Source organism: Flavitalea sp. (assembly GCF_035489435.1).
In the GTDB taxonomy this organism is placed as follows: Bacteria; Bacteroidota; Bacteroidia; order Chitinophagales; family Chitinophagaceae; genus DATHKG01.
Map to the genome: position 1 here is coordinate 1 of NZ_DATHKG010000124.1, position 57,671 is coordinate 57,671.

The window sequence follows — 57,671 nt, forward strand, 5'->3', positions numbered from 1 at the left end:
CAGGTTTCTGCCCGGGGATTTTCCCAGGGAGATATGAAAATCAGTCTCAATCTCACAGAGGTAAAACTCAATAAAGCGCTAACCATAATAGAAAAGAAAAGTGGTTATCGCATTTTTTATAGTGATGATGACCTGCCTGCTGCAACAATTGTAAGCATCAAAGCGCAGGATGTATTGCTTTCGGAAATACTCGGCAAAATTTTAACAGAAACCGGTTTAAAATTCAGCATACTCGAGAATAAGGCTATTGTATTATCACCGGTTGATAAAATAGAGGCGATCATACAGGTATCCGGAAAAGTGAGTGATAGCAAAGGTTTGCCTTTGTCTGGCGTAACAGTAACCGTAAAGGAAACATCGCTGGGTACCGTCACCAATAATGCCGGGGAATTTGACCTGCGTTTCCAGGACAATACTTCTTCCATCATCACTTTTAGTTATGTTGGTTATGAAACAAAGGAATTAAAGGTAAAGGATGGAGAAAGAGTGACAGTTGTTCTTCAACAGGCAATAAATGGGCTGGATGAAGTGGTTGTAATGGGTTATGGCAAGCAGAAAAGAACCGCTGTAACAGCAGCCGTTTCCACTATTGGAGGCGAAGAAATTACAAAAGCACCTGTTGCCAATATTAGTAATACACTGGGCGGCCGGCTGGCAGGCGTACTTTCACGCCAGTCGAGCGGAGCTCCGGGCAACGATAACGACCAGATACAGATCAGGGGTATAGGTACAACAGGTAACTCCGCACCCCTGGTTATTGTAAATGGAATCCCGATGGATTATAACCAGCTTAATCCAAACGAAGTTGAAACTATATCCGTACTCAAGGATGCTGCTGCAGTAGCGCCTTATGGCCTTGCAGGAGCAAATGGCGTAATACTCGTAACAACCAAACGTGGAAAGGAAGGAAAGTTCTCTCTAAATTACGATGGATTTTACGGGTTTCAAAAACCTACTTCCATACCAAATTATTTGAATTCTTATGATTACGGCCGGCTGCTGAGTATCGCCAATCAAAATATTGGCAATGCGGCAACTTATACCCCGGAACAACTTCAGAAATTCAAAGACGGCAGTGATCCTGATCATTATCCAAATACTGATTGGGTGAAAGAGATCATTAATTTCAATTCACCCATAACCCGTCATACCTTGTCGTTTACGGGCGGTACGCAAAAAATACGTTTCTATAGTAATATCGGTTATCTGTACCAGGAAGGAGTTGTCCCAAATATCAATTTTAAACGATATAATTTAACGGCCAATATAGATGCTGATGTTACTGCCAGCACTACGGTGTCACTTGACCTCAATGGTTCTTTAGGAAAACAAACCAATCCCAGCGGACATGATGGAGGTTCGATATTTACAGACGTAACGGAAATCCCGCCGATATTAGCGCTTAAGTATAGCAATGGCCTGGCTGCACATGCATTGTGGCCACAGATCTATGAAAGTGGTTATAATAATAATAACAATAATATACTCAACGCAAAACTGACCATAGAACAAAAGTTACCCTTTATAAAAGGGTTATCTCTAAAAGGAGCTTTTGCTTACAATAAAAATTATTCATTTGGTAAGACCTGGAACCTGCCGCTTACTTTCTATAGTCTGAATGCGCAGGATCAGTTTAATACACAGGTATCGGGTCCGCCGACACCAACTTTGTCACAATCTTTCAGCGATAATCAGCGCATTGTTATACAGGGATATTTAAACTATGACCGCACGTTTGGAAAACATAGCATTAATGCAATAGGTGTGTTTGAAAAACAGGATGGAATAACAAATGCTTTTTCTGCAGGGCGTATAAATTATGCCGTATTCCTTGATGAACTGTCATTGGGAAGTAGCGATAAGATTGATTTCAATAATTCCGGCTCATCCGGTAAGAGTGCCCAGGTGGGTTGGGTTTACCAGGCAAACTATGCATATAACAGCAAGTACATGCTTGGATTATCTGGTCGTTACTCCGGGCATTATTATTTTGCGCCTGGTGAACGTTATGCTTTTTTTCCAGCTGTCTCAGTTGGCTGGAGATTATCTGAAGAAAATTTTATTAAAGACAGGCTACCCTGGATCGATCATTTAAAACTTCGTGGTTCTTATGGTGTGTCCGGAAACCTTGCCGGTAATCCCTTCCAGTATCTGACTTCTTATGGCTTGCGTGGTGCTTATGTTTTTGGAGGAACGGCTCCGGGACAGGTTCAGGGCATTTACGAAAATTCACAGGCTAATCCCAATATTACCTGGGAAACAGCTACAAAAACAGATATCGGTATTGATGGTCTTTTATGGCATGGAAAACTTGGATTTACGATTGATGTATTTAAAGAAAAAAGATCGGATATGCTTATCAGTCCAAACCAGGTGGTACCTTCTGAATACGGGATTGGTATTTCACAGGTTAATGGTGGCATAATGGAAAACCAGGGTATAGAATTTAGTGTTAATTCTGAACACAAATTTGGCAATGGTCTTCGACTCACAGGCGCATTTAATTTTTCATATGCAAAGAACAAACTCGTTCAGACGCTGGAAGCAGCTTCTACATTCAATAATCCCAACAGGCGTACCACAGGCAGACCTTTAAACGCGCAATTCGGCCTGGAAGCCCTCGGTCTTTATCAGCTGAGTGATTTTGAAGCTGACGGTAAAACCCTGAAAGCAGGTCAACCAGTTCCTACTTTTGGCCCAGTATTACCAGGTGATATCAAATATGCAGATTTGGCCGGACCCGCCGGCGCAGATGGTAAGTCCACCGCACCAGATGGAAAAATAGATGCTAACGACAACACGCAAATTGGCGATCCATTGTTCCCGCTCATAACATATGGTTTTAATATGGGAGCTTCCTGGAAAGGATTTGATCTCTCGGCACTTTGGCAAGGCGCAGGTAAAGCAAGTATTTATCTTAGTGGCGAAACTGCTTATCCATTTTATAATGGTGCCAAGATATTTGAAGAGCAAACGGATTATTGGTCACCGGAAAATCCCGGAGCCAGTTATCCACGTCTGACTTCAACGCTGATCACAAATAACCAGCAAAAATCATCCTTCTGGATAAAGAATGGTAATTACATACGGTTAAAAACGCTTGAACTTGGTTATTCATTACCCAAATCAATCATAAACACCGTGAAGTTACAATCGTTCCGTGTGTTCGTGTCGGGACAGAACCTGTTAACCTTTAGTCATATTAAATTCCTTGATCCGGAATTAGGTAACGACAGGGCCCGCTATTATTTCCAGCAAAAGACTTTTTCTTTTGGAGTAAATGTTGGTTTCTGATCTGTTTACAGCTAAAAATATTTTATATGAAGTTTTGTTTAATAATATTTTCAACTCTGATCCTTTTTGCTTCATGCAATAAAAATGAATTAGAGATAACACCTACAGATAAGCTGAGTGATGCTACTGTATGGGAAGATTCTGCAACTGCTAATTTGTTTTTAAATGATATCTACAATAGTCTGAATGCAGGTCCTTTTCCAAATGTATTCACAGCCGTTCCCAGTGAGATCAGTAATGATCCGCTGGACGACTTTACCGACAATACCACCTATGGGCCTTCATCCGGTCTTGCTTCAGCCCAGTATCTTGACAATGGTAGTAATAATCCTTCTACCTCGATGTTTCAGAACACCTGGACAAATATGTATGCCAATATCAGGAAGTGTAACCTGTTTATTCAAAAAGTTACAGCCTCCGATTTCCCTGATGGAACAAAAAACAGGATGATTGCCCAGGCCCGCTTTCTCCGTGTTCATTTTTACCGTACACTGATCGATCTGTATGGAGGTGTTCCATTGATCACCAAAGTGCTTGATAACAATACCGGTGACGACATATTTTTTGCAAGAAATACTTATGAAGAATGTGTGGCATTTGTTCAGACCGAATGCGCTGAAGCTTCAATTGATCTTCCACTTACGGTAACAGGAAAAAATATCGGCCGTGCTACCAAAGGAGCGGCGCTCGCATTGAAAGGAGAAGCGGAACTATATGCAGGCAAATGGGCAGATGCAGCAGCTACAAATAAAAAGATCATCGATGAAATGGGTAACGGAAAAGTGTACGACCTGTTCCCTGATTATGTTGGTTTGTTTTATGCCAATAATGAAAACAACAAAGAAGTTCTTTTTGATATTCAGTTTGCACCTACTATAAAGTCAAAGAGTATCAACCAGTACTGGGGTGTTGTCGATGTAGCTAAAGGAGCTGGCTGGGGCTCATGTGATCCCACCCAGAACCTGGTCGACGACTATGAATTTACCGATGGGAAAACTGCTGCCGGAGGATCTGTGGTTTATGATCCTTCTAAACCTTATCTAAACAGGGAAAAACGTTTTTATGCTTCCATTATTTATGATGGCTGTACCTGGAGAGGCAAAACAGTATATACCCGGTTGGGAATACCAAACAATCCTAATCAAATCAATCTTACCGGTATAACGGGCAATGCGGGCAGGACCGGGTATTTTGTAAGAAAATTACAGGATTCTACGATCGGTTCTACAGGTGGTTCACTGGATGGCACTAATGTCATTATGTTGCGATATGCAGAAGTTTTGCTTAATTATGCTGAAGCGCAGAACGAACTACAAGGTCCCGATGCATCAGTATATGACGCTGTTAATAAGGTTCGTGCACGTGCAGGGCAACCAGCTCTTCCATTCGGCCTTGGACAAACGGACATGCGCAACCGGATTCGTCATGAACGCAGGATCGAATTTGCTTTTGAGGGAAAAAGATTCTATGATATCATGCGCTGGAAAACAGCGGCACAGGTTTTCAGTCAGCCAATATATGGAATGAAAATTACCGCTTCCGGCAATATATTGAATTATGAAAAGGTAGTGGTTCGTACCGTTAAATTCGATGCTGCTAAAGGATATCTCCAACCAGTGCCTCAATATGCGAGGGACAAAAATCCCAAACTAACGCAAAACCCTGGATTCAACTAAAAAGATACAGAAACCGGAAAGCTATTAATCCACATTATCCAATAAGTGGTTAATAGCTTTCCTTTAGTACTGTTTGTTCAATATTTTTCCAGCCATTAACAGCGCCTGACTGTTATGATCAATCTCAAAGTTTATGAACAAAAATGAAACGCGCGCTTTATATGCAAATGGTGTAAAAAACTTTAAAGCTCATTTAAGATTGTCTTTTCTTTTGGTTATTGCCTTCCTTCTGTTTAATTCATCCTATAGTCAGCAGAAAAAACCCAACATCATAATAATCCTGGCCGATGACCTGGGTTATGGAGATCTTGGCAGTTATGGACAAAAGCTCATTCATACACCAAATATCGATGCGCTTGCAGCCGGCGGCATGCGATTTACAAATTACTATTCAGGATGCAGTGTTTGTGCACCTTCACGTGAAACATTGCTTACAGGTCAGCACACCGGTCATACATATATCCGGGGAAATTTCTTAACTGACAAACAGGAAGATCCGGCGCTGCCAGGTGAAAAAATGATTGTTGCTGAATACCTGAAAAAAGCCGGGTATCATACCGCACTTATTGGTAAATGGGGCCTGGGCGGCGAACAGGATGGACCGGAAAAACAGGGATTTGATTACACCTATGGTTATCTCGACCAGATAAAGGCCCATAATTATTATCCGCCATTTTTATATGAAACTGGTAAAAAGATTGAGCTCGCGCAAAACAAGGATGGCGCAAAAGGGGTATATAGTCATGATCTCATTGTGCAAAAAACAATGGATTATCTAAATGATATCGATAAAAAGCAACCTTTCTTTTTATACCTGCCTTATACGCTTCCACACGGCGAATATTCATTACCACCTGATACCCCCTATATAAATAATAACTGGCAGCCTAACTTCAAAGTGTATGCTACCATGATCAGCAAACTCGACAGGGATATAGGCCGTATCATGAAAGTATTGAAAGAAAAAGGCGTAGCGGATAATACACTTATATTTTTTGCAAGCGACAATGGAGCCAATGCAGGTTTTGCAAGGTTCTTCAAAAGCAACGGACCTTTTAACGGATCCAAATTCGGGCTATACGAAGGCGGAATCAGGGTGCCGATGATTGCATATTGGCCGGGTAAAATAAAGTCTGCAACGGTCTCAGATCTTATATCGGCATCGTGGGATCTGTTGCCGACCATCTGCCAGGTAACAGGAATTTCTACCCCTGCAGGTTTAGATGGAATTTCACTTTGGCCAGAATTAACAGGAAAAAAACAGGCTGACCATTCGTATCTGTATTGGGAATATTTCACTTATAACTATAACTGGAATAAGCCTGAAAATAATACGCCAAGGAATTACCTGGAAAGTATTGCATTGCGGATGGGTAAATGGAAAGCCATAAAAAAAGATATGTACAAGGATAAAAATGCGCCGATAGCGCTCTACAACCTGGAAACCGATCCAGGTGAGAAGAATGATGTTGCGAATGAAAATCCTGATGTCATTAAAAAGATAACAGCTATACTGCCAGGCTGTACTATAGATAATGCCCCCTATTTTCCATATAAAAAACAAACGAACTGATGACAAATCGTTTTACGAGGCCTTTGATTATTTTGAGATATTTGTTCGTGTTGATGGTTTTTATGGGTTGTTATAAACAGGTCGATGCACAAGCTTCCTGGAAGAACCAGTTACAACAATACATCGATAAAAAACTTTCCAAAAGCGATGGCGGTTATGGGTGGGATGATCAGCCTGACTCTCATATAGAGCCGACTTATGCAGTGATCGGCATTTTAAAGGATATAGATCAGCTTCCTGCTGATAAAACATCCCTGATAGAATTTGTGCGAACACATCATCCTCAGCGAACCGTTAATAAAGAAACCGGTCCCAGCGGTTTTGATGCAAGGATTTTACTCTACCAGCAAATGCAAAGTCTTGCATGGCTTGGCGGCGATTTGTCTGAATTTAAAAAAGAAGTAGGCGGCTGGAAGTCCGATGCAAAAAACCTCTACAATTATGAAACACATAATTATGGAGTATTGATGCAGGAGGTAATGACCCCGGTTTGCCGAAACCTGCTGCAACTATCAGTGGATGATATTTCATCTTCATTCAAAAAATACCTGGATGAACGAAGAAGGGCGAATGGAAGTTATAATAATGCGCCTGCCGCTAACGGTGACGGTAATGTGTTAAACACCTGGTGGAGTTTGTATACCCTAAAAATATTTGGAGAAAATAATAAGTCTCAAAAACAAATTATTTCCTGGCTACAATCATGTCAACTTAAAGACGGAGGTTTCACACATCAGCCGCATCCGCAAATAGCGGGTAACGATGAAGTAGTATATACCTGGGCTGCTGTAAAATCACTGGAATTATCCGGAGCTAAGCCTTCAAATCTGAAAGGATGTATAAAATATTTATTATCACTCCGGAATACGGATGGTGGTTTTGGTAACCGGCCGGGACTGCCTTCAACGCCGATGTCAACCTACTATGCCATCGATGCATTAAAAGCGCTGAATGCATTTTCATCACTGGATGCAGCCAAAGCTCCCAAACAGGCGGTGGTTCAAAAAACGGAAGATCTTTCGAAGTTGAAAGTGTTTACCGTTCAATTTGAAGCACAGGGTTCGGGCAGTCCTTCGGAAGCAGTGATGCTGGCAGATAGTTTTCGTATTCATTTGTGGGGTGCTAAAAATGGGAATGCTGCCTGGTCGGCCGAAGCGCAGCGGATCGCGAATGAGAAGAAGGTTCCGGTCACTTTTTTTTACGCTGATGAACCCTATGGCAAAAATGTAAGCGTGGATGGTATGGGCACCTTTGGTCATATCCTTGATTATTTTGCCCCGGTAAATGCACCTGCATTGAAAATAGAAAATGAAACACCCTGGCCCCAATACAGGAAAACTGTTGTTGAACCCTTGTTAAATAATAAAGGCGGACTGATATTTCAAATATCCAATAACGAAGCGATGTCCAGGTTGCTGTTGGACGAATCTGTCAGAAAAGGAGGCTATGCTGCCATCAGCACCATTCACTTTGGCCAGAATTTTTTATTCTTCCTTCCTTTTCTTTATCAGTATCGTTATCAGCTTCCGCTTGTTGCTTTGCAGGATGCTCATGGTACTGAATCATGGTGGTGGTCAAATGACCTGCTTGCATATCGTACTTTGTTCCTGGCTACTGAACCCACCCATGAAGGATTATTAAAAGCATTAAAGAACAATTGGGTGGTGGCAGTAAGGCACGATTCCGTTTCTGCATTTAAAACAAGAATGCTTGGAGGCGCTGCCGGGGTACAGGAATATGTTTTATCGCAACAACAGAACTGGAAATGGTGGAACGAAACAGGTAACGAACTCAATCATCCCTGGGCTGCCATCACGGTACTTCATCCTGCTGATTCATTTGAAACCGCAAGTCCTGATAAAGGGTTAAATATCCGTATCCGTTGCTGGTGGGATACCAATAAGCAGATCATGAAAGCCCCATTGGTTAAACTGGAACAGTTACGTATCGATAACATGCCGGTAGAACACCAGTATGTCGAACTAAAAGACAGGAGGGGAGCAGTAACAGACAGTTACTACCTTTATACATCCAAAAAACTTTCTCCGGGTAAACATACTTTACAGGCTTCTTTACGAAATTTGAAGACTAATGTAGTAAGGATAGTGACAAGACAGTTTGATGTGAGTGATGAGTTATGAGTGATGAGTTATGAGTGAGTGGTGAGTTGTGAGTGATGATGAAAATGATGGTTTTTAATCGAAATCAGATATAATGAGCCGCTATGAATGAATATCGAAAACAATTTTTAAGCTGCATAATTTCTTTAGTGTTGTCTTTATCTGTAATGGCACAGAAAAAGCCTAACATCATTTTTATTATGGCCGATGACCTGGGATATGCAAGTATCGGCGCTTTCGGGCAGCAAAAGATATTAACGCCAAACCTTGACCGGATGGCGAAAGAGGGAATGAAGCTTACAAGTTTCTATGCCAACTCAATTTGTTCGCCTACCAGGGCAAGTTTTATTACCGGCATGCATTCGGGGCATAGCATCGTACGCGATAATTATGAACTGGGTGGATTTGAAGATTCTACGGAATTCGGCCAGTTGCCATTACCGGCCAATATTTTTACGCTTGGAAAACTGATGAAGTCAGCCGGTTACAAAACAGCTGCCATGGGAAAATGGGGGCTGGGTGGTCCCGGCTCTCCCGGTGTACCCTGGAAACAAGGCATCGATTTTTTTTATGGTTATCTCGATCAGAAGCAGGCACATAATTATTATCCAACTCATTTATGGCGCAATGAAGTATCGGAAAAACTGCCCAATGATTATTTCAGTTCCCATCAGCAACTGGGCGATAAAAATCCTGATGACCCCGAATCTTATAAAGCTTACCAGGGCAAGGTATATTCCTGTGACACGATAACCGGGGAAGCTTTAAAATTTATTGGTAATAATAAAGACAAACCTTTTTTCCTGTATATGGCATATACGCTTCCGCATATGTCGTTGCAAATACCCGATCACTATCTTCAACCTTATCTCGGGAAATTTGAAGATAAACCTTACAAAGGCGGTTATCTGCCAAACCGTACACCGCGCGCTACTTATGCAGCCATGATTAGCCTGCTCGATGATTATGTAGGCAGAATATTACAACAATTGAAAAAATTGAATCTTGACAAGAATACCCTGGTAATATTCACAGGCGATAATGGTGCAGCAGTTGGAGGGGGCGTGGATGCAGATTATTTTAATTGTACGGGTGAACTTCGTGGTAGAAAAGGTGCTTTATACGAAGGTGGTATCCGGGTACCATTTATCGCCTGTTGGCCGGGTAAAATTAAAGCGGGCACTCAATCGGATCATCCATCAGCTATCTGGGATCTGATGCCGACTTTTGGAGAGGTCGCCGGCACATATACCTCCGAAAAAATTGATGGTATTTCTTTTCTTCCCACATTATTAAACAAGGCTCAGAAAAAGCATCCCTTTCTTTACTGGGAGATACATAATTCGATGCGCGGCATGCAGGCTGTACGTTTCGGCAACTGGAAGGCGGTACGTAAAGGAACTCATATAAATGCGAACGCGCCAATTGAGTTGTACGATCTTCAAAACGATCTTTCAGAAAAAACGGATTTAGCAAAACAAAATCCACAGATAGTCGAACAAGCAAAAAAATACCTGGCAACCCGGGAGCTTGCGGTACTGGCAGAATGGAATTTTTATACACCGCCAAAGAATACAGCAAAAGAATAGGGGCAACGGCACAGAATACCAGGTAGGCTATTATCTCAATACAGTTATTGTCCAATACCGTTATTGTCTCAATACAGTTATTATCGTTAAAATTATCATCACTATAGAATTATCATCACTATAAAATTATCATGTCTATAAAATTATTAATTGAAAAAATTACAACTATGAATCACCAATATAAAAAAACAAAACTCATAACCTGCCTGCTTATGGCTGGTTGTATGGTATTGGTTACTGCTTTTACAGTAAATCATGATAAAACAGTACAGCTTGATAAAACAGTACAGCTTGATAAAGCAGCACCCTTACATGTGATTGACATTAAAAACCCTCGTGATCTGAAAGATTTTTTTCACTACACCAATGACCGTATCGCCTTCATCAGTTCGCACAGGGGCGGACCCTTAAAAGGTTTTCCGGAGAATTGTATTGCCACTTTTGAAAACACCTTACAAAAAACATGGTCTATTATAGAACTGGATCCGCACTATACCAAAGACAGTGCGTTGGTGGTAATGCATGATCCTACCTTAGACCGGACATCAAATGGCCATGGTAAAATAATCAACTATACCCTGGAAGAACTAAGAAAGTTCAAGCTGAAAGATACCGAAGGCAAAGTTACCCAATACAGCATGTCGACCCTCGACGAAATGCTGGAATGGGTTAAAGGAAAAACTATCTTAGTGTTGGATGCAAAAGAAGTTCCTGTAGAAGTACGCGCTCAAAAAATACGTGAACATAAAGCCCAGGCTAATGTCATTCTTATCGCATACAGCTATGAGGATGCAAAAAAATGTTATGAAATCGATAAGGATATTATGATGGAGGTGATGATGCCGGATGCCCAGGCAATAAAAAGGTTTGATTCAACGGGTGTTCCCTGGTCAAATGTGGTAGCTTTTGTTACTCATACAAAGCCGTCTGATGCAAACATATTTCAATTGATCCATGCTAAAGGTGCTATGTGCATTATGGGTAGTTCCCGCACCGCCGACAGGGAATATACAAGTGGAAAAATAAAAAGTCTGGATGACCTGGCAACTCGCTATCATGATATAGTCAAAAGCGGTGCTGATATTATTGAAGCGGACCTGGGAATAGAAGCTGGTGCTGCTCTTTTCAAAATAAGACCAGCTAAAAGTTCGAAGCAAAAATATTTTAAAATAACACAATAATTGTGGCGGTTTATCAATGTTTACTTATTATTGATCGTGATGAAAAATTATCTTCTTATTCCCGGTATCTGCCTGGTTTATTTCCTTACCGGCAATTATAAATTGCCCTTAAATTGCAAATCGGTAACTGTTTTTGTGGACCATACCATTACTCAGAACGCCAATAAATACCTGCTTATTACGGACCAGTCTCAAAACCGGATCCTGATAGTTGATGCAGATGCCGGTAAAATTACCTGGGAGTGGAAGCCGGAAAATGATGGTGTGCTGCCAAAGGATACTAAATGGTTTTCTGCACCCAGTGATGTCAAGTCCGTTTATAATGGTAAATATCTGTTGATCGTAGCCAGTGGCGGTGGTGTGGCACTGGTTCGGATATCCGATAAAAAAACGGTGTTTTATTCATATGCCGGTGGGAATACGCATTCTGCCGATCTGCTGCCTGATGGTAATATCGTTACTGCTTCCAGTACTGCCAACTATCTGATGGTTTTCAACACCGATACTTTACATTTTCACGATAGTTTGTACCGGAAAAAAATATATCTGCCCTTCGCTCATAATGTAGTTTGGGATCAGAAAAGACAGCTTCTCTGGTCTGCCGGCAGGAATAAATTATATACTTACAAGTACAATTTTGACTGCCTTAAGCCTGATCTGATCCTGGCAGACTCTACCATTTTGCCAGATACCGATGCGCATGACCTTTACCCGGTATTTGGTAAAGATCAACTGTGGCTGACAACAGTGCACGGAGTATTCAGTGTGAACCCCTCAACAAAAAAAGTGACAGCTGTTGAAGCATCGTCTATAAAAGATATAAAAAATGTTTCATCAGGTCCTGCTGGTTATGCCACTGTTATGATGCAGCCAAAAACAAGTTGGTGGACAGATGAAGTAAAGGATGATAAAGGCAAAACTATTTTTAAGCAGGAAGGATTAAAAATCTATAAAGCCCGATGGTTATTGACTGATACATTCAGTAACCAGCCTTTGTCTGACATAAAGGTCTGCAGGTAAACGCACGAACGTTGTCTTCGAAATATTTGCCAATTTATAATATAGTCAAACCTGAGACTGGAATGATCCGGCACATTAGCCAGCACTCCTGAAACGCTAAAATCATCACGATCCATATAACGCAAAGTTTGCCCTATGGCTTTATCAACAGATCCGAAAAGATCGATGGCTACTCTTTCTGAAATGACTATCGATGACGGGCCCTTAAGCACTTCTTCGGTTTTGCCAAGCAAGAGGGGGAAGGTCAGGACCTTTAAAAAATCTTCATTGGCATATAAGCCCACATACTTTATCCATTTATCGCCGGCCTGCAGGGTTCCTTAATTATTCTGATCGAACACCGCTGCCCATTGCACTTCAGGAATTTTCTTTTTCAATTCTTCCGAGAGCAGACCCGGCGTCGAGTAATCGTGAACCACTTTTCCATCCGCAAACTCCCGTTCATAGACGTTGTAAATCCGGGATGCATTTTTATGAAAACCGTCGACGCCGTACTCATCCTTCACCCACAAAAGAATAATTACGCAGAATGTGACACTAACCGCAAGTCCACCAAGGTTTATAGCGGAGATGAGTTTTCCTTTACGGAAATTTCTCCAGGCATTATTGAGATTAACCATCAGCAAGCCAAAGCGGGTCAAGATTGATGCCAGCGAAGTAATTTATTCTAAATCAATGTCTTTCCAAAATGTTATTAAACGCTTATTGTATGATTACGATACAACTTGTGTTCGTAACCAGTCAATTTGCATCATTTGCTATTTCATCAAAATAAGTGTAGGTCAATAAGTGTAGGTCAATAAGTGTAGGTCAATTAGTGTAGGTCATTGAATCAAGGCACGCATTATTCAATCCTTAAACTTTGCGCAGGCCTTGAAGACGCAGTTTTAAAACATATTACTGTTATCGCAGCCGTAATCGTTAAAAAAATTAAAATCGCGACAGTCAGGAAAGGTACAATGGTAATTGGTATCCTGTAAGCATAGTTTTCAAGCCATCTAGTAGTTGCGAAATATGCCAGGGGCCAGCCTATCAGATTGGAAACAAAAATCAATACCGCATATTCTTTAAGAAAAAGTCCAATGATTCTTCCGGCGGAAGCGCCCAGCACTTTACGTGTTGCAATCTCCCTTGTCCGCTTTGTAAGCGTAAAAGTGATTACACCAACAATGCCCAGTAACACGATTATAAGAGTAAGGGCGGTGGCTATTGAAGAAGCTGTTTTTAGCTGGAGATCGGCTTTATATATTGCGTGGAACTTTTCGTCCATAAAAAAGTACTCGAACGGAGTGCCGGGGAACAATTCCTTCCATTTGGCTTCAACGCCAGAAACCGTCGCGTGTATGTCTGTCGATGCAAGCTTCAGGGAAAGGTAATCATAAGCCTGCATGTCCCGTATATTCATGATGGCAAGAGGCTCAATATTTTCGTGCAATGACGCAATATGAAAGTCCCTGATAACACCGGCTACGGTCAATTCTCTGCCAATCAGCCTGCCGGCACGTTTGCCTGTTGCAGTTTCCCAGCCAAGTGCTTTTATAGCAGATTCATTTAAAACAATTTGCCCCGGAATGTAGCTTTCCTGGCTAAAGAATACACCTTCCTTCATTGGAATTCCATACACTTTTGCAAAATTTCGGTCTGCAACTATTATCGGGCAGGTAAGTTTTTTACCGCCTTTTCCACTTGGTGAAAGGCCTCCGGATCCTTCCGGCCTGCCATCAGGAATATTAGACGATAATGAAACAGCCATAGCTCCATTCACACCAGCAAGTTGATCCCTGATAGATTCCATCTGTATTATACCTGCCGAATCCCATTTATGTGGAACAGATGAGATAACCAGTACCTGATCTTTCTTGTATCCCAGATCCTTGGTGAAGAAAAATGAAACCTGCCGGGACACAATAAGGCTGCTGATGAAAACCGCAACTGCCAGGGAAAACTGCATGATCAGCAGTCCCTTTCTCATCGTGATCCCCGCTTGCACTGAACCAGCTTTACCTTTAACTGCAGTTGTCACACTAACAGCACTCAGGACAAAGGAAGGATATATGCCTGCTATAATTCCTATCGGGGCAACGAATAGCAATCCTGTTAATATGGTAGTAGTATTGAAATCAAACAGGGGAGTAAGTGTTGTAGCCAACAAGTTATTAAAAGCAGGACGTGCCAATTCATAAAATAAAGCAGCCAAAGTTGCAGCAAGATAGCTAAGAACCAGCGCCTCGAATACGTGCTGGATGGCAAGCTGCCTTCTATTGCCGCCGAATACTTTCCTTAAACCAATCTCTTTTATTCTCCATGCAGAAATACCTATACTAATATTAATAAAATTAATCACAGCCATTAATAATATCAATAACCCCACAAGCGTAAGTGCATTCATCATCTTTCTAACGGTGCCATTATTCTCTTTCAGGTGGTAATCTTTCATTGCACTTAATTCGGCACTTAAACCGGAACTGATCCATGGAGCGGCATTTGATTTTAATACCTGGGGCAAAAGTGCTGTTACATAAGCAGGATCAACGCCAGGCTTCAATTCAACCATGCCAGTTACGAACACTATACTCCAGTTGTCTCCATAGTGTTGTAACCGGAACAGCGTGTCGCTTTCCATGGGAACAAATACCTCGTATTGATGACCCTGGTTATAGTTCATGACAGAATTAAACGGCATATCCTTTAAAACAGCCGTAATAGCAAAATCTTCTTTTGTTCCTTTCTGCGTATGGATAGTCAGAATTTTATCCAGCACATCGGATCCTCCAAATAGTTTTTTTGCAAAGGCTTCAGTGACTACTGCCGATCTGTTGTCTCTGAAAGCAGCCGCCTTGTTGCCGGCAACAAGCGGAAATCCATACATAGATACCAGCGTGGTATCGGCTATAGCAATATCTTCCCTGAATTGCCTGGTTCCGGATGAAACTATGGCGTTGATCGGATCAAACCGGTAATAGTTCGCAATAAGAGATGGATATAATTCTTTTAGTTTTTTTGCCAGCGGCCCAACCGTTGTTGTTGCAGGTGCAGTATTGTCATCCTTCCAGTTACTTTTTAATACATACTGCCGGTCAATATTGTGGATTTGTGAATTGACAGCTTTTTTAGTAGATATATAAATACCAATGATCAGGCAAAATGTGATGCCAATACTTAATCCAAAAACATTGATGAAAGAAATTAATTTGTGCCGCATAAGATATCTCAAGGCAACAGTAAAGTAATTTTTAAGCATATCTTAAAGTTATGGGCGAAAATTGCTGATGGTTACTACCCGCAAATCAACCGATAATTGACATATTCACAAAATTCACCTGATCAACTGTCGTAAATTCTTGATCAACTGTGTTTATTAAAGTTTTGGGAAGTTGATACAGAAAATTAATCTTTCAATTATAAAGTGAATTAGTCGGTGTACATTTAATCCGCTTTTTTAAACCAGAAAACATGAAAAAAATATTATATTTCTTCCTGGCGGTAGTTTTAGCATCAGGCTGTAAGCAAGGTGCTGATACAGAAACAAAACACGTAGTCATAACCGGGATAGACTCTTCAAAAAAACCTGGGGATGATTTTTTTATGTACGCTAACAGCATTTGGTACGATACCGCCCAAATACCAGCCAGCCAGTCAGGCGTAGGATCTTATTCATTTTTAAATTATCCGCAACGTATACGCATGCAGGCAATCCTGGACAGTGTTGCAGGAAGCAATAATCCGGCAGGAAGCATTGAACAGAAGGTGGGTGATTTTTATGCTTCGGGAATGGACACGAACGCCATTAACAAACGGGGTTATGAACCCATTAAGCCTATGCTTGCAGCCATCGATGCTGTTACGAACCTGCCTTCGTTGTTGAAACTGGTAGCTGAAGAACAAAAACTGGGTAATGGCTCCATTATTGGGTTTTACGTTGGGCCCGATGACAAACAAAGTACCATCAATATAGCCCAGTTTAATCAGGCAGGGATTGGTTTGCCGGAAAGAGATTATTATTTCAAATCAGATTCTTCTACAATCGCTATTCAAAACGCTTATAAAAAATATCTTACCAGTTTATTTGAATTGACAGGAACTGAGGCTAATACCGCAGAGAAAAACGCAACGCTCACCTTTGAAATAGAAAAGCAACTGGCCACTGCACATAGAACAAATATCGAACTCAGGGATGTAAAGGCTAACTACAATAAACTGGCTGTCACTAAGCTTTCAAAAAAACATCTTAACCTAAACTGGACTGCCTTGTTAAACGATTTGGGAGCAAAGGTTGATTCAGTTAACCTGGCGCAACCTGCTTATTATGACAAACTGGATGCGATGTTGAAATCGGTGCCCATCAATGATTGGAAAGTATATTTAAAGGCATCAGCCCTTACCAACTATGCGAATTTTTTAAGCCAGCCTTTTGCTGACGTGTCGTTTCAATACACAAAAATACTGACCGGACAAGCTGTTAAGAAAACACGTGCCGAAGAAATGACGCAAGCTATAGATCGCTCTCTCGGGCATGCATTGGCACAAATGTATGTAAAGAAATATTTTCCTGATGAAGCAAAGAAACGAATGAGTGTACTGGTAGGCAACCTGAAAAAAGCATTTGAAGCACGTATTAATAAACTGGATTGGATGAGCGATTCTACCAAGGCAAAGGCTAAAGAAAAACTGTACGCCTTTTCGGAGAAAATCGGTTATCCTGATAAGTGGCGAGATTATTCGAATGTGAACGTGAGGAGGGATACTTATTTTGAAAATCGTTTGTCGGCTAATAAAAATGATTACGCATATAACCTGGCTAAATTAGGCCAGCCTGTTGACAGAACGGAATGGCACACGACTCCGCCTACAGTAACAGCGTATAATAATCCTCCGCTGAATGAAATTGTTTTCCCTGCCGGAATATTACAGCCTCCTTATTTTGATGTGAATGCTGATGATGCGCTAAACTATGGCGGTATCGGTATGGTGATTGGTCATGAAATAACACACTCGTTTGATGATCAGGGTGCTCAATATGATAAGGCAGGCAACGTGACGGACTGGTGGACAAAACCTGACTATGTGAAGTTCAAGGCGCGGACACAGCAGGTGATTGATCAATACAATTCGTTTACCGTGCTTGACTCAATGCATGTAAAAGGCGCTTTAACCGTGGGTGAAAACACAGCAGATATTGCCGGTATTGCCATTGCCTATGATGCCTTCAAATTGACGGAACAAGGAAAAGACACTACGAAGCTGGATGGCTTTACACCCGATCAACGTTTCTTTATCTCGATAGCAAGAATATGGCGTGTTAAAACAAAAGATGAGTTTATGCGCATGTATGTAAACACCAATTCGCACTCGCCGGCCAGGTGGCGTGTAAATGGACCACTGATGAACTTCACTCCTTTTTACAATGCATTTAATCTGCAACCGGGCGATAAAATGTATAAACCCGAAAACGAAAGGATAACAGTTTGGTAAGTTAACTTTATACGCTAAATGGTGCCGGTTGCCCTTTCCTTAAAATCACATGAGCTGCACCCTTGCCATACATTGTTTGTGTTTCAGTGAATCCCAGCCCGGGCAAATCAATTTTTGCAAACAGGTGTTCTCCGGATCCGAAAAACACCGGAGCGAAAGCAAGATGCATTTCATCTATGTAACCTGCTTGTAAGAACTGCCGGATAGTGGATGTTCCTCCTCCAATGCGTATGTCTTTTCCGTTAGCAGCTTTTCTGGCTTTATCCAGCGCAGATTCAATTCCATCTGTTATAAAGTGAAATACCGTTCCGCCCTTCATGCTGACAGATTCTCTTGCGTGATTTGTTAAAACAAATACCGGAACATGATACGGCGGATTTTCACCCCACCAACCTTTCCATTCATCATCAGGCCAGGGTCCGCGAACAGGACCAAACATATTGCGTCCCATAATCCACGCACCGAGGTTTTCAAATGACTTTTCAGCGAAGTCATTATCTGTTCCTTCCGTTCCGTCTCCCTTGCCATACATTTTCTGAAACATCCTGGTAGGGAATATCCATTCATGAAGTTCTTCACCTCTCTTACCTAAGGGGTTCTCTCTGCTTTGATCAGGTCCGGCTCCATAGCCATCAAGTGAAACCGAAAATGCTGTTACTTTTATTTTACTCATAGCGATTCTTGTATAAGTTCAAATATTAAAATTTATTTCACTCACAAATATATGCGGAAGGTGCGTGACACTGCAGGCATATCGCGACATTATGGAGGTCGTTTGCGGCATCTGAAGATAAAGGTATAACCTGGAGAAAAGATTGGAGTATTAGACTGCAGATATTTTGAATGCGACTGTGTGGAAGCCGGCGGTGGTGATATGGTAATAATAGTAAATCCTCAAATAGACTACAACAGTCCCCGATTAGACTACATATCGTCAGCGGTGCCTCCTGATCTTTGCTTCATCAATAATTAAAAAAAGATCAGGAAAATGAAAAAAGAAATGAATAGTAAAGTTTGGTTCATTACCGGCGCTTCGCGTGGGTTTGGACGCGTTTGGGCGGAGGCCGCCCTGGAACGTGGCGATAAAGTTGCAGCAACGGCACGTAGCGTTGATAGTTTAGCCGGACTCAAAGAAAAATATGGCGAAAATGTATTAACTCTTGAATTAGATGTGACAAAGCCCGGCCAGGCAAAAAGGGCCATAGAAGAGGCGCATGCCTGGTTTGGAAGATTGGACATTGTGCTGAACAATGCCGGTTATTCATTAGTCGGCACTATTGAAGAGTCGAGTGCAGAAGATGTTAAGGCAATGTATGAAACGAACATTTTCGGGACGCTTGCTGTTATCAAGGCTGCGTTACCGTTACTCCGGGAGCAAGGTGGCGGACATGTCCTTGGTGTTTCCAGCAATCTTGGCCATGTAACATTGCCGGTAATTGGCTACTATAGCTCGTCAAAGTGGGCATTTGAGGCTATACACGAAAGCCTTGCTTTGGAAGTGGCAGATTTTGGAATTGCTGTAACCATTATCGAACCGGGCGCTTATGCTACGGAATTCGGCAGCCAGGACTCTCTGAAATTTGCGGCCGGCATGGAAATATATTCGGACTTTAAAACACAATTTTTTGAAAGATTAAAAGATATAGAAAGAGGCGATCCGAATGCCACACCACAAGCGCTTTTTCAGATTGTAGATACTGACAACCCGCCGTTACGGTTCAATTTGGGCAGTCATAATCTGCCAAGGATACGTGCTGCTTATGAAGAACGTTTGGCTCTTTGGGAAAAATGGGACGCCGTTTCCAGTTCAGCCCAGGGCATATCTAAAGAAGAACTGGTTATTAACTTATAGAAGAATGGCTATGACCTAAAAGAAGAACAGATTATAACCTAAATAAGAACTCATCATAACCGCCAATAAATGGTTGCCGGTTATGATGATATTTGTTTTCATGAAATATTTGATTTGAAATGAAAAAAGACGAGAAAAGCCCGCATAAATTTGATACACTTTCCGATGCCCACCGGGCCTTTGGCCTCCCTCAACCTAAGCATCCATTGATCAGTATGATCAACGGGGCACCTTCCTGGTCTGAGTTACAACTGCCGTCCCAGTCCCATGTATTGGGATTTTATAAAATCTCTTACAAGCCAAAAATTGGAGGCAGATTAAAATACGGCCAGGGCTATTATGATTTCGATGATGGCGGTTTGTTGTTCGCTTCGCCCGGCCAGGTAATGGGTGGGGGAGAGACCGATGTAGTCTGTTCTGCGTATACCTTGCTGATCCACCCGGATTTCTTTTTAGGTCATCCCATAGCTAAAAAGATTGGTCAGTATGGCTTCTTCTCATATGCAACCAGCGAAGCGCTGCACCTTTCCGAAAATGAGAAAGCCACTATCATTTCCATTTTCAAATTCATGGAAGAGGAATTGAACAGCCGGATAGATGACTTCAGTCATGAACTCATCATATCTCAGGTTGAGCTGTTGCTGAATTATGCCAATCGCTTTTATAAACGACAATTTATTACCCGTAAGATCGTTAGTCACGATCTTTTGCAAAGACTGGAAGATCTGCTGACCAGTTACTTCAGCAATGAAAATTCTTTAAGTAATGGTATCCCGACCGTTCAGTTTCTTGCCGAAAATCTGAATTTATCACCCAGTTATTTAAGCGATATGTTGCGCACACTTACAGGGCAAAACGCACAGCAACACATCCATGAAAAACTGATTGAAAAGGCAAAGGAAAAACTTTCTACCACTACCTTATCGGTGAGTGTAGTAGCTTATGAGCTGGGTTTCGAACATCCTCAATCATTCAGTAAGCTATTCAAAACCAAAACCAAATTGTCTCCGCTTGAATTCAGGCGATCGTTTAACTGATCAAATCACAATATCATATGGCATTGAATAATAAAACAATCCTTGAAAAAGCAAATGCAGCAGTCACTAGTGGCGACCATGAGGGGTTTCTTGCATTCTGTACCGAAGATACAGAATGGACATTTGTAGGCGACAAAACAATAAAAGGTAAAGAATCTGTCCGACAGTATATGGCAGATTCTTACCCCGAGCCGCCAAAGTTTATGGTTGAAAATTTTATTTCCGAAGATGATTTTGTATCGGCCATTGGTAAAATAAGTTTAAAGGACAAAGACGGAAAAATGACCAATTATGCCTATTGTGATGTCTGGCGGTTTCGCGACGGTAAGATGCATGAATTAAAGGCCTTCGTCATCGGGATTGATTGAATTAAATGATTTCTATATAACCCTCAGTTCCATTTACGCGGATGTTATCCCCGTCTTTGATCAGCCTGGTGGCATTCTCCACACCCACAACGGCAGGTATGCCATACTCCCTTGCGATAACTGCACCATGCGTCATTAGTCCTCCAACCTCGGTGACAAGGCCTTTTATAGAAACAAACAATGGTGTGCAGCTAGGGTCAGTGAATGAGGTGACTAATATATCTCCTTCTTCCAGATTTGCATCCTCCATTTTTAAAATTACACGTGCCCTTCCCTCAATCACCCCGGAGGAAACAGCCAGACCTGGAATAGATTCGGCCGGGAGATTTTCTCGCTTATACCTCCCCGTGACTATTTCGCCGTCAGAAGTTATAACACGTGGCGGACTTAGTTTTTGATATAATTTATAAAATTCTTTTCGTTTGTTTATAGCTTCGTAATCCAGTTTCGTTGTACTTACTAACTCCCTGAGCTCTTCAAAATTCAGGTAGTAAATATCTTCTCTTTCATGAAGAACGCCATGGCGTACAAGTTGTTCAGCTTCTTCTAGTATTGCTTGCTTATAAACAAAGTACTGGCTAATGATGGCATATTTTGGATATTCCCGATAACCGGCATAATTCCGGACCAGGTCGATCATTCGTTTTGTTTCTTTTGCCTTTTGTTCGCCACCGGGTAATTGCGTCAGCCGATCCAGTAATTCTTTTTCTTTTTTCAGAGCTTCCTGTCGTCCCTGTTCAAATCTCCGGCTGCCGGCACCTGGCTCAAAGTTCTTGACATTACTAAGAATCAAGGGGACCAGTGTAATTGGCTTTTCGCTCCAACGGTTTTTTGTGATATCGATTTCTCCAACACATCTCATTCCGTACTTGTTGAGATAAGTAGTAATTGCCTCAAGTGTTTCCTGTCCACCATCAAACTTAACCAGTTTATCCAAAAACTTGTCATCTTTTACATGTTGTAAATAGGCGATCACTTCCGGATATGGACGAATCACATCCGCTACATCCAATAGCTCCAGGCCCATTTCCGAAGTGATATTGTTTGGCGCAGACTGGGCAATAGTATCTGCTGCATTTTTCTCACCGAGCCATTCGTTCATTTTTTCATTGATCCAGCCTGCAGCATTCATTCCAGTGATAATCACACCAAAACTTCGTGGGTCTGTTGTGATTTTCTTTAATTGCCCGATATCTTCCAGGATAAAATCAAACAGATCTGAACCTGATTTCTTTTGGATATTTTGCTTTAACGCTTCTAACGAGGTTTGACTAATGCTGATCAGCTCAGCAACGATTGTGGGATCGTATTCGTTTAGTGCCTGGTAATTCGGAAGCGTCGTAGCTTTATTGGTTTGACCGGAACCTGGTTCTTTGTCATCAACCGGCAATAATTTTATAAAATCTCCACGATGTAGAATCGTTGTAACTGCGTCCTTTATTAACGGATCAAATTTTCCCAGTGTATTTATTATTGTATCCCGGCTGCCAGGGGAAGCTAGCATATGTGTGACATCAACAAACAACCTTCCGGCGGCTGTCCGCGTATTTGGAGGAGTCATTAACAACCAAAATGACAATCCCAATGGTTTCATAGCATCGGTCATCATTTGTTGATGGCCGACAGATATATAAAGGCGATTTTCCCCATCATTTGCTTCCTTCGACCACCACAGGCTTGCCGACGGTGGTGCCGGTATAGGGTATAATGTGGTGATGGGCCGGCTCTGGACTATGTAAAATGTATCATCAACCAGGCACCATTCAATATCCTGGGGATTGCCGAAATGTGCTTCGATCTTTCTGCCTGTTTGCTCAAGTTGCAATATCTGTTCATCAGTCAGTGCTTGTGTATGCTGTTTTCCTGGGTCAATTTCCTGCACTTTCGTACCGCCGTCTCTTAAGGCATAAATCGCCAGTTTCTTCGTGGATATTTTCTTATCTATAATCCTGCCCTCTCGTACTTTATAGTTATCAGCACTGACCAGGCCAGAAACCAATGCTTCCCCGAGGCCGAAGCTTGCATCAATGGATAATTCTTTCCTGTTACCCGTAACCGGGTCAGCAGTAAATAATATTCCTGCTACCTGTGGGAAGACCATCTCCTGAACAACTACAGCCAGCTGCACTTTACGATGGTCAAAGCCATTCTGAATACGGTACATCACTGACCTCTCCGTAAACAGCGAAGCCCAGCACTTGATGATATACTCTAAGACGGCCTCTTCTCCGATAATGTTCAGATAGGTATCATGCTGCCCTGCAAAAGATGTAGTAGGTAGATCCTCAGCTGTTGCGCTGGATCTTATGGCATAAGAATTTTGTTTACCAAACTGCTCAATATACCGGCTAACCTCATTACGAGTATCCTGGGGTAATACTATACCTTCAATCAGTTTTCTTATTTTCGCGCTGATTTCACTGATGCCTTTCCGGTTCTCAGCTTTCAGAATGGTGAGTTGGTCCAACAATGAATTAAACTTATCGCTATTGCCGGTAACTTCTTTAAATACTTCGGTGGTAATACAAAAGCCACCAGGTACAAGGATCCCTTCAATTTTGGAAATTTCCCCCAGGTTCGCACCCTTGCCTCCGACAAGTTCAGTTTTCGATTTGTCAACATCGTGTAAACTGATTGTATGAGAACCCATAATATTAATCTTCGCCATATTTGATTGTTTTTGTCGATTTTTTTAGATTGATATGCCAGGTTCAAATCGCTTCACTACGGTTCAAATGAATTGTCCAAAATGTTCTTCCATCCTGCTATGAGGTTGGTATTAAAGTTTGGGATTAAGTTTATTTGTGGTTTCATTCATTATTTCGATTGCTTTCGAAAAGTAAGTTTCAATGACTTTTGTCTCCTTTTCTGAAAATGAAGCAGTAAGTTTTTCTGACTTTTTTCGGAATTCTTTGTAAAGCGGTACGAAAAGCGTCATTATGTTTTCAGTGTTTGGTACAATGATAACCTTCCGCCTGTCGCCATCAGCAAATTGTCTTTTGACTAGTTTTTTCTTTTCAAATCTGTCTATTAAACCAGTAACGGCACCAGTTGTCAGACCCGTTAATACTGAAAGCTCACCTGCCGTCATTTGGCCTTTTTCAATCAAAAATCCCAGGTATTTATGGTCAGTCCCTGAAAGTCCCGCTTTACGCGCAATGGCTTCGTGCATCCGGATAGACGTATATGCATACAGTTGACTCAATTTTCTTATTCTGTTGATTATTTCATCATTCATTTTATATCTCATTGACTGAATATCTTAGCCACTAAGATAAAATTATTTTGCAAGCCAGCCAATAATTTTTGGTATTTTGTTTTTTGATTGCAAACCAGCTGAAAAAAGTTTCAACCACCGAAGAGGAGGAGCCGGATTTATCATTACACGGCCTTTAAACTAAGTCATGTTATGAAGTATACAGTAAACATGTTATTGTTTAATTTTATACTGTGCGTATGCAACTATACGATATCATTCCTGCACTGCAGCCTTATGTAAAGGTGATTTGTTCTATGGACTGCGATGATGATGCTGATACCCGGCATATACGGGTTCTGCCCGATGCATGCGTAGAACTATTCATCAGCTATACCAGTACGCCCGTAGCAATCATTGGTAATGAACTCTACAATCGAAGTATTATCACTTTTCGTATGAGCCGCCCTATGGATGTGCAGATGCGAAAAGGTTCCGGTTGCCTGGCGATTTGCTTCCATCCTGGCATGGCCTATAAATTTTTTCACCTTCCGATGCATGTATTCACTGATACCACTACGGTTTTGGATAATGTGTGGAAAGGTAAGGCTTCAGAGATTGAAGATAAGCTGGCCTATGCCTGCAACAACGATATACGTGTGTCTGTCATTCAGGAATACCTGGTACAGCAATTGGCTCAAAGCAGGGATGACAGGCAAATAGCCTGGTGTTTGAAGCAAGCCAAAGCTTCAACTGATATGCTATCGGTAAAGCAGCTCACCGATAAAACAGGCCTTAGCCAGCGTCACCTTTCCCGTAGGTTTCAGCAATGCATCGGTTTGTCGCCTAAAGAATACTTACGTGTCAGCAGATTCATAAAATCATTGCAGCACCTGAAGAAGTATCCTGCTCATTCCCTTACAGCTGTGGCCTATGAAAGCGGTTATTACGACCAGGCCCATTTTATACGCGATTATAAAACCTATGCTGGTTACACACCTGGCGAACTCGCACATTCGCAGCATATTTTGTATTGATGTCCGTTTTGTACAATTATGTGAAACAGAAATCGGGCAACTTCGCGTAATAAAAAAAGAAACATTATGCGAAAAGTAATTTTAGGCCTGGCCGTGACACTTGACGGTTATATTGAAGGCCCAAACGGAGAATATGACTGGTGTTTTACAGACCAGGATTATGGACTGAATGAATTTTTCTCTCGTGTAGATGCCATTTTCATTGGCAGGAAAAGCTACGAAATGGCATTACAGCACGCAAAAAATAATAATGGAGAAGTGGTGCCCGGCATGCCCGGTATGAAGGAGTATGTATTCTCTAATACTTTGGACCATGTAAAAGAAGGTGCCATCCTGGTTTCAGGAGATAGCCTTGCCCAGGCACGCAAAATAAAAGCACTTCCTGGCAAGGATATCTGGCTATTCGGCGGTGCATCGCTTACCGACACCCTGATAAAAGAGGGACTTGTTGATGAGATATGGATGTCGGTGCATCCCATCCTGCTGGGCTGCGGCAAACCTCTTTTCCGCCCGCAGGATAGCCGGACTAAGCTCACGCTTCTCCATAGCAAAACCTACGAAACCGGGCTTGTATCGCTACGGTACAGTATCGGCCATCCCTAAACGATGGGAAATCGGGAAGCTTGGACATATGGGGATCAATTCAATTGGAAGTGGAATGTTGTTAGTGGAGAATTCCACTGTTCGCGGCAGGAGCAAAATAAACCTGCGTTCCGATTACGGCAGCATATGGCAGGGGAGCTGGTGATCCGCTATTGTGTCTTCGTACCGGCAGACGGAAAACCTATCAGCGCTGCCTTACTAAGCGGATCTTATTCAGGTTCCCTATGTCAAAACCAAGAAGTTATTTTAAGGAACGTTACGGCTTCAAGCGGGAAGGCAGTCTGGATTAGTGATAATGTTTTTATGTTTAATGATGTAAAAATCAATACTGGTCAGTGACCATAATTTATTAGTCTGCAAAATCAGATCAAGGAGATGAAAGTTTTTTTAAGGCAGACTCCCTGAGAATAAAAATTTTTTTCCCTTTCACTTGAATCAGTTTGTCTTTGATGAATGCCCGCATTATCCTGAAAAGGGTTTCATAGGTAGTACCGGCATGTGAGGCGATATCCTGGCGGCTCAACATGATATTTATATATCCTTCTGCAGAAAGGCCAAAGTTTGCCCGCAGCAGGAGAAGTGTTTCAGCAACGCGGCCCATTACTTCCATATGCACGAGGTTTCTCATTCTTTTCTCCGCATCCTGTAACTCGTTTGCATAGAACTGCATCAACCTGTATGTCAGCGATTGATTGGCCTGGAGCGTAACATCAAAAAATGCGAGATCGATATAACATACGGTTACCTGGTCAATCGCCGTGGTTGAGACCGGATAAATCTTTTCATTTCCCAGGCCGCGATAACCAAACATGTCTCCCGCCTTTGCGAACCGAAAGATCAGCTCCTTTTTCTCATCCCAATGTTTATGAACCTTTACGATCCCTGAATAGACGAAATAAATGCCTTTGACCTGATCCCCTTCGTTAAAAATGATTTCCCCTTTTCTGAATTGAATGTTGGTTTTGTTAGCCTTGATACCTGGTAACCAATGGGCTACAACGTGCTGACACAGGAAGCAGTCTTTAAGATTACACGCAGACGGGGATTTGATCATAAGGCATGCAAAATATTACACAAAACATATAAAAAACCGATTCTGGCAATTTCCTACTACCAAAATATGATTTAAATCATACTTTTGCGGATTATTGTAAGATTATGCGTATAAAGGCTGTACCTAAGAGCATACCAATTGCTACATCATTAAATTTTGATAAGGGAGAAACTGAATCACAGTGGGCAGGCTATCATCGCGGGAAACGCCTGGTATTTATTTCATCACTGGCTGTATTGATTGCGCTGGTTATCAGTTTTATCTCGAAGCTGCTCGTGTTGCTGATCAATTTTACCACGGGGTTTTTCTTTTTTGGTAAACTGTCTGTTGCCGATATTAGCCCCGCGTCTAACAACCTGGGTTGGCTGGTGATCTTCATACCTGCCATTGGCGGTATCATAGTCGGGCTGATGGCACTCTACGGATCAAAAGCCATTCGTGGTCATGGCATACCGGAAGCGATGGAACAAGTACTGACGAATCATAGTAAGATCAGACCCTCCATCACCTATTTAAAGCCAGTTTCTGCAGCCATCGCGATCGGGGCCGGTGGACCGTTTGGCGCAGAAGGGCCGATCATTGCCACGGGCGGTGCATTGGGTTCCACAGTTGGTCAATTGTTAAAGATTACATCAAATGAAAGAAAAATATTGCTCGCTGCGGGTTCCACGGCAGGTATGTCTGCAATCTTTGGTAGCCCTGTTGCAGCTATATTTCTTGCCATTGAATTGTTGTTGTTTGAATTTTCACCGCGGGCAATCATCCCGGTTGCACTGGCATGTATAACCGGCGCTGCGGGTCATCATTTTCTTTTTGAATCAGGACCGGTATTTGCCATCAGGAAGTTTATCGGGGTGCCATCAAACACGGGCCTGTTCCTGTATAGCTGCATGGGGATTATAATCGGGATAATCTCTGTTGGCGTAACCCGTATAGTTTACTTCGTGGAAGATCTTTTTGAGAAATTACCCGTTCACTGGATGTGGTGGCCAGCTATTGGGGGACTCTTTGTTGGCGTTATCGGATATATGGCACCGGGAACACTTGGCGTTGGATATAATAACATCACTGATATTCTGAACGGGGAGCTAACGCTGAGTTTTATTGCCATACTCTGTATTTTGAAATTTTGTTCCTGGGCGATTGCATTAGGCAGTGGTACCTCCGGTGGCACCCTTGCGCCATTGTTAACGATAGGAAGTGCTGCGGGCGCAATATTGGGTTATGTTATCATGAAGATTTTCCCGGCGGCCGGTGTTACGATTGGGTTGTCGGCTTTGGTAGGAATGGCAACTATGTTTACCGGGGCTTCGCGAGCTTTTCTTACATCTATTGCTTTTGCCCTCGAAACCACCGGGCAGTTCAATGGTTTGGTGCCCTTACTTGCAGCCTGCACAGCGGCTTATTTTATTTCATACCTGCTGATGGAGAATACCATTATGACCGAAAAGATTTCGCGAAGGGGTGTGCAGACTCCGGTAGCATACGGACCAGACATACTCCAATCTTATACTGTAAAACAAGTTATGAACAATGATGCGCTGGTTATAAAGTCGGACATCACGATCGGGGATTTGCAGTTGGCTTATTTAAAATCTTTTGAACATCAACAAAAAAATATCATTGTAGTCGGTGCCGATAACAAATTTGAAGGATTATTAAATGCTTCGGACATTTTGAAGCTTAATGCCCCGGAACAGCAATTATTACCGGTGAAAACAGTGCTTACTGAAAAGACACTATATGTTCGTGTGAACGATACTGTCAGGTTCGCCATGGAAAAGATGATCGCCGAAAATGTTGAATTTTTACCCGTTTTGCGGCAGGATAAAACATATGCAGGATTTTTTACTCAGCAGGCCGTTTTTAATACGCATAAACTGCAAATGGTCCTGGAGAAAAACAATGTTGTTGCGATCTCGTTGCGAAGGCAAAGGTTCAGGATGCTGGTAAAACGAAACCAGGTTATTGCGTCTCTGAAAAAAAGTTGATACTCATTTCAAAGAAAACTATTTCTGCTGACCTCATATTAAAATGTATAAGTAGCATTAATATTTACCAATGGATAGCCATCACCGTTTTGGGGAACTCCTTGAATTGTTTCTGATTTTTTAACATCGTTAATATAAATCCTTGTAGTTACACCTCCGGTAATTCCTTTGAACTGTAGTATGCCCACAATCACTACAGAATTTCCTTTTTTTGTTTCTTGAATGGTAAATTCTTTAGTCCATTTTATTCCCCCACCAGGTAAATCGGTTATGGTTTCGGCATTAAAATTTGCATTGGTATAAGCAACGGCAGGATTGCCGTCTTTAAAGGTTAAGCTTGTTGATGAAGTTGATATTTCATACTTTACTTTAACAGGTCCACTTTCAGTTTGGTCATCAGAATCTTTATTGCAGGAGACCGCAGATAGTATCATCACTAACGCAGAGAGTGTTAACAGATGTATTTTAATTTTCATAGGTTGTGGATTAACGTTAGTTCTTTGATTTTGATAATCTGGTAATGCTACAGCAAATTTTTAACAAATACAACTAAGCGGTTGTGAAGTTTCCAATTCAATTGCTATTCTTTGTTACCTCTTATGGAGTGCTTGGCAAGGATGGTCCAACCTGGAAATTCATCAGCGACGAATATTTTCCTGAGCCGGCAAGCTAACACTGGTAAGTTGAGTATGGCAACAAATATCAACAACGTAAATTGGAACACGATAAGTCCTTTTCGAAAAAGAATTGCGTCGAGCTGAATTTGATATTTTCTTTGATTGCTTTTATTGATGAAGCCTGCGAATCATCACAAATCTCTGGAAAAACTTAATTAAATGATTGCCGAAACGCTTTAGGCGAAACATTGGTCTTCGTCTTGAATAATTTGCTGAAGGACTGCGAATGTTCAAAGCCTAACTCATAGGCGATTTCACTGATTGATAAATTAGTGATAGATAATTTTTCTTTTGCCTTTTCAATCAATTTATCGTGGATATGTTGCTGCGTATTTTGCCCCGTCAGCACTTTGAGCAGGCTACGAAGGTAGTTGGGTGAAACGTTTAATTGTCCGGCAATGTATTGAACGGTTGGAAGCCCTTTGCTTGTCAAATCCCGGCTATTGAAATATTCTGTAAGCAACTCCTCTAAACGATTCAAAATGGTATGACTGGTGATTTGACGTGTGATGAATTGACGTTGATAAAACCTCACCGCATAATTCAATAAAGTTTCTATTTGAGAGATGATGATGCTCTGGCTGAATCTGTCAATGTTGGAATTATACTCCTGCTGAATATTTTGAACGATATTGTTAATAATAGTTTCCTCCTTCTCTGAAAGAAAAAGCGCTTCATTGACGGAATATCCGAAGAATTCATATTGCTTAATGCTTTTAGCCAGCGCTGTTTTCCAAAAAAAATCCGGATGAATCAGCAAAATCCAGCCCGAAGGTTGTAATGAAATATTCGTTACCGGAGCAGTCTGCAATACTTGTCCCGGCGCCAGGAAATACATAATACCTTCATCAAAATCGTATTCCTGCTGGCCATAACGCATCTTTTCACTCAGCCCCCGCTTGACCGAAATAGAATAATAATCAGCCACGGTTGTGGTAATCTCACTTTGCTTTTTGGCAGCCACTAAAACCTTATAATCTACAACACTGATGAGGGGGTGTTGGGGTCCCTGCAAATGGAATACGCTGTGAAATTCAGTGATCGACCTTATTTTATAAGGTTTCATAATGATAAATTTAATCTTTTCATCAAATAGCCTGTCCGCCCGATACTTCGATCCGCTGGGCATTTATCCAGTAAGCCTCCTCGCTGCAAAGGAAAGCCACAACTCCGCCGACATCGTCAGGTAAGCCCACACGTCCCAGAGCCGTGATGTCTGCAATATGCCCGTTTATGTCTTTATTGTCTCTTACACGCCCTCCACCAAAATCAGTCTCAATAGCCCCCGGAGCTATTACATTGACGCGTATTTTACGATCGCCCAATTCCTTTGCCATATAGCGTGTCAACGTTTCGACTGCAGATTTCAGAGAACCATAAACCGATGACCCCGGCATGGTAATGCGTGCAAGTCCGGAAGAAATATTAACGATACCCCCACCGTCGTTTATATGCGGCAAGAGCTTTTGCGTTAAGAAGAAAACTCCCTTGTAGTGGATATTGAATACAGCATCCATTTGCGCTTCAGTAGTCTCAGCGACCGGGGCATACAATGCTGTTCCTGCGTTGTTGATAAGAAAATCAAGCCTTGGGTGACCCAACCCTGTGCCCAGATGCGATACTAATTCGCTGACAAACGGATCAAAATTCCTGGTATCGCTTGTGTCCAACTGGAAGGCTGCAGCTTTTCGGCCCATAAAACGAATCTGTTCTACTACTTCATCAGCTGCTGCTTTATTGGAGTTATAGGTGATGATCGCATCGATACCTTTTCGGGCAATTGCCAGAGCCATATTTCTTCCCAAACCCCGACTGCCCCCGGTAATAAGCGCAATTTTGTTTTTTATTTCCATTGTTCTTTATTTTGTTGTTGCAGATGATTGTTGATTATAAACGGCGGAGAATTCCTGTTCAAAATCCTCCAATGATGCTTCTCCGGATTCCGGTTGATTCCTGTCAAAATCTTCCCGTAAAAGTCCTGTAGGTGTTGCCCGTCCCAATTCTACCAGGTTTACGGCTGCATTTTCAGTAACACCATTCGCCTGGAGCGACTGCATCATTTGCTCTTCAGTTAATATACGCCATTCAAGATCCGGAATGCCAATGGATCTTCCCAAAACGCCCGTATGCTAGTGGTTTACTGATATGGCCCAATGAACCTGTTACAATGATTTTCATATTCTTCCTTTTTGACAGCACAAAATTGATCATTAAATCAATACCGGATGTAGCTTAAACGCTCTTTAATGTAGCCAAAAAGAAAGTAGCTTAATTTAGAAATTACTATTGCCAATTCAGGTTGCATTACAGTGGTTACGGCGACGAAGAGACCTGATATTTATTAGTACTGAGGGCTTTTGCAATATGTTTCAACTGAGAAATAACAAATCAGGCAGGCCTGGCGGATCCAAAATCATTCGTGTTAATGCAAAGGTCTGGATTTCCATTGTCATCAAAATCATCTGCTGCCATACCATTGATGGCAGAGAATTGTGCAGTCCTGGTAGGAAGTGGAGCCCGGCGGCATCTCGTTACTCCCGCAAGCATATTGAGCTCTGAGATAGAATTTTGGAAAAAATAATTGCTGCGGCAAAAGCCGAATTCACCGATGTAGAATTTGGGCTGCTAACCATATCGCCTGCGGGGGATTTACAACAACGATTTTATTTGTTTTAATCCGTTAAACTATCCTCCAATCTTACCGCCTTGCAAAGTCTTACCGCCCAGAAAGGATTTTTAATAATCTCTTTAACCTTCGCTTCAAGGGTTTCCACGAGATAATTTTCCCGGCATATTTGGTCCCATAGAGAATTAAAATATAATGGATGGAGATGATCCGTACCCATACGCAAATCGTCAAGATACATATCAACAAACATAGCATGACACTGTTTTAACAGTTCTGAAGGCTGATAGAGTTCGAAATGAAATTTGATATTCGCTGCGATAAGACTTTTAATCATGGAAGCCGATTTGCCAGTCGATTCAAGCTTATTCTTTTTGCATATCTCCCGCAGTTGAGATGGCTGGAGTTGCTGCCATATTTCCGTCAGCGTCTTATCTGCCTGATCAATGATCTCTAATAAGCCGAGTTCCACAGCGGTCTTTTTATACTTTTCATCTGATAAATCAGTATAATCTCCTTTATCGCCTTTAATAAAATTTTCGTACTCATCAAAAAGCATTATCACCTGTTCTCTTTTCAATCCTTTATTAAAAGAGGCCGCCGGAAGTTTTGAAAGAAAGGTTTGAAAATCCTGTACTTCGAACCAAACAAAAGGAAATTTATACTCGAAATCATCAATGGTATATTTTGCCTTTTCATCTTTATCCAGTATCCCGTAATAAGCCTCCTTATAATTTGTACAATCTTTAATCTTTACCTGCCCCGTCCAGTCTTTGTTATAAGATGGCATCCGAAACTTACCTGAGCCCGGCTCTGTAAAATAACCCCTGTCATAGGATCCTTCTATTGCCTTAATATACTCATCTCCATAAGTATCCGTTTCCTCATGTTGCAATTCAACAATAGCTGGCGCAAACAGCAGTCTTGAGATTGTCGCTACCGCGTTAGAGAATAATTCATTATTCATAGATAAGTCTTTGTTTCAGATCAGTCTTAGCTTCAGAAGAGTCTTTGCTTCAGAAGACTCTTTGCTTCAGATGAGTCTTTGCTTCCAGAATTTGGATTTTAAAATTGCATTTACCTGCTCTTCGATATCTTCATTGCCACAGCTTCGTTCCACTTCTTCCCACAAAGGTTGCAGGTATAAGGGATGGAAATGATCGGTATTAACTTTGATATCTTCAACATAGAGTATGGTAAACCGTTTGTATATCTCTTTTAACAGGTCGGTAGGGCGGTAAAATTCATAAGGAAAGGGGATATTGTTTTCCACCAGTTTTTTGATGTTCGCCTCGTTGTTTTTAACTGGCCTGATATTATTCGCTATACAGATCTCGTCCACTTTTACCGGTGCTATTTCCTCCCACAGATCCGCAGGTTTCAATGCTGAATTATCCACCTTATAAAATAATGCTGCCTGTACTAATTCCGATGGATCACGGAACTGCTCAAAATAATAACTGGCTTTCACATGTCCCTGTACAAAATCCTGATACTCTTCAAAAAGTTCAAATAGTTTACCGCCTGATGTATTAACCGGGAAATAATCCCCTGGTAACTGTTCCAGGAAAGTTTCAAAATCGGGAACTTCAATAGCCGGGCTGAAGAAATAATATTCAAACTCCTCTATAGAACTTCCTTGCTTATACTTTGTATGGTCCTTTAATTTCACAACACCTTTCCATCCGGCATTATAATCAGGAAAACAGAATTCACCTGTAGAAGCATCGCTAAAAAGGCTTTCGTCATAAGAGCCCGCTTTTCCCTTAAGAAATTTTCCGGTAGGGGCAGAACCCAAAGCAGATTTAGTGGGATTCTTATCAGGCATTGTAAAAACCGGGTTATTGTAATACCATTTATTCTCCATCTTCATCCTCCTCATCGTTTGTAGTGATTGTAATTAATCTGTCAGCCCAGTATCTTGAATCCATTAATTCGTTCACCCTTTTCCTGAACCTTGTTCCGAAATTTGTGTCACGCACCGTTTCCCAGACCGGTTCCAGGTAAAGGGGATGCAGTTGGTCAATGGTGTTTTTAATATCATCCAGGTAGAAATCGACAAACGAAAAAAAGGTTTGTTGTAAAAGGTCTGAGGCATTTACCACATTATGTGGAAATGCAGGATTCAGTTCCAGAATTTTATCAAGCATCGCTGCTCGTTTATTGGTTCCTGTTAGATTATTCGCTTTACAGATCTCTTTTAGGATATTGGTATGTAGATTGTCCCAAAGCTCTCTTGAATTAGTAGCTGTAATATCGAAGGCCGAAAGCAAACCAAGGCGCAGGGCATCATCCGACTTCACCTTCTCTAAAATAAAATAAGGTTCGGTTTCCTCGTCATTAATAAAATGCTCTTCATTAATGAAATGCTTAAACTTCCTGAAAAGGTATAGTACATTCTCTTTGGAAATTCCTTTCTCAAAACTCTCCTCCGGCATCCTTTCCATAAAATCACTGAATTTTTCAATGGAGAATAAGGGGATCATAAAATTACGTTCAAACTCATCAATAGAAAACGCTTGTTTCTCCTTAATACTTAAACCACTGAAATACTCTTGCTTGTAATTCGTTTCATCTTTTACAGAAATTATTCCTTTGAAGAGTGTATTGTTAGAAGGGAAACGGAATTTACCGGTAACAGGATCGGTATAGAGGCTCTCATCATAACTTCCCGGAACTGCTTTGTCGTAGTCTGAGGAAAACAGCCTGGAAAAGTCAATTGTAAAACCACCTTTTTCTTTTTCGGATGACATTGGATAAGGTTTAGGATTTTTGAATCAGTAATCATAAACGCCAGGGCGGGGAAAATATTTTAGTTGGCGGGATTTACCCGTCCTTTTTCTTACTGGTTTCCCAAATTTGTCTCGTGCAAGGGGCAATCATCAGTGTTAAAAGCGAAAGGATGAAAACAACAATAACTATATATTTACAGCATTATATAAATCATCAACGTTATAAAAAATAAAAATGAAAAAGATAGTCTGAGGCTGATCAGCGAGAGCACAGTTACCCGCCAATTCCATTGTTGGAGTCCTGGGAGCAGGTGGCCTTGGGCAGCTGGCAATCCGGTTTTTCAATAAAATGGGACATCAGGTGGGCTTGCTATATGATTATGCTCAACGAACTATTTATGGAAATTATGTGGGTAGTCGCAAGAACATGGTAGATATGCTTGATTTCTCGGCAAAGCATAATATTGAGACCCTGGTGGATCTTATGCCATTCTCTAAAGTGAATGAAGCGATAGAAATGGTAAGAGCAGGAAAAGTCAAAACCCGGTTAGTATTGGAAAACAAGGAGTAAAATGAATTCACAGGCGCGGAAACAAATTATCTTAAAGCACATGAAAGCCTCAACCTATGAACGATACGGCCCGCCAGACGTCTTGCGTATACGTGAGATAGAAATTCCATTACCCAGGGATAATGAAGTACTTGTACAGGTTTTCGCTACGACCGTTAACCGGACCGATTGCGCGATGCTCAGAGCAAAGCCTTTTATCATGCGGTTCCTGACCGGCTTGTTTAATCCGAAAAGAACAATTTTGGGAACTGATTTTGCGGGTAAAGTGATGGCCATCGGCAAAGAAGTTACCTCATTCAACGTTGGTGACAATGTTTTTGGATTTGAGGATACGGGCTTGAGTACACACGCGCAGTATGTATGCATCCCTGAAAGCAAGGCGATTTCGGCTATGCCACAAGGTGTGGGATATGATCAGGCAGCAGCCGCCCTCGAAGGTGCCCACTATGCTTACAACATGCTGAATAAAATTAAATTGAAACCCAGTGACAATGTCTTGGTGAACGGTGCTTCGGGTGCGATCGGATCGGCCATGGTTCAACTTTTGAATTATTACGGTGCAAACGTAACAGCGGTATGTAATACTAAGAACATCCAATTAATACAATCGTTAGGTGCCCACAAGGTCATCGACTATCTGAAGGAAGATTTCACGATATTGAAAGAAAAGTATCGCTACGTTTTTGACGCGGTAGGGAAGAGTACATTTGCAAAATGTAAACCGTTGCTCGAACCGGATGGCGCGTACATCTTCTCGGAGCCGGGTCCATGGGCGATAAATATTTTCCTCGCGTTAAGTACGTCTTTGAGAAAAGGTAAGAAGGTGATCTTCCCGATTCCTTTTGACTGCAAACGCAGCGTCGTGCTGATCCGGCAACTTATGGAAGAACAAAAATTCAAAGCAGTGATTGACAGGCGATATCCCTTCGATAAAATTTCAGATGCATTTCGTTATGTTGAGACTGGCGAAAAAACGGGAAATATTGTGATCACCTTCTACTGTGTATGATGGTTTATCTGGCATTTTGCCTCTCGATATGGTATGTGACAGAAAATGTATGTCAGCACGGATGTGACAGTCGATGCGAGATAACTGTTTAGCAAGTGTTGTTTTCAATTTTTGAAATGTAGGATTTTGTCGTGCCCACATTCTTGCGGTGGCATGCATCAGCATCAACATAATAACATCATCCATAATTATTTTGGTTAGCTGCAAAGACCTGTTCCCGATATTATCACAACATAACCGTCCAATGATGGACGCTGCCTTTTATCAAATCATATGAATTTTACTGACTGAAAAATTTTGACATTAGAAAAACTATTACTTACTTTGATTTGCAAAGTACTTTTATTTTAATGTATTTTAGACCTTATTTATCATGAAAACCAAAATAATATTCAACATTATACTGGGATTGACATTGTTAAATGGTAGCTACGCACAGACGCCGGACAAAGCCAAACTCGACAAGTTTTTTGACCGGCTCGCTGAAAAAAATAAGGCAATGGGGAGCCTGGTCATCGCCAGGAATGGTAATGTCATTTACAGCCGCAGCATCGGGTACAGCCAGATCAACGAGACAGAAAAGAAACCATTATCCGCGACGAACAAATACCGGATTGGTTCAATCACAAAAATGTTTACTGCTGCTATGATCCTGCAGCTTGTGGAGGAAGGAAAATTAAAGCTGACCGACACAATTGATAAATTTTTCCCCCAGATCCCGAATGCAAGCAAAATCACAATCATTCAAATACTTCAGCATCGCAGCGGTATCCCTAACGTCAGACGCGATCAGAATGCTCAAAAAAACGTGAACACATTGCCTATGTCGAAGGATGAAATATTTGCACTGATTGTCAATGGCAAGCCTGATTTTGAGCCGGGCTCAAAGCACATGTACAGCAATTCCGGCTACCTTCTTTTCGGCCTTATAATTGAAAAGATAACCGATAAAACTTATGGTGAAGCACTTGAAGAAAGAATCATCTCCCCGATTGGTCTGGGTGATACCTACATCGCAACCGGGAATATTGATGTCAATAAAAACGAGGCCCTTACTTATATGAATTTGGGAGGTGAATGGAAACAGTTGCCCGAAACGCATCCGAGCATCCTCTTCAGTGCGGGTGCGATTGTTTCGACACCAAACGATATGGCCAGATTTATCGTGGCGCTATTTGACGGAAAGATCGTGTCTGCTGAAAGTCTCGGCCTGATGAAGACAATGCGGGACGGGGAAGGTTTGGGAATGGCAAGCTTTACGTTCGCCGGCAAAACTTTTTACGGGCACACGGGTGGGGCAGATAACTATGGAGCCTGGCTGGCCTATCTGCCGGAGGAAAAGTTGGTGGTTGCTTATACTACGAACGCAAAGGTTTATCCTGTGCGCGATATTGTCAGCGGCGTTATCGACATCTACTACAATAAGCCGTTCGAAATTCCTGCCTTCGAAAGTATTGCCGTGAGCAAAGAAGTGCTGGATAAATACGTAGGTGTTTATTCGAGTCCCGATGCTTCTGTAAAATTTACGATTTCACGGGAAGGCACAACGCTTTTCATTCAACCGAATGCTGAATCTCCTGCGCCGCTCGAAGCGACGGCGCAGGATCAATTTAAAATCGAAGGTGCGATTGTCGTTGAATTCGACGCCGCTAAAAATCAGATGATCATAAAACGGGGAGGCGGGCAGCGTGTTTTCACAAAGGAAAAGTAACTGCCTGCAATTATAATTTATAACAACAACTTTCTATAAATTTTATAAACATAAGTAACCTTCTAAAAATATTAAATCATGAAAAACATTACTGGCATTACTAAATGGATAGGGATCATACTGCTTATATTCATGGTCTTGTTGCTTCTTGCCATCTGGCATTGGAAACCGGGAGCAATTGTTATGACCCTTATTCTGCTGATCGGTGCCGCCGGTCTTTTGTATGGTATGGTGACGAAGAACATGATGAGCAATAAGACATACCAGATCGCTGTTGTTGTGGCGATTGCCGCAGTGTTACTCCTCGCCTGGATGAATGCTGCAGTTGGCGGTATTCTTGGGGACAACCCCGCCAACATGATGTATTTCGGTGTGCTCCTCATCGGGTTAACCGGTGCCATCATCGCACACTTAGAACCACTTGGAATGTCACGCGCTTTGCTTGCAACGGGGTTCGCGATTGTGCTGGTGCCTGCGATTGCGTTGATTATCGGCACGCCCGCTTTTGCCAACGGTGTATTAGCAGTGTTTGGTCTCCATGCGTTCTTCGCCTTGCTATTTATTGGATCGGCGTTGCTGTTTCAACGGGCCGCCCACAAACAAAACAGTCACGATGTTAATCACATGGCTTGACTGCAGATATTCTTGACTGCAGATATTCTTGACTGCAGATATTTTTGACTGCAGATATTTTTGACTGCAGAAATTAAGGAAGGCAATTTGCTTTGTCAACGGTATTTGTTCGCCTACCTATTTCTGGATTACCCGGTTATTACCTATTATTACTTGGTTATTTCCTGGTTATCTCCAGGTTATTACCTGTTTATTACCTTGTTTGATAAATGACCGATACATCGGTCATTGTAAGGCGATATTGACCGATGTATCGGTCAAATTAAAAAAGTCATTGAAAACAGAGTCCGGCTTCTTCCAGCCGAGATGAATTACGCCCCGATGAATTATGACTTCTCAGACGAATTATTACACAACCCTTGATTTGCATACAATGTTCAGGGCTTTGCATACAGCGGGGTCGCTAACCTTAGCGACATTTGGCCCATGAAAATAAACAATATGGAAATCAAAAATATTGCATTGGGAAGCCAGGGCCTGGTTGTACCAATTATCGGTTTGGGTTGTATGGGCATGACGGGTTTTGAAGAAGGAACTATATATGGACAGGCCAATGAACAAGAGGCCATCGCCACCATACCAAAATAAGAATGTCCGTTTTTCTTCTTGTGGCAATCCGATCATTTGCAAATAAAAAGAGACTGTCTTTCAACAGTCTCTTCGATAACAGGGGAAAGGGTCGTTATAGTTTCACTATCCTTAATGTTTGCTGTTTATTTATTCCTTCCAACTTCAATATGTAGATACCATTTTTCAGGAAACTGAAATCCTTACTGATTGTTAATTGACCTGGAATGGTTTTCCATTGATGTATCAATCTGCCATGGCTATCAAACAGTTTCATTGTGTGATAGATTGTATCATCCGGTTTAATCACAACATGTCCGGTTGTTGGATTGGGATATACACTCAGACTGGATTTACCATTTTTATAGAACATTTCGCTGCTATAGCCAGCAGCGGATTGATTGAAGCTGATACCCTTTGGCACAGTTCCACAATTATCAATAACAAACCAGTTAAACCTGAAGGTTCCGGAAACTACATGTATCCCGGTATAACTTAGTGCAGGCAAAGTGATCGTATCGGTAATGGTTTGCCACTGACCGCCTGTAGACGGGATAGTTATTACTCCGAAATTATAATTGCTGTGACCAATCTTTATCTGTGCAGGTGCAGTAGACGATACACGAAAGCTGATCCTGTATAAACCTGTGGCGGGAACATTTAATGTATTATAGGCAAAATAATGTCCTGGCGCAAGACCCGTAAAATTCTGTCCGCCACCCAGATCCGAACATGTTTCCAGCACTGGTCCGGAATGCCGGGCGGAAAAGCTCTCCGCCTCATATTTTGTATTCACAGAGCATTCAACTACATTAACCCAGGCTGTATCAGTAAGCGTGCCGGCAGTAGCAATTACAGCATAAATCCCGGTTGCCGAATTAACCGTTACCAACCCGCTGGAATCAACAGTGTTATTCGTGCCATTTACTGACCATTGCAATGGTGCTGATAACGATACAGGTTGGTTATTAATATCGTAACCGCGAGCCGCAAATTGATGGGTGCCGCCAACCGCAAGGGTGATCATGTCGGGAGTCAGTTCCATGCGCACTGGTTGTTTGGGCAACTCCGCGCAGTTATCGATCGTAAACCAGTTGAATTTAAATGTTCCCGATACTGCATTGATTCCTGTATAGGATAAAGCCGGAAGAGTCAATGTATCTGAAATCGTTTGCCATTGCCCGCCGGTAGAAGGCACATCAATGATGCGGAATGTGAATGCGCCGTGGCCGATCTTAATTTTAGCGGGAGCCGTGGTAGAGACGCGCAGGCGGATATTGTATTTGCCGGCCGATGGCACTTTAAGCGCACTGTATGCAAACCATTTTCCTGCGGTGATGCCTTCAAAATGCCGACCGCCATCCGTATCATCTGTATTGACCAGGTATGGTCCTGCCGCATTCGAAGAAGCGGATTCGGCCTCGTATCGATTGTTGACAGTACAGGTATAACCTAACTCCAATTCCAATGTTCTGCTCACACCTCCTGAAGTTGCCGTAACGAAATAAGTTCCGGGCATATTACCTGCAGTTAGCAAACCGTTTGTGCCGATAGTATTGTCATTGCCGGTAACGAACCAAAATACCGTGTCAGTTAATGGCACCTGTGTATCATATTGATCAAATCCTTTGGCCGTGTACTGTTGTGAAGCACCCACAGGTATGATTAAGGTATCTGGTTTTATTTCTATCCTTGTTAGAACCGGAACACCAAACACATTTACAATAGCACTTCCGCTCAGGTGTTTTGAAGAAGCTGCAATAATCGTATACTGACCTGCAGAGTCGGATGTAAAGAGACCGGTTGTATTAACTGCGGCATTGGAACTGGAAACTGTCCATACAGGATCTGGTGAAAGCATAATATAATTGCTGTCCTTATCATACCCGAGCGCCTTAAATTGTAAAGATTCTCCTGCAAAGATCCGGGCACTGTCAGGCTGTATCACCACGCTTTTTACTTTGTGTTTATTTGCCTTAACGATCTGTAGCCAGTTGAAATTCCAGCCGGGAGACTCCGAGGTCAGGCGGATCGTTTTTTGCCCCGGTCCAAATACGATGGGAGCGGAGATAACAGTTATCCAGGTTTGCCAGCCACCACTGGCGGGAAGTTGAACAGTTGTCAACTCAGTTGTATCGATGGCGATTTTCAGACTTGAAGCCGAATTCGCCGCTACCCTCAGCTGGAGGCGATATGCTTTTGAGTCAGGTACATCGATATCATATTCAAACCATGATCCTTTACCGATATAACTTACATTCAGCACGCCACTGGTATCAGCAGTGGTTTCCGTGCAACATACATTTGAATTATCAAAATCTTCGGCTTCTATCCTTGCAGGTATCGATTTATAATCAGTAGGTCTTACTGTGATATTGGTTAATCCTGATACCGTTATATTTTCAACCGTAGTGGTTGCAGTAACCACACCTGAGCTTTGAATGGTGGCGAAACCATCAGCATTGATCACGTTACCAGTTCCTGAAATACTCCATGTTGGAGTAATGCCGTTTATTACATGACCGTTCTGGTCTTGTATTCTGGCTATGAACTGTTGTGTTTTCCCCGGTAGAACAGATATGCTGTCCGGTGTGATAATAATCGAATTCAATACCGGCGTTCCCAATCCTTTTTGTGAAATGTGCACCCAATCAACGAGCATGCTGTCTGGCCAGTCAGCTTCCACGATATTGCCGCCCATTCCTCCTCCCATAGCAATATTCAGGATAACATAAAACGGTTTGTCGAATGGCCAGTCTTTCCAATCGGTTTGAGGATTAACATATGTATAAAAACCAACGCCATCATGAGTAAATCGCAATGAATCGGGAGACCACTCCAGTCCGTACACATGATATACTGTATCGAGGTCGGGCATCATCTGATTGCCACCAAGGTTGCCGCCGTTTGTCCAGTTTTTGTTTTCGGTGTGTACGGCGGCCATGGCTTTACCAAAACTATTTCCTACATGCTCGAGGATATCAACTTCACCGCTTTTGGGCCAGTTGCCATAAGCATTGGTTGTTGGCATCAGCCAGAATGCTGGCCATGAACCTCTCGCTCTCGGTAGTTTTGCTCTCATTTCTACTTTACCATATAAAAATTCCATTTTGCGAAGAGAAGTGACACGGGCTGAAGACCAGGGTTCATCTGGATTACCGGTTGGAAAATCTTTTTTTCCAGTGATGACGAGATTACCATTTCTCACACGGGCATTGTCACGTGTGGAATCGGTGTATACCTGCTGCTCACTGTTGATCCATCCCTTAGGGTGTGGATCGATGTTCCATTTGGTACGATCGGGTAGTCCTTCTGTTTCGAACTCGTCATAGTATATCATCGTCCAGCCTGGATTGCCGTCGAACACTACAATTCCCTTTGCATTATAGCTAACAATATTAGGATTTTGCAACTCATTACCGTTTACTGTTAGTGTAAAAGTTGTAGTAGAATAGTTTACCGTTGAGTTGCCGCTTAGAACAATATTGACAGTGGTGTCGTTCATCCTTAGCAGGTTACCAATCGATACGCCCTGGGGAAGACCCGAACTAATCCAGTTAGCTACATTGAGTGTTGTTTTAAATTTGTCGCCACTCAACTTTACCTCAATCACCTTGCCATTCTCCTGGCCCATCGGAATATTCATTTTTGTAAGGTTGATACTGGTTGAATTGGGAGCCTGTATCTGATCAAAATATAATATTCCATTTGCTTTTTTACCATCCATGAACTGGATAGTTATGCGATTCAGATCTGTTCGGTTACTCGCACCAGGAAAAGTAAACACAGCTTCTTCCCATTGATTTATATTCTTAATGCGGTATGTTTGAAACACAGCCTGCGCGAAGTCGCCGCCCGGTTGAAGCTTGAACAATACCTCTTCGATCACATTGCTGTACACCAGCATTTTAAAAGTATTGTTGCCAGACAGGTCAAACGGGGATCCCAGCGTAACGGCTGCGGCCATGTAAGGGGAACAGGTAGTATCCTTTGTAAATTTGGCAACATGGGAACTTTTATTAAGGCCGGAAGGAGCCGGGTTGGGCTCATGGAAGAGTACAGAGCCTGTGGCATTCGCTCCGGCATTATAGATCCAGTTTCCCGAGGCAGGCCCGTTGCCTTCCATATCATCAACCAGCACTAATTGGGCCCGCAATTTGTTATTACCAAATAGGGCAGATAAAAGCAGCAAAGCAATAATTTTTTTCATATAGCGTCAGAATTTGGTATAAAAATTTATCTGTTCAACCTCAGTTGAAGCAATCGCAACGGACACATTTACTCCGGCATAAAATTTACTGCGGTATAAACAAAACAGCATCGGCAGATACAATACCATCCGCCTTGTTATTGGAAATTTCTACATACACTTTTTTATCCTTTGCCAGCCGATGTAGTCCAAGACTGATCCATTCACCGGAGGTTTGCCCTTCCACTTTAATGTCTTCGGCTTTAATGACTATCTTTTTTATATTGTTGCCATCGTAAATATTGACAGATGTGGTGGAAGAAAGGCCCTGTAGTTTAGGTATGTAAGTATAGATATGATAAGTACCCGCCCGTGGCAAAACGGGGGTAAACCGAATAACCTTGTTGCCGGTTCCGTTGCTGGAATCAACAAGCATCGACATTCCGTAGGCGCCTTGTTTACGAACGTTCCAATCACCAGTTACAGTTACCTGCGATGAGTTGTCATTATCAACTAATACTTCCGGTGTTTTTCCGTTCATCAGTGGATTTGATGTCAGCAATGATCTTAATTCCTTCACATCGACCTTATGTACGTCATTATCTTTTTCAATTGCAAGCGCAGCGGCGATTGCTGCCGATTGTCCCAGTACCATGAACACAGGTTCCATCCTGATAGATCCATAAGCAATATGGCTGGCAGACAAACAAACCGGAACCAGCAGGTTTTTGCATTCAGCTGATTTAGGGATAATGGAACGATAAGAAATGGGATAAGGTCCGAAACCACCGATCTCGACATTACCTTCATTCTTTACCATGCCATTAAATACAATTCGCTGACAGTTGTGCGAATCCATGGTATAAGCCGCCAAACCCACGGTATCGTTTACCGTTTCCCGTCCCTCACAGTTGGCCTGGGTCATAACGTATTCACCAATCATCCGGCGCGCTTCCCTTACATACATCTGCGGCGTCCAGTTATTGTTATCTGTATATTCATCTTTAGGATATCCCCATTTAAGCATTTGTTTTCTCAGGTGTTCCGGCATCCGCTCATCATGTCCGATAAAATAGAGGAGGCCTTTCGTATAGTCCTCATGAGCTTTCTGTATTTTTTTTCTTGTTGCGTAGTCGGATTCCGGGTAATTATTGCTCATGCCGATCATGTCGGTGGAGAATGGACCGTTATTGTTGATATCCGTTTTGTTATTCGGCATCAGGTCGAACTTTAGAAATCCCCAGAGATCTCCGGGTACCTTCTTTTTGAGATAACGCAATAATAATTCGTACCTGGCCGAATCGTAATTATCCGGCCTTTCAATGGGCACCATGTTATCTGCTTTATTGCTCAGGCATATGCGGAAATTATAAGCCTGTACTTTTTTATCGCCGCTGCCATGTTCTTTAAGCAGCTCATTACTTATACCCCATACCAGCCCGCTGCTGCTGTCTCCGGGTGTTTTATAAGGATCTATTCCGTCGGGGAATTGGTGTCCTTTCAGGAGTTGAACACCATTATAGGTCTCTTTATAAAGACTATTGGCTTCCCGTCCAACAGTATAGGATACACCGGCTTTTGCCATCAGATCTCCTTCATAGGAACAATCAATGAATACCTTCGCTTTTACTTGTTGTTGTTTTCCGGATGCATCATACACTGTTATTGATATGATGTTTCCGTTCTTCTTCTCCACTGCTGAAAGCTGGTGTCCATACCATACATTCACCTTCGCGTCTTTGATGTATTGTTTCATGATATTCTCTGCCACATGCGGCTCGAATATCCACTGTTCCAGCTTTCCATAATATTTACCAATGCGGCGATAAAAATCGAGGGACAAACCATTAATCGCATATTTATTGCCAATATCTGTATAACCCAATCCACCGGTTGTTAATCCGCCAGGATGCTGACCGGGCTCAATGAGCAATACCTTTTTATTCATCTTTGCAGCTGTATAGGCTGCTATTACACCGGCAGCATTGCCGCCGAAAATACAAATGTCTGCTTCTATAATGTCTGCTTCTATATTGTTTGCTTCTATATTGTTTGCCCTGGCCTGTTGTCCGGGAATAGATATGATCGCGCATAAGAGCACTGTTATCAATCTGAAGTATATCATAACCTCTCCTGATTTAGAATTAAAAAATATTTGAATTGCTACATCAGTAGCCAGGGTTCTGATCCAAAGTTGGATGCAGGGAAGTATTGCCATTGAACTCGCGGGGAGGGATAGGCCATAACAAATGTTTTTCAGTCATTGTTAATCCTTCTACTTCTTTGATCACCTGTTGAGCAATGCCTAACCGTTTTAAGTCAAACCAATGCTTGCCTTCTCCAACAGTTTCATATCCTCTTTCCATTACTACCCGTCTTACAAAGGCATCGGTGGTTGGAAAATCGGTTGATTTGATATCAATAAGGGGATTAGCGGTTGTAGCCGGTTTGCCATAAGCCCTGCGCCTTACCATATTGAGTTTTTCAACCGCATCGGCTGTGGGACCATTGTTCATTCTTGCTTCAGCTTCGGCATAAAAAAGCAGCAGATCAGCGTATCGGTAAAGCGGGTAATCATTGTTTCCCGACTGTATCGTGGCCTGACGGTCACTGAATTTTTTACACAGTACAGTAGTAGGGGTGACATTGATGTTTGAAGGATACCAGGTAAATGTATAGCGAAGATCCTTCCTGTCCCAATCGCGCAAAAATGGATTGAGAGAGTCACTATATATTGTAGCAAACCCGCCCGGAGGAAAATTTGTGGTTTTTGTAGCGTGGAGATAGGCGAGGTATTGATACCCCTGGCCAGAAACCTTGGATGAAAATTTAAAATAGAAAATTTCCTCTGAAGTATTATTGGCATCCCTGCCGAATAATTTTTCAAAATCATCGGCAACAGTCACGCTAATCAGTGAATACTTGTTTGACTGTATCACTTCGAATGCCGCTTTCCTGGCCAGGTCATATTTTTTAAGAGTCAGGAACAATTCAGCTAATACTGTTTTGGCCGCCCATTTCGAAGGGGTTCCTACCAATCTTGGATTGTCTGTAAGATTGGTTTCAGCAAACAGAAGATCGGATTCAATTAGCTGATAAACTTCCTCCGGACTACTTTTTTTAAGGTTAATGGAGTCCATATTGTGTTCGGTATGCAATGGTACTCCGGCCCAGTTCCTTACCAGGTGGAAATAATACAAACCTCTCAGGAACTTTGCTTCCGCTACATAACGCAGCTTTTCTGCTTCGGTAATATCAGCAAGCGGCGCCTTCTGAATGATGAGATTGGCGTTACGCACACCTTTGTAAAAATTGTTCCAGGAATCTGTGATGCGACCAACATTGGTATTGTCGAGGCCGTCGTAGGAATTCATGGGGGCGAAGCTTCCCCTTCCATACATATATTCGGTGTTTATTTCATGCTGCAGTGTATAGAAGCCACCAAAAGTAGATAAGTAGCGCACTGTTTCATAGATAGCATTCAATCCTGATTCAATCTCGACCGGCGTTTTATAAAAGTTTTCTGCTGCAATCGTCTGCGGATGTTCTTCCAGCATTTTTGAACATGAAGCAAGGAGCACCAGGCTCAAAACAGTTAGTTTGAAAATACTCTTCATATACTATGATTTTCTATTATTAGTTTAAAATCCGCAACGGATTCCGACAGTCACTGATTTGCTATTTGGGTACGCGGTGTAATCAACTCCCTGCACCATCGAGTTGGCAGAACCGTATGCGTTGACTTCCGGATCATATCCGGAATAATTGGTGATAACGATGAGGTTTTGTCCGCTTACATATAGCTGTGCAGATTTCAATGCATTAAATTTCCAGTTAGTTACCGGCAATGTATAGGCAAGTTGAATATTCTTGAATTTCAGGTATGAACCATCTTCGACAAACCTGGTGGAGAAGTTACCATTGATCTTGTTCGAAGGTTTAGGATATTTTGCATCCCGCTTGTCAGTGGTCCAATGATCTGTATACACTTCTTCGATCTGGTTCAGGCCCCAACCCATGTCAAGTGTGCTCGCCTTGTTCAGATTAAAAATATCATTTCCCTGGGAACCCTGAATAAACAATGTCAGCTCGAATCCTTTATATTTCGTGATGGAATTCAGTCCATAGATAAAATCGGGGTTAGGATCTCCGATAATACTTCGGTCGAGCGCATTGATAGCTCCGTCCTTATTCTTGTCCTCGTATTTTATAAGACCGTTATCGGTGTAGCCGGTTTCTTTATACCCATAGAATACATATACGGGTTCATTTTCCCGGAGCAGGTTTACATAATCGTTGATGTTGCCGGTAAAAATATTGGACCCTACAATATCCTGACCATCATACAGCTTAACAATCATATTCCGGTTGAAAGATATGTTTGCTCCAATATTCCATTTCCAATCCCTGTTGTCGATGACACTTGCATCAACAGCCAGTTCAATACCTCTATTGCTAATTTCACCTACATTTTGCAGAGATGTTTCATATCCAAAAGACGTGGGCAACTGTACCTGGTTCAGCAGGTATTTAGTTTGTTTGTAATAGAAATCAGCAGTCACGCGGATCCTGTCGTTTAGCAACCCGATATCAACACCCATATCCATCTGATCAGTTACTTCCCATCTAAGTTTACTTGCATATTGTGCCCTGGGCGCATAGCCAATCGATAATGCGTCGCCAAAAATAGTGTTGTAAGGCTGTAATATGTTGAGCGACTGGTAGGCGCTGATGGATGTGTTACCTGTGCGACCGTATGAAGCCCTGAGTTTAAGATCAGAAATTATTCCCGAATTTGCCAGGAATTTTTCATTGGATGCCTTCCAGGCGATGGCTGCAGAAGGGAAATTTTCCCATTTGTTCTCATCGGAATACGGAGAATATCCATCGCGGCGGAAGCTTAGCGTAAAAAGATAGCGGTTGTCAAAGCCGTAGTTAACACGGCCCACAAAAGATGACAATGCAACTTTTGAATATCGGGAGTTGGGTAGCCCGGATACACCAGCAGACTGAAGGCTGCCGGTAAATACTTCATTGCTCAAAAAGTCAGAAGCATTCCCTGACTCCATTGCCGTACTTTTATCCAATTGGTTGGTGAATCCCCCTACGACATCCAGGTTATGCCTGCCGCTAAAAACGTTTTTGTAGCTAATGATGTTTTCGTTCAACAAACTGGTGTACTGACTTGTGGCAACGTTGGCGACACCTACAGAATTCAATGCATAGGGTTCCCTGTTCCTGAAATTATCATTGCGGTTATTACTGTTCAGTAAATTTCCCGATATGCGTACGGTCACATTTTTAACCGGCTTGATGTTGAGACTCAGGTTGGCAACAATATCATCCACCTTAGTTTGATTGGTCACTTCGTTTTTGGTAGCGACAGGGTTAACCAGTGCATTGGAAATAAAAGGATAGATAGTATTGAGACGTACATAGTGTCCGTCGTTCGTGTACGGGCCTACTGTAGGCGGTGCAAAAAGCATTCCGCCGAACATATCGCCGCCTCTGTTTCCCAATTGTGAATTTTGTGAACTCCTGTCAGATCGCGTATAGGTGCTGTTATAAGCCACATTGAAGATCTTGCTGATTTCGTGATTCAGGTTTATCCTCAATGAATACCGGTTGTAATCAGAATTAGGAATGATCCCTTCCTGTGAAAAAACGCCCCCGGAAAGAAAGTACGAAGTTCTGTCTGATCCACCGCTGACGCTTATGCTCGTGTTATACATGGGTGCATTGCGTAACAACAGGTCCTGCCAGTCAGTGCCCTTCACATTTTTGAACGAGTCTACCTGTTGTTGTGAAAAATAGGGTGCCAGTCCATCATTCACCGCCTGCTCGTTGTAAAGGGATACGTATTGGTGCGGTGTCAGCAATTTCATTTTTTTAGTGATCGACTGCACACTGTATCCCATATCGAGCTTTACGCTTGTGGGTTGATTTTTTTTACCCGAACGGGTGGTGATCAGTACCACGCCGTTGCCGCCCCTTGAGCCATACATAGCAGTGGACGACGCATCTTTTAAAATTTCCATTGATTCTATATCCGCATTTTGCAGATAGGTAGGGCTGCTGGGAAGTCCATCAATTACATATAAAGGTTCGTTGCCACCCAGAATCGAATTAGCTCCCCGTATACGTACGCTGATGGGACTACCCGGAGCTCCATTGTTCTGTATCACTCTTACACCCGCTGCGCGGCCGCTGAGCGCCTGTATCACATTAGTAGTAGGATAAGAATTGATATCGCCCGCCTTTACCTGGGAAACGGAACCGGTAAGATCACTTTTCTTGATACTGCCATAGGCCACTATAACGATCTCCTCATTGCTTTCTATCTGTGCGTTAAGTACGATATTCAAAAAATCATTGCTGTTTTCTATCTTGACTTCCTTCGGGCTATAGCCCACATAAGAAATCACCAGGATAGTACCGGGATCTACTTCAACGATAAAATTTCCGCTGGCATCGGTTTTTGAACCTTTATTCCCGTTTTTTACTAATACTGAAGCGCCAACCAGCGGCTGTTGTTCTGCATTCACCACGCGGCCTTTTACCAATACAACAGGTGATTGTTTTTCTGCTGACGAATCCTCTTTAATTTTTACAACGATCGTTGTTCCAACTATCGAATAAGTTAAAGGCTGATCTTTAAAGCAGGCGTCAAGCACGTCTTTCAATTGCTCATTGCTTGTATGCAGCGTAACCTTCTGTGCCTTTTCAATAAGCGACTGATCGAAAAAGAAGACGTACTCGCTTTGCTTTTCAATAATCGTGAAGACCTGCGCCAATGGAACGTCTTTAACCTTGAGTGAAATTTTCTGGCCAAACCCTACAGCGCTTGCCTGCAAACAAACCGATAATATTATTACCGTAGTCAGTTTCATAATAAGCATCATTTTAGCAATTGGTCTCCATACGAGACACGGGGGCTTGCGATTAGCTCTAAATAGCATACCTTTAATTGTGTGTTTTTACATTAACAATACCTCTTCTTTAAATCGGAAGAGCTTACCCAAAAAATTGTTATGGAAACCATGTCAAGCCGGTAGTGCGCCAACACTCCGGCTTTTGTTTCCTAAATATCCAGAATAATTATTTTGTCTCCTTCAATGCGTGAGTGCACCTTACTCTCTTCAAGTATTTTAATTACGTTATTGATATCACTTTTCCTGGAGATCTTACCTCCAAACTTCCTGGTTGGAATTTTGCCTTCATACATTACATCTACATTGTACCACCGCTCCACCTGTCGCATCAACACTGCCAGCGAGGTATGATTGAATTGAAAATAGCCATTCTTCCATGCGATCGTTTCTTCAAGATTTACATCATTGACCACCTTCAATGCTGCACCCGTTTTGTGCATCGCTTGCTGACCGGGTCGCAAGGTGATTTTCTCCTTATCTTTTGTGACATTTACGGCGCCCTCAAATAAAGTGACAACCGTTGCTTCCTCATTTTCGTATGCCATCACATTGAAATGAGTGCCCAGTACATTTACAGCCATTCCGTTCACCTTAACAGTGAAAGGGCGCTTAGCATCCCTGGCAACTTCAAGAAAAGCTTCACCTGTTAATTCAACGGTTCTTTCACCAGCACCGAATGCCGAAGGATACTTTATCGAAGACACTGAATTCAGCCAGACTTTAGTCCCATCTTCCAGTTTGAGCACGTATTGTCCGCCTCTTGGTGTTGAAAGGGTATTAAAAGTTGTTTGAGGCGAATATGTACCAGTCTTCTGATCTTTATTGTATACAACCTGATCGTTTAATTTTACTACTCTGCTATTTCCTTGTAAAGCCAGCGTTCCGTTATTGGTGCTATCCAAAATTATTATAGTACCATCCGATAAGGTCAGCATGGCTTTATCGCTGCCAGGCATAATTGCAGGTTTATGATCAGCTACAGCGACGTTATCTGCAGATGGTTTCGCTTTGTCCTTAGCATTAAAAAAAATCCATGTACCCGCTATTAGTAAAACCAGTACTGTGGCGGCGGCCATCATGAATGCAGCAATTCTTCTTTTCCGTGGTTCCATCAGCACAGCCGGTTGATGTTGCAGTATTTCAGCAAGCATTTCCGCGCTTTTATCCTCATTGAAAAACGGGTCCTGGTCCGGAATTTCGTCCCAGATTTTTTTTAGCTGTTCTTCAACGTTGTTGCCTTTAATTAACGATTTCAGTTCGTCTATCTCCTCCTGGCTTACTGTCCTATTGTGAAAACGCTGTAATAAAAATTTTAATCTGGTGTTTCTTATATCCATAAGTAAGGCCTGAAATGACTGGGAAGGAAAGGCTCCCTGAAGAAGACACAAAAATTAGAAAAAAGGGGGTAGCCCGCCGGATATTTCTATAAAAAAAGCAAATAGACGATCCAAAAAACAGGATATAACCGGGCATTGACAAATTTTGTAATAGAAGAAACGGCAAGACCCAGGTAAGATTTTACTGTTTCCCTCGATAGCTTTAATTCTGTTGCTATCTCTTTATATTTTAACCGGCGATAGCGGCTGAGGATAAAAACTTTTCTTTGTTGTTCTGGTAATTGATTGATGGCTTGTTCAAGAAGTATGTAAGAATCATTATCAAAAGATTCTTCATTAATGCCGGATGAATGCTCGTAATCCCTGGAAAGATCTTTTTTGAGTGTTCTTTCTTTTGTAATTGTACGCAGGGAGTTTAAGGCTTGATTTTTGGAAACTATAAAAAGCCAGGCTTTGAAATTGGTTACTCCTGTTAAAGCTTTACGACCAACCCATATTTTCAGAAAAACATCCTGCACAATTTCTTCCGACAATTCCCTGGATTGGGTCAGCTGATAGATGTAGATACCGAGTATGTTGTGATACCCGTAATACAATTTGCTAAAGGCAGTTTCATCGCCGTTAGCGACCTGTTGCAACAGATCCGTTTCGTTATTTGAAGCAGGGGCAAGCAATTAGTATAATTGGTTCTCTTTGCTGCAATATAAATATATTATCAATATTGTGCAATGAAAAATATCTGACTTGGTTACAAAACGCTAGACCCTTTTGATTCTTATATCGTACACAAAATCTTCAATTTCTGTCACACTGTAGGCTTTGCCTGAACCCTTCATTGGGTTAAGCAAAAAATTAAACTCCTTCGGGATAATGACCGAAGGAATGCCAAATCCCGGGAAATTTTTCTTTAATAAACCGGTTCCGTAATCTTTTGCAGAGGTCGGAGCCGGGGAATCGCGCCAATCGCCAGGTAGAGAAGAAATTGGGACCATGAAAAAATTTGCAGCTTCATCCTCCGGCACATGGATAGTGATGATACTTAACGCCCGGGGTATATCATCAAGGTTTGTATTCACAGTGTATTCCAGTATGGCCAGCGCCCTGCTTTCCGAAGTATAGATACATGGTGTGCCTGAATGATTCCATCTGCCACCATGAAGTCTTGCTCCTTCGCCATCTACCGTCCGCGCCCATTTGGTTCTTGCAATCCTGTATAAAAGCATAGATTATGAATAAACGCCATGATCTATGCGGCCAATCAAATGCTTTACTTCCTCACGGCCAAAACTGGTGTGCAGGATGTCAAATGGAACCTGACCACCCAGCGCTTTGTTTTTTCTGAAAATCCATTCATTAAACCTTTCCCTTTCTTCAAATACCTCGTATCCATAGGAATAAACGTTAGCGAGCCCCAGGATCTTGTCGCTGACATCTTTATTGAATTTTTCGTTGCCTTTTTTATTGAGCAGCGTTGTCCGGGCTACATTTAAAACTTCGGAGAGTTGATCATAATCCAGACCCGCTTTCTGTTTTAAGTTCTCCAGCGCTTTCTTGGATATGCCTCCTTCAACGAGCTCAATTTTTTCGAATGAACTCATTTTGTACTCCGGCCTGCCTTTACTGGTTTGCAAAACCTGCGATAAATCCCTGAGATAGTGAACCTCGGGTTCATTCACTTCAACAACAGTTTTGGAAACTTTTTGTGACTTAACCAAATTTGTTCCCACAGACCCGCTCTGCACTATTTTTTGTTTTTTTAAATAGCTTTTTTTTATGCCTCCCTTTTTCGACTCCGCAGTTCTGTTTTTAGCCATAGTACGTATTTGTACTAAAAATATTTAATTTTGTACTTATAACCAAATCAATTCAAAATCGATTTTTTTTTAAAACTGTTCAGTGCAAAGTGTATCTATCCAAATGGTACCGACTCCGTTTCACGCTTAATTCGCTCTTGTTCGTAAAGCTGTTTATAATCCGACATCTTTTTTATGCTGACCATGAAACTCCAGCAGAAAATTGAACAGGTGTACACCTGGTTCAAGTTGCAGCTTTTTACGCAGTCGATATCGGCTCAATTCAACACTCTTCACGTTAATATTCATGATATGCGCGATTTCCTTACTGCTGATGTTTAGCCGGAGATAAGCACATAGTTTTATTTCATTGGGTGTTAACCCCGGGTATTCTCTTTTCAATGCCACCAAAAATTCATCATGCACATGGTTGAAATGAAGTGCGAATTGTTCCCAGTCGTGTTTCACTTTTTCCGGTTCCAGCATGCGGATGATTTTCCTGAAATCTTCCTCGTTATGTTCATGTTCATTGCCGGTCTTCTTCATTCTCAGTACTTCGTCCTTAATTTTATGCAGCACTTCGCCGCGCTGGACAAGGTTGATAGATGTTGTGGCCAACTCCTTGTTTATAAGTTGCAATTCAGTTTCCAGCTTCTCATTCTTTAGCTTTACTATCTCTGCTTCGGATTTTTTAATCTCCAGCTGATGCAGATATTGCACGCGCTTGTTTTCCTCCCTATGCAGACGCCGCTGGGTCTCAAATTTTCGTTTTTGACGATGATAAATCGCGACAATGATCAGCCCGAATATGGTGGCGTACAGTAGCCACGCCCAGCCGGTTTTATACCAGGGTGGCAATATGGTAAATCGATAACTCTGTAATACCGGGTGATAGCCTGTGTGGCTACGGACCTTTACCTGAAACACATAATTGCCGGGTGGCAGGTAAAGATATTCCTTCTCTGTTTTTTTGGACCAGGGTGACCATGCCTTGTCAAAATTTTCGAGCATACACGAATATTCCGTGCTCGCCTGGCGGCCGAATAACGGTGATGAGTAAGTGAAATGCAATGTATTCCATGCGTAATCTAATTCAGGTACATGTTGATTCACAGGTCTGCCCCCGATCCCGACCTGCTGCAGGTGACCGCCAAACAGGCTGCTGTCGCGGTCTCCGATAGCCTTCACTGAAGTGATTAGCAGTGAAATTTTATCGGTCATGGATTTATATTTCTCATAGTTCAACAGGTAAAAGCCGTGCTCACCTGCTACAAAGACATTCCGGAGATCATAAGGGTAAATAAAATCATATCCACTGGTCAGCAACCTTGAATCCATTTCAGGAATGAATGTAACCTGAGGCTTCCCGTTGCTGAAGTTGACTACACCAAGATGCTTATTTTTTATGAACCATATATTTCCTTTCTGGTCTTCTTTCAGGTATTGTACCGGTTCATTATCGAAAATTTTTCGAAGGAAAATACAAGGCACAAAGTCATCTTTCTGCGAATCGTATTCAAATAAACCGTTATCGTTGGAAAGAATAATCCGGTTTTTGATCTTGTAGACATAATTCCTGTTTTTAGAAAGGATTTTTTGCTTATCAGTATACGCTGCGAACTTTGGCTGGGGGAAAGTTTTAAAGTCCACCTTAAATAGTCCCAGGTATGGATGGCCAACCCAGGCAATATTATTATCCATGGCAATAAACCTCGATGATTCGAAATGAATATGCCGTAGACTATCATAAAACCGACCGTTTCGATAATCATAAATGTTTATTCCGTTGTAGGTGCCCGCCAGCATATAATCTGAAGGCTCTACCGGGCTCAAGGGCAAAAAAAGCCAGAAGCCGGAACTACCATCGAGCCGTGTTGCATTATTGTTTTCAATTATGTAGGCGCCGTCATTATGTCCCATTATCAATTGATCATTAACTTCCGAAAGGTTCCAGACCTGACCGTGTGTGTTATTGACCCGGGTAAATGCAGATCGCATATTTGAGATATCGCTTTCGGAAGAAACCGGCGCCCGGTATAATCCGCTCGAAAGACCGAGATACAAACTCTGCTTATGAATGATGGCTGCATAAGCAGTATTATGTTCCTGGTCGTCGGGGTAAATATGCCTGATGGCGCTATTGTATGCAATGAAGTCTATGCCATTATCAAGCCCCAACCATATATTTTTATTTTTGTCGGCTGATATAGCAATGATATTGTTGTTCTGTAAGCCTTCGTGACGCGAAAGTCGTTGTATCAGTTTGCCTCTCCGGGTGATGATAAAACATCCTGCAAGAGAAGTGGCAATAGCCAGGTTGTCATCGTTAACCACGATGAGTCCATTGATTATCTTATCCGTTATTTGCCGCAAATCGCCGGACACAAAAGGAGTAAGAATACCTTTGCTATAACAAAATATGCCGGAAGTCTTAGTGACGATCAGCGAACTGTCTCCCTTCAAAGCTACAAAATCGATTAGCTTGGCATCTTTCAGCGTCTTGCCATTTTCGACAAATGGTTCCCAGGTTCCATTTTTATAACGAAGTAGTCCCCGTTCATATTCATTGGCAATCAGCATACCATTGGCATAGCCCATGAAATCCCAGTTGGGGCTGGGATAAGCAATAATTTTGTCGCTTGTAAAGTGGAATATCTTTTTATTTGACCGGAAAAAAACACCGCCATCCAATATGATTACGTTCCATATATCTGCAAACTCGCGCTGATCGGGAGGTATCAAACCTGAAAGGGAATGATACATTAGCAGGCCCGCCTGATCAGGTGCAAAATATCCGATCTCACTCTGAGCACCGACATAGATCCTTCCACCCGGGCCCAGGGCAAGCGATCTGACAATCGATTCGTTTGGCAGTACATACTTTTCCCAGTGGTTACCATCGAAAGTGAGCAATCCTTCATGGTTCGCAACGTAAATTATTCCCAGATCATCCTGAACAATCTTCCAGTTCTGGCTACCGGCATTGTAATCTTCCTTGGTATAACTCACGATATCAGGAATCGCAATAGTGTTTTGTGCGCTGAGTCTCACCACCGAAGGCAATAATATAAGAAACAGTAAAATTGAAACTTTATAGGGATGTTTCATATGAGCAATCGTGATCCTAAGTTAGAAATTTCTGTTGATGTGGTAATGATGAGTTTTGATTCGGGTATTAGACCAAAGTCGACCGAATAATGACGTGGTATTGAGGGGGTGTTTTTTTGGGCCTCCCTAATACTGATACCTACATTAGTGCCAACGAACGCTTTTCTCAATTTTCCAAAACAACTTCTTGCTTATGAAAAAACGACTGCTTTACCAGGTTTCGATTTTTTTTGCGTTGCAAATGATGGTGATTTTTGCAACTGCGCAGACCATCCCTATAAGTGGAAAGGTTACCCAAAAATCCGATAACCAGCCCCTGGCCGGCGCTACCATCAGCGTGAAGGGAAGCACTACAGCCACTGTTTCCGACTCCGCCGGCAACTTCCTTATTAATGTCCCTTCACTTTCTGCGGTTTTGGTAATTACTTATCTGAACATAAAACCTGTGGAGGTTTCTATTCCTGAAAACAAGATTGTTAATGCGCAGATAGATGTCTCAGGCAGTGCCGCAATGGACGAGGTAGTGGTTGTGGGTTATGGTACACAGCGAAAAAGCGTGGTTACCGGCGCTATTTCAAGCGTTAAAGCCAGTGATTTACAAAACGTCCCCAGTAACAGGGTCGAGCAGTCGCTTCAGGGCCGGGTTTCGGGTGTCACGATTCAACAGAACTCCGGACAACCGGGATCTGCTTCAACGATTCGGGTGCGCGGGGTAACCACCTT

43 protein-coding genes (1 of these 43 running past the window's edge) are annotated in these 57,671 nt (G+C 42.1%); 20 read left to right on the top strand and 23 right to left on the bottom strand.

Translation table 11 applies throughout. The features are described from left to right. From VK664_RS19905 to VK664_RS19935, 7 genes are all read left to right on the top strand, one after another. The coding region (locus tag VK664_RS19905) for a TonB-dependent receptor (protein ID WP_461400453.1) at positions 1-3,294 on the top strand (3,294 nt) is incomplete at its 5' end. Positions 3,295-3,320: 26 nt separating this feature from the next. Further along, positions 3,321-4,970: a RagB/SusD family nutrient uptake outer membrane protein gene (locus VK664_RS19910; RefSeq protein ID WP_461400454.1), complete on the top strand. Its 1,650-nt coding sequence runs from the start codon at positions 3,321-3,323 to the stop codon at positions 4,968-4,970. Positions 4,971-5,103: 133 nt separating this feature from the next. Continuing rightward, positions 5,104-6,543, top strand: coding sequence for an arylsulfatase (locus VK664_RS19915; protein ID WP_461400455.1), 1,440 nt, complete (start codon positions 5,104-5,106; stop codon positions 6,541-6,543). Continuing rightward, on the top strand, positions 6,543-8,684 hold the full coding sequence (locus VK664_RS19920; RefSeq protein ID WP_461400456.1) for a prenyltransferase/squalene oxidase repeat-containing protein: 2,142 nt from the start codon (positions 6,543-6,545) through the stop codon (positions 8,682-8,684). Before VK664_RS19915 ends, VK664_RS19920 begins: the two co-directional genes overlap by 1 nt. A gap of 83 nt (positions 8,685-8,767) precedes the next feature. Then, positions 8,768-10,252, top strand: a complete 1,485-nt coding sequence (locus VK664_RS19925; RefSeq protein ID WP_461400457.1) for an arylsulfatase — start codon at positions 8,768-8,770, stop codon at positions 10,250-10,252. 167 nt (positions 10,253-10,419) lie between these two features. After that, positions 10,420-11,433 carry a glycerophosphodiester phosphodiesterase family protein gene (locus VK664_RS19930; RefSeq protein ID WP_461400458.1) on the top strand — a complete coding sequence of 338 codons (1,014 nt, stop codon included), beginning with the start codon at positions 10,420-10,422 and terminating at the stop codon, positions 11,431-11,433. A 39-nt stretch (positions 11,434-11,472) separates the two neighbouring features. Continuing rightward, positions 11,473-12,453 (top strand): DUF6528 family protein, encoded by a 981-nt coding sequence (locus tag VK664_RS19935; RefSeq protein WP_461400459.1) that lies wholly within the window; start codon positions 11,473-11,475, stop codon positions 12,451-12,453. Here the strand turns inward: VK664_RS19935 and VK664_RS19940 are convergent. The 3 genes from VK664_RS19940 to VK664_RS19950 all read right to left on the bottom strand — a co-directional run bounded on the left by VK664_RS19940 (position 12,381) and on the right by VK664_RS19950 (position 15,694). Next, positions 12,381-12,737 carry an ABC transporter permease gene (locus VK664_RS19940; RefSeq protein ID WP_461400460.1) on the bottom strand — a complete coding sequence of 119 codons (357 nt, stop codon included), beginning with the start codon at positions 12,735-12,737 and terminating at the stop codon, positions 12,381-12,383. The two genes, VK664_RS19935 and VK664_RS19940, sit on opposite strands and share 73 nt — an antisense overlap. A 36-nt stretch (positions 12,738-12,773) precedes the next feature. Beyond that, on the bottom strand, positions 12,774-13,094 hold the full coding sequence (locus tag VK664_RS19945) for a hypothetical protein (RefSeq protein ID WP_461400461.1): 321 nt from the start codon (positions 13,092-13,094) through the stop codon (positions 12,774-12,776). 203 nt (positions 13,095-13,297) lie between these two features. Beyond that, positions 13,298-15,694, bottom strand: coding sequence for an ABC transporter permease (locus VK664_RS19950; protein ID WP_461400462.1), 2,397 nt, complete (start codon positions 15,692-15,694; stop codon positions 13,298-13,300). A gap of 212 nt (positions 15,695-15,906) precedes the next feature. Between VK664_RS19950 and VK664_RS19955 the strand changes: the two genes are divergently transcribed. Then, positions 15,907-17,925, top strand: coding sequence for a M13 family metallopeptidase (locus VK664_RS19955; protein WP_461400463.1), 2,019 nt, complete (start codon positions 15,907-15,909; stop codon positions 17,923-17,925). 7 nt (positions 17,926-17,932) lie between these two features. On the opposite strand, the gene VK664_RS19960 is transcribed toward VK664_RS19955, so the two are convergent. Next, on the bottom strand, positions 17,933-18,598 hold the full coding sequence (locus VK664_RS19960) for a dihydrofolate reductase family protein (RefSeq protein ID WP_461400464.1): 666 nt from the start codon (positions 18,596-18,598) through the stop codon (positions 17,933-17,935). Between the two features lie 315 nt (positions 18,599-18,913). Here VK664_RS19960 and VK664_RS19965 point away from each other — a divergent pair, with 315 nt between their 5' ends. The 3 genes from VK664_RS19965 to VK664_RS19975 all read left to right on the top strand — a co-directional run bounded on the left by VK664_RS19965 (position 18,914) and on the right by VK664_RS19975 (position 21,182). Then, complete coding sequence (locus VK664_RS19965) at positions 18,914-19,777, top strand: SDR family NAD(P)-dependent oxidoreductase (protein WP_461400465.1); 864 nt, start codon at positions 18,914-18,916, stop codon at positions 19,775-19,777. 119 nt (positions 19,778-19,896) lie between these two features. Then, complete coding sequence (locus VK664_RS19970; protein ID WP_461400466.1) at positions 19,897-20,814, top strand: helix-turn-helix domain-containing protein; 918 nt, start codon at positions 19,897-19,899, stop codon at positions 20,812-20,814. Positions 20,815-20,831: 17 nt separating this feature from the next. Continuing rightward, positions 20,832-21,182 (top strand): nuclear transport factor 2 family protein, encoded by a 351-nt coding sequence (locus VK664_RS19975; RefSeq protein WP_461400467.1) that lies wholly within the window; start codon positions 20,832-20,834, stop codon positions 21,180-21,182. Position 21,183: 1 nt separating this feature from the next. Here the strand turns inward: VK664_RS19975 and ppsA are convergent, their stop codons facing one another. Next, entirely contained in the window at positions 21,184-23,850 is a 2,667-nt protein-coding gene (gene ppsA, locus VK664_RS19980; protein WP_461400468.1) for a phosphoenolpyruvate synthase, read from the bottom strand. A 111-nt stretch (positions 23,851-23,961) separates the two neighbouring features. Further along, the gene (locus VK664_RS19985; RefSeq protein ID WP_461400469.1) at positions 23,962-24,387 is read right to left on the bottom strand and encodes a MarR family winged helix-turn-helix transcriptional regulator; all 426 of its coding nucleotides are present in this window, start codon (positions 24,385-24,387) and stop codon (positions 23,962-23,964) included. A 251-nt stretch (positions 24,388-24,638) separates the two neighbouring features. On the opposite strand from VK664_RS19985, the gene VK664_RS19990 reads away from it, so the two are divergent. Further along, a complete protein-coding gene (locus VK664_RS19990) occupies positions 24,639-25,415 on the top strand; it encodes an AraC family transcriptional regulator (protein ID WP_461400470.1) in 777 nt (258 codons plus the stop codon). A 66-nt stretch (positions 25,416-25,481) separates the two neighbouring features. Then, entirely contained in the window at positions 25,482-26,018 is a 537-nt protein-coding gene (locus tag VK664_RS19995; RefSeq protein WP_461400471.1) for a dihydrofolate reductase family protein, read from the top strand. 367 nt (positions 26,019-26,385) lie between these two features. Here the strand turns inward: VK664_RS19995 and VK664_RS20000 are convergent, their stop codons facing one another. Further along, complete coding sequence (locus VK664_RS20000) at positions 26,386-27,072, bottom strand: Crp/Fnr family transcriptional regulator (RefSeq protein WP_461400472.1); 687 nt, start codon at positions 27,070-27,072, stop codon at positions 26,386-26,388. 104 nt (positions 27,073-27,176) lie between these two features. Between VK664_RS20000 and VK664_RS20005 the strand changes: the two genes are divergently transcribed. Next, complete coding sequence (locus VK664_RS20005; RefSeq protein ID WP_461400473.1) at positions 27,177-29,063, top strand: chloride channel protein; 1,887 nt, start codon at positions 27,177-27,179, stop codon at positions 29,061-29,063. 38 nt (positions 29,064-29,101) lie between these two features. Here VK664_RS20005 and VK664_RS20010 read toward each other — a convergent pair whose 3' ends face one another. The 7 genes from VK664_RS20010 to VK664_RS20040 all read right to left on the bottom strand — a co-directional run bounded on the left by VK664_RS20010 (position 29,102) and on the right by VK664_RS20040 (position 35,119). Further along, on the bottom strand, positions 29,102-29,539 hold the full coding sequence (locus VK664_RS20010) for a hypothetical protein (protein ID WP_461400474.1): 438 nt from the start codon (positions 29,537-29,539) through the stop codon (positions 29,102-29,104). A gap of 352 nt (positions 29,540-29,891) precedes the next feature. Beyond that, positions 29,892-30,806, bottom strand: a complete 915-nt coding sequence (locus VK664_RS20015) for a helix-turn-helix domain-containing protein (protein WP_461400475.1) — start codon at positions 30,804-30,806, stop codon at positions 29,892-29,894. A 22-nt stretch (positions 30,807-30,828) separates the two neighbouring features. Continuing rightward, positions 30,829-31,593, bottom strand: a complete 765-nt coding sequence (locus VK664_RS20020; RefSeq protein WP_461400476.1) for an SDR family NAD(P)-dependent oxidoreductase — start codon at positions 31,591-31,593, stop codon at positions 30,829-30,831. A 6-nt stretch (positions 31,594-31,599) separates the two neighbouring features. After that, positions 31,600-31,857, bottom strand: a complete 258-nt coding sequence (locus VK664_RS20025; RefSeq protein ID WP_461400477.1) for a DUF4473 domain-containing protein — start codon at positions 31,855-31,857, stop codon at positions 31,600-31,602. 555 nt (positions 31,858-32,412) lie between these two features. Further along, positions 32,413-33,333, bottom strand: a complete 921-nt coding sequence (locus VK664_RS20030; protein WP_461400478.1) for a hypothetical protein — start codon at positions 33,331-33,333, stop codon at positions 32,413-32,415. Between the two features lie 66 nt (positions 33,334-33,399). After that, positions 33,400-34,239 (bottom strand): hypothetical protein, encoded by an 840-nt coding sequence (locus VK664_RS20035; protein WP_461400479.1) that lies wholly within the window; start codon positions 34,237-34,239, stop codon positions 33,400-33,402. Then, positions 34,223-35,119: a hypothetical protein gene (locus VK664_RS20040; protein ID WP_461400480.1), complete on the bottom strand. Its 897-nt coding sequence runs from the start codon at positions 35,117-35,119 to the stop codon at positions 34,223-34,225. The genes VK664_RS20035 and VK664_RS20040 overlap by 17 nt, the downstream gene beginning before the upstream one ends. A gap of 328 nt (positions 35,120-35,447) precedes the next feature. Between VK664_RS20040 and VK664_RS20045 the strand changes: the two genes are divergently transcribed. The 5 genes from VK664_RS20045 (at position 35,448) to VK664_RS20065 (ending at position 39,610) form a co-directional block, all read left to right on the top strand. Next, positions 35,448-35,669, top strand: coding sequence for a hypothetical protein (locus VK664_RS20045; protein WP_461400481.1), 222 nt, complete (start codon positions 35,448-35,450; stop codon positions 35,667-35,669). Position 35,670: 1 nt separating this feature from the next. Beyond that, positions 35,671-36,678 (top strand): NAD(P)-dependent alcohol dehydrogenase, encoded by a 1,008-nt coding sequence (locus VK664_RS20050; RefSeq protein WP_461400482.1) that lies wholly within the window; start codon positions 35,671-35,673, stop codon positions 36,676-36,678. A gap of 373 nt (positions 36,679-37,051) precedes the next feature. Beyond that, complete coding sequence (locus VK664_RS20055; RefSeq protein WP_461400483.1) at positions 37,052-38,389, top strand: serine hydrolase domain-containing protein; 1,338 nt, start codon at positions 37,052-37,054, stop codon at positions 38,387-38,389. A 78-nt stretch (positions 38,390-38,467) separates the two neighbouring features. After that, the gene (locus VK664_RS20060) at positions 38,468-39,022 is read left to right on the top strand and encodes a hypothetical protein (RefSeq protein WP_461400484.1); all 555 of its coding nucleotides are present in this window, start codon (positions 38,468-38,470) and stop codon (positions 39,020-39,022) included. 441 nt (positions 39,023-39,463) lie between these two features. Next, positions 39,464-39,610: a hypothetical protein gene (locus VK664_RS20065; RefSeq protein WP_461400485.1), complete on the top strand. Its 147-nt coding sequence runs from the start codon at positions 39,464-39,466 to the stop codon at positions 39,608-39,610. Positions 39,611-39,704: 94 nt separating this feature from the next. Here VK664_RS20065 and VK664_RS20070 read toward each other — a convergent pair whose 3' ends face one another. The 9 genes from VK664_RS20070 to VK664_RS20110 form a co-directional block, all read right to left on the bottom strand. Further along, positions 39,705-43,799 carry a carbohydrate-binding protein gene (locus VK664_RS20070; protein ID WP_461400486.1) on the bottom strand — a complete coding sequence of 1,365 codons (4,095 nt, stop codon included), beginning with the start codon at positions 43,797-43,799 and terminating at the stop codon, positions 39,705-39,707. An 85-nt stretch (positions 43,800-43,884) separates the two neighbouring features. Continuing rightward, on the bottom strand, positions 43,885-45,903 hold the full coding sequence (locus VK664_RS20075; protein WP_461400487.1) for an FAD-dependent oxidoreductase: 2,019 nt from the start codon (positions 45,901-45,903) through the stop codon (positions 43,885-43,887). Positions 45,904-45,946: 43 nt separating this feature from the next. Next, on the bottom strand, positions 45,947-47,395 hold the full coding sequence (locus VK664_RS20080; RefSeq protein ID WP_461400488.1) for a RagB/SusD family nutrient uptake outer membrane protein: 1,449 nt from the start codon (positions 47,393-47,395) through the stop codon (positions 45,947-45,949). A 24-nt stretch (positions 47,396-47,419) separates the two neighbouring features. Beyond that, positions 47,420-50,668, bottom strand: a complete 3,249-nt coding sequence (locus tag VK664_RS20085; protein WP_461400489.1) for a TonB-dependent receptor — start codon at positions 50,666-50,668, stop codon at positions 47,420-47,422. 191 nt (positions 50,669-50,859) lie between these two features. Continuing rightward, positions 50,860-52,047: a FecR family protein gene (locus tag VK664_RS20090; protein ID WP_461400490.1), complete on the bottom strand. Its 1,188-nt coding sequence runs from the start codon at positions 52,045-52,047 to the stop codon at positions 50,860-50,862. An 86-nt stretch (positions 52,048-52,133) separates the two neighbouring features. Continuing rightward, positions 52,134-52,721, bottom strand: coding sequence for an RNA polymerase sigma factor (locus VK664_RS20095; RefSeq protein ID WP_461400491.1), 588 nt, complete (start codon positions 52,719-52,721; stop codon positions 52,134-52,136). Positions 52,722-52,805: 84 nt separating this feature from the next. Then, positions 52,806-53,270 (bottom strand): RES family NAD+ phosphorylase, encoded by a 465-nt coding sequence (locus VK664_RS20100; RefSeq protein ID WP_461400492.1) that lies wholly within the window; start codon positions 53,268-53,270, stop codon positions 52,806-52,808. A 3-nt stretch (positions 53,271-53,273) separates the two neighbouring features. Next, the gene (parS, locus tag VK664_RS20105; RefSeq protein WP_461400493.1) at positions 53,274-53,861 is read right to left on the bottom strand and encodes a type II RES/Xre toxin-antitoxin system antitoxin; all 588 of its coding nucleotides are present in this window, start codon (positions 53,859-53,861) and stop codon (positions 53,274-53,276) included. Between the two features lie 153 nt (positions 53,862-54,014). Continuing rightward, on the bottom strand, positions 54,015-56,948 hold the full coding sequence (locus tag VK664_RS20110) for a two-component regulator propeller domain-containing protein (RefSeq protein WP_461400494.1): 2,934 nt from the start codon (positions 56,946-56,948) through the stop codon (positions 54,015-54,017). A 193-nt stretch (positions 56,949-57,141) separates the two neighbouring features. Between VK664_RS20110 and VK664_RS20115 the strand changes: the two genes are divergently transcribed. Next, positions 57,142-57,671, top strand: the beginning of a protein-coding gene (locus VK664_RS20115) for a SusC/RagA family TonB-linked outer membrane protein (protein ID WP_461400495.1). Its footprint extends 2,593 nt past the window's final position; 530 of the gene's 3,123 nt are visible here — the first part of the coding sequence; it begins with the start codon at positions 57,142-57,144; its stop codon lies off the right edge, out of view.

Coding starts and splice junctions, on each gene's coding strand:
- VK664_RS20005 (WP_461400473.1), top strand. CDS start 27,177: ATGCGTATAAAGGCTGTACCTAAGAGCATACCAATTGCTACATCATTA.
- VK664_RS19920 (WP_461400456.1), top strand. CDS start 6,543: ATGACAAATCGTTTTACGAGGCCTTTGATTATTTTGAGATATTTGTTC.
- VK664_RS19960 (WP_461400464.1), bottom strand. CDS start 18,598: ATGAGTAAAATAAAAGTAACAGCATTTTCGGTTTCACTTGATGGCTAT.
- VK664_RS19990 (WP_461400470.1), top strand. CDS start 24,639: ATGCAACTATACGATATCATTCCTGCACTGCAGCCTTATGTAAAGGTG.
- VK664_RS20070 (WP_461400486.1), bottom strand. CDS start 43,799: ATGAAAAAAATTATTGCTTTGCTGCTTTTATCTGCCCTATTTGGTAAT.
- VK664_RS20030 (WP_461400478.1), bottom strand. CDS start 33,333: ATGAATAATGAATTATTCTCTAACGCGGTAGCGACAATCTCAAGACTG.
- VK664_RS20065 (WP_461400485.1), top strand. CDS start 39,464: ATGGAAATCAAAAATATTGCATTGGGAAGCCAGGGCCTGGTTGTACCA.
- VK664_RS19950 (WP_461400462.1), bottom strand. CDS start 15,694: ATGCTTAAAAATTACTTTACTGTTGCCTTGAGATATCTTATGCGGCAC.
- VK664_RS19935 (WP_461400459.1), top strand. CDS start 11,473: ATGAAAAATTATCTTCTTATTCCCGGTATCTGCCTGGTTTATTTCCTT.
- VK664_RS20090 (WP_461400490.1), bottom strand. CDS start 52,047: ATGGATATAAGAAACACCAGATTAAAATTTTTATTACAGCGTTTTCAC.
- VK664_RS19965 (WP_461400465.1), top strand. CDS start 18,914: ATGAAAAAAGAAATGAATAGTAAAGTTTGGTTCATTACCGGCGCTTCG.
- VK664_RS20015 (WP_461400475.1), bottom strand. CDS start 30,806: ATGAAACCTTATAAAATAAGGTCGATCACTGAATTTCACAGCGTATTC.
- VK664_RS20040 (WP_461400480.1), bottom strand. CDS start 35,119: ATGTCATCCGAAAAAGAAAAAGGTGGTTTTACAATTGACTTTTCCAGG.
- VK664_RS19955 (WP_461400463.1), top strand. CDS start 15,907: ATGAAAAAAATATTATATTTCTTCCTGGCGGTAGTTTTAGCATCAGGC.
- VK664_RS20020 (WP_461400476.1), bottom strand. CDS start 31,593: ATGGAAATAAAAAACAAAATTGCGCTTATTACCGGGGGCAGTCGGGGT.
- VK664_RS19910 (WP_461400454.1), top strand. CDS start 3,321: ATGAAGTTTTGTTTAATAATATTTTCAACTCTGATCCTTTTTGCTTCA.
- VK664_RS20055 (WP_461400483.1), top strand. CDS start 37,052: ATGAAAACCAAAATAATATTCAACATTATACTGGGATTGACATTGTTA.
- VK664_RS19975 (WP_461400467.1), top strand. CDS start 20,832: ATGGCATTGAATAATAAAACAATCCTTGAAAAAGCAAATGCAGCAGTC.
- VK664_RS20080 (WP_461400488.1), bottom strand. CDS start 47,395: ATGAAGAGTATTTTCAAACTAACTGTTTTGAGCCTGGTGCTCCTTGCT.
- VK664_RS19970 (WP_461400466.1), top strand. CDS start 19,897: ATGAAAAAAGACGAGAAAAGCCCGCATAAATTTGATACACTTTCCGAT.
- VK664_RS20075 (WP_461400487.1), bottom strand. CDS start 45,903: ATGATATACTTCAGATTGATAACAGTGCTCTTATGCGCGATCATATCT.
- parS (WP_461400493.1), bottom strand. CDS start 53,861: ATGGCTAAAAACAGAACTGCGGAGTCGAAAAAGGGAGGCATAAAAAAA.
- VK664_RS19930 (WP_461400458.1), top strand. CDS start 10,420: ATGAATCACCAATATAAAAAAACAAAACTCATAACCTGCCTGCTTATG.
- VK664_RS20000 (WP_461400472.1), bottom strand. CDS start 27,072: ATGATCAAATCCCCGTCTGCGTGTAATCTTAAAGACTGCTTCCTGTGT.
- VK664_RS19915 (WP_461400455.1), top strand. CDS start 5,104: ATGAACAAAAATGAAACGCGCGCTTTATATGCAAATGGTGTAAAAAAC.
- ppsA (WP_461400468.1), bottom strand. CDS start 23,850: ATGGCGAAGATTAATATTATGGGTTCTCATACAATCAGTTTACACGAT.
- VK664_RS20045 (WP_461400481.1), top strand. CDS start 35,448: ATGGGACATCAGGTGGGCTTGCTATATGATTATGCTCAACGAACTATT.
- VK664_RS20085 (WP_461400489.1), bottom strand. CDS start 50,668: ATGAAACTGACTACGGTAATAATATTATCGGTTTGTTTGCAGGCAAGC.
- VK664_RS20010 (WP_461400474.1), bottom strand. CDS start 29,539: ATGAAAATTAAAATACATCTGTTAACACTCTCTGCGTTAGTGATGATA.
- VK664_RS20035 (WP_461400479.1), bottom strand. CDS start 34,239: ATGAAGATGGAGAATAAATGGTATTACAATAACCCGGTTTTTACAATG.
- VK664_RS19925 (WP_461400457.1), top strand. CDS start 8,768: ATGAATGAATATCGAAAACAATTTTTAAGCTGCATAATTTCTTTAGTG.
- VK664_RS19995 (WP_461400471.1), top strand. CDS start 25,482: ATGCGAAAAGTAATTTTAGGCCTGGCCGTGACACTTGACGGTTATATT.
- VK664_RS20050 (WP_461400482.1), top strand. CDS start 35,671: ATGAATTCACAGGCGCGGAAACAAATTATCTTAAAGCACATGAAAGCC.
- VK664_RS20100 (WP_461400492.1), bottom strand. CDS start 53,270: ATGCTTTTATACAGGATTGCAAGAACCAAATGGGCGCGGACGGTAGAT.
- VK664_RS20060 (WP_461400484.1), top strand. CDS start 38,468: ATGAAAAACATTACTGGCATTACTAAATGGATAGGGATCATACTGCTT.
- VK664_RS20110 (WP_461400494.1), bottom strand. CDS start 56,948: ATGAAACATCCCTATAAAGTTTCAATTTTACTGTTTCTTATATTATTG.